The sequence below is a fragment of the Arthrobacter sp. 10N44_2 genome (assembly GCF_056394385.1).
The window spans coordinates 1-56,119 of the sequence record NZ_JBFTHT010000017.1 but is presented as its reverse complement, the minus strand read 5'-3'; the positions used below and the strand labels follow the sequence as shown (position 1 = coordinate 56,119).

At 67.3% G+C, this 56,119-nt stretch carries 49 protein-coding genes and 2 pseudogenes (1 of these 51 cut by a window edge); 22 read left to right on the top strand and 29 right to left on the bottom strand.

Going from position 1 to position 56,119, the window contains the following annotated elements:
• From AC1DBX_RS16415 to AC1DBX_RS16395, 5 genes are all read right to left on the bottom strand, one after another.
• Positions 1-145, bottom strand: partial view of an MFS transporter gene (locus tag AC1DBX_RS16415; protein WP_028277571.1) — the beginning only. The gene continues 1,082 nt to the left of window position 1, outside the view; only the first 145 of its 1,227 coding nucleotides appear in the window; the start codon lies at positions 143-145; the stop codon falls past the left edge of the window.
• 38 nt (positions 146-183) lie between these two features.
• Positions 184-648 carry a MarR family winged helix-turn-helix transcriptional regulator gene (locus AC1DBX_RS16410; RefSeq protein WP_223914957.1) on the bottom strand — a complete coding sequence of 155 codons (465 nt, stop codon included), beginning with the start codon at positions 646-648 and terminating at the stop codon, positions 184-186.
• 182 nt (positions 649-830) lie between these two features.
• Positions 831-1,979 carry a mannitol-1-phosphate 5-dehydrogenase gene (locus tag AC1DBX_RS16405; RefSeq protein ID WP_476851445.1) on the bottom strand — a complete coding sequence of 383 codons (1,149 nt, stop codon included), beginning with the start codon at positions 1,977-1,979 and terminating at the stop codon, positions 831-833.
• Complete coding sequence (locus AC1DBX_RS16400; RefSeq protein WP_476851444.1) at positions 1,979-3,949, bottom strand: PTS mannitol transporter subunit IICBA; 1,971 nt, start codon at positions 3,947-3,949, stop codon at positions 1,979-1,981. Before AC1DBX_RS16400 ends, AC1DBX_RS16405 begins: the two co-directional genes overlap by 1 nt.
• A 58-nt stretch (positions 3,950-4,007) precedes the next feature.
• Positions 4,008-4,736, bottom strand: coding sequence for a TetR/AcrR family transcriptional regulator (locus AC1DBX_RS16395; RefSeq protein ID WP_476932236.1), 729 nt, complete (start codon positions 4,734-4,736; stop codon positions 4,008-4,010).
• A gap of 184 nt (positions 4,737-4,920) precedes the next feature.
• On the opposite strand from AC1DBX_RS16395, the gene ptsP reads away from it, so the two are divergent.
• From ptsP to AC1DBX_RS16380, 3 genes are all read left to right on the top strand, one after another.
• The gene (gene ptsP, locus AC1DBX_RS16390; protein ID WP_230006916.1) at positions 4,921-6,606 is read left to right on the top strand and encodes a phosphoenolpyruvate--protein phosphotransferase; all 1,686 of its coding nucleotides are present in this window, start codon (positions 4,921-4,923) and stop codon (positions 6,604-6,606) included.
• A gap of 22 nt (positions 6,607-6,628) precedes the next feature.
• Positions 6,629-7,051: a helix-turn-helix domain-containing protein gene (locus tag AC1DBX_RS16385; RefSeq protein ID WP_476932235.1), complete on the top strand. Its 423-nt coding sequence runs from the start codon at positions 6,629-6,631 to the stop codon at positions 7,049-7,051.
• A gap of 74 nt (positions 7,052-7,125) precedes the next feature.
• Positions 7,126-7,395 carry a hypothetical protein gene (locus AC1DBX_RS16380; RefSeq protein ID WP_084476217.1) on the top strand — a complete coding sequence of 90 codons (270 nt, stop codon included), beginning with the start codon at positions 7,126-7,128 and terminating at the stop codon, positions 7,393-7,395.
• 8 nt (positions 7,396-7,403) lie between these two features.
• On the opposite strand, the gene AC1DBX_RS16375 is transcribed toward AC1DBX_RS16380, so the two are convergent.
• Positions 7,404-8,624, bottom strand: coding sequence for a PucR family transcriptional regulator (locus AC1DBX_RS16375; protein ID WP_223914951.1), 1,221 nt, complete (start codon positions 8,622-8,624; stop codon positions 7,404-7,406).
• 245 nt (positions 8,625-8,869) lie between these two features.
• Here AC1DBX_RS16375 and ald point away from each other — a divergent pair, with 245 nt between their 5' ends.
• Entirely contained in the window at positions 8,870-9,988 is a 1,119-nt protein-coding gene (gene ald / locus AC1DBX_RS16370) for an alanine dehydrogenase (RefSeq protein WP_079555133.1), read from the top strand.
• A 145-nt stretch (positions 9,989-10,133) separates the two neighbouring features.
• On the opposite strand, the gene AC1DBX_RS16365 is transcribed toward ald, so the two are convergent.
• From AC1DBX_RS16365 to AC1DBX_RS16340, 6 genes are all read right to left on the bottom strand, one after another.
• Positions 10,134-11,189, bottom strand: a complete 1,056-nt coding sequence (locus AC1DBX_RS16365; protein WP_476874181.1) for a Gfo/Idh/MocA family protein — start codon at positions 11,187-11,189, stop codon at positions 10,134-10,136.
• A gap of 139 nt (positions 11,190-11,328) precedes the next feature.
• Positions 11,329-13,026, bottom strand: a complete 1,698-nt coding sequence (locus AC1DBX_RS16360) for an ABC transporter family substrate-binding protein (protein ID WP_230006921.1) — start codon at positions 13,024-13,026, stop codon at positions 11,329-11,331.
• A 69-nt stretch (positions 13,027-13,095) separates the two neighbouring features.
• Complete coding sequence (locus tag AC1DBX_RS16355) at positions 13,096-15,264, bottom strand: dipeptide ABC transporter ATP-binding protein (RefSeq protein ID WP_476851441.1); 2,169 nt, start codon at positions 15,262-15,264, stop codon at positions 13,096-13,098.
• The gene (locus tag AC1DBX_RS16350; protein ID WP_476932234.1) at positions 15,261-16,283 is read right to left on the bottom strand and encodes an ABC transporter permease; all 1,023 of its coding nucleotides are present in this window, start codon (positions 16,281-16,283) and stop codon (positions 15,261-15,263) included. The genes AC1DBX_RS16355 and AC1DBX_RS16350 overlap by 4 nt, the downstream gene beginning before the upstream one ends.
• A gap of 2 nt (positions 16,284-16,285) precedes the next feature.
• Entirely contained in the window at positions 16,286-17,272 is a 987-nt protein-coding gene (locus tag AC1DBX_RS16345) for an ABC transporter permease (RefSeq protein WP_028277582.1), read from the bottom strand.
• A gap of 357 nt (positions 17,273-17,629) precedes the next feature.
• Positions 17,630-18,262: a TetR/AcrR family transcriptional regulator gene (locus AC1DBX_RS16340; protein ID WP_476851440.1), complete on the bottom strand. Its 633-nt coding sequence runs from the start codon at positions 18,260-18,262 to the stop codon at positions 17,630-17,632.
• Between the two features lie 126 nt (positions 18,263-18,388).
• Between AC1DBX_RS16340 and AC1DBX_RS16335 the strand changes: the two genes are divergently transcribed.
• From AC1DBX_RS16335 to AC1DBX_RS16325, 3 genes are all read left to right on the top strand, one after another.
• Positions 18,389-18,952 carry an NAD(P)H-dependent oxidoreductase gene (locus AC1DBX_RS16335; RefSeq protein ID WP_018775397.1) on the top strand — a complete coding sequence of 188 codons (564 nt, stop codon included), beginning with the start codon at positions 18,389-18,391 and terminating at the stop codon, positions 18,950-18,952.
• A 164-nt stretch (positions 18,953-19,116) separates the two neighbouring features.
• A complete protein-coding gene (locus AC1DBX_RS16330; RefSeq protein WP_476932233.1) occupies positions 19,117-20,409 on the top strand; it encodes an aminotransferase-like domain-containing protein in 1,293 nt (430 codons plus the stop codon).
• Positions 20,410-20,515: 106 nt separating this feature from the next.
• Positions 20,516-20,944 (top strand): universal stress protein, encoded by a 429-nt coding sequence (locus AC1DBX_RS16325; RefSeq protein WP_223914942.1) that lies wholly within the window; start codon positions 20,516-20,518, stop codon positions 20,942-20,944.
• A 4-nt stretch (positions 20,945-20,948) separates the two neighbouring features.
• On the opposite strand, the gene AC1DBX_RS16320 is transcribed toward AC1DBX_RS16325, so the two are convergent.
• Complete coding sequence (locus AC1DBX_RS16320; protein WP_476932232.1) at positions 20,949-22,592, bottom strand: AMP-binding protein; 1,644 nt, start codon at positions 22,590-22,592, stop codon at positions 20,949-20,951.
• 256 nt (positions 22,593-22,848) lie between these two features.
• Between AC1DBX_RS16320 and AC1DBX_RS16315 the strand changes: the two genes are divergently transcribed.
• A complete protein-coding gene (locus tag AC1DBX_RS16315; RefSeq protein ID WP_476932231.1) occupies positions 22,849-23,187 on the top strand; it encodes a hypothetical protein in 339 nt (112 codons plus the stop codon).
• A 116-nt stretch (positions 23,188-23,303) separates the two neighbouring features.
• Here the strand turns inward: AC1DBX_RS16315 and AC1DBX_RS16310 are convergent, their stop codons facing one another.
• The 4 genes from AC1DBX_RS16310 to AC1DBX_RS16295 all read right to left on the bottom strand — a co-directional run bounded on the left by AC1DBX_RS16310 (position 23,304) and on the right by AC1DBX_RS16295 (position 28,366).
• Positions 23,304-24,845, bottom strand: a complete 1,542-nt coding sequence (locus AC1DBX_RS16310; protein WP_476932230.1) for a dihydrolipoamide acetyltransferase family protein — start codon at positions 24,843-24,845, stop codon at positions 23,304-23,306.
• A gap of 9 nt (positions 24,846-24,854) precedes the next feature.
• Positions 24,855-25,835 (bottom strand): alpha-ketoacid dehydrogenase subunit beta, encoded by a 981-nt coding sequence (locus AC1DBX_RS16305; RefSeq protein WP_090582226.1) that lies wholly within the window; start codon positions 25,833-25,835, stop codon positions 24,855-24,857.
• The gene (gene pdhA / locus AC1DBX_RS16300; protein WP_476857696.1) at positions 25,835-27,100 is read right to left on the bottom strand and encodes a pyruvate dehydrogenase (acetyl-transferring) E1 component subunit alpha; all 1,266 of its coding nucleotides are present in this window, start codon (positions 27,098-27,100) and stop codon (positions 25,835-25,837) included. Before pdhA ends, AC1DBX_RS16305 begins: the two co-directional genes overlap by 1 nt.
• Before the next feature lie 147 nt (positions 27,101-27,247).
• Positions 27,248-28,366, bottom strand: a complete 1,119-nt coding sequence (locus tag AC1DBX_RS16295) for a histidinol-phosphate transaminase (protein WP_223914937.1) — start codon at positions 28,364-28,366, stop codon at positions 27,248-27,250.
• Positions 28,367-28,494: 128 nt separating this feature from the next.
• Here AC1DBX_RS16295 and AC1DBX_RS16290 point away from each other — a divergent pair, with 128 nt between their 5' ends.
• Positions 28,495-28,881 carry a phage holin family protein gene (locus AC1DBX_RS16290; RefSeq protein WP_028277592.1) on the top strand — a complete coding sequence of 129 codons (387 nt, stop codon included), beginning with the start codon at positions 28,495-28,497 and terminating at the stop codon, positions 28,879-28,881.
• Here AC1DBX_RS16290 and AC1DBX_RS16285 read toward each other — a convergent pair.
• The gene (locus tag AC1DBX_RS16285; protein ID WP_476932229.1) at positions 28,832-30,286 is read right to left on the bottom strand and encodes a hypothetical protein; all 1,455 of its coding nucleotides are present in this window, start codon (positions 30,284-30,286) and stop codon (positions 28,832-28,834) included. The genes AC1DBX_RS16290 and AC1DBX_RS16285 overlap by 50 nt on opposite strands.
• Complete coding sequence (locus tag AC1DBX_RS16280) at positions 30,286-30,585, bottom strand: hypothetical protein (RefSeq protein WP_476857693.1); 300 nt, start codon at positions 30,583-30,585, stop codon at positions 30,286-30,288. The genes AC1DBX_RS16285 and AC1DBX_RS16280 overlap by 1 nt, the downstream gene beginning before the upstream one ends.
• Before the next feature lie 283 nt (positions 30,586-30,868).
• Between AC1DBX_RS16280 and purB the strand changes: the two genes are divergently transcribed.
• The 5 genes from purB to AC1DBX_RS16255 all read left to right on the top strand — a co-directional run bounded on the left by purB (position 30,869) and on the right by AC1DBX_RS16255 (position 39,161).
• On the top strand, positions 30,869-32,311 hold the full coding sequence (gene purB / locus AC1DBX_RS16275; RefSeq protein WP_476851431.1) for an adenylosuccinate lyase: 1,443 nt from the start codon (positions 30,869-30,871) through the stop codon (positions 32,309-32,311).
• Complete coding sequence (locus AC1DBX_RS16270; protein ID WP_476851430.1) at positions 32,308-32,979, top strand: histidine phosphatase family protein; 672 nt, start codon at positions 32,308-32,310, stop codon at positions 32,977-32,979. The genes purB and AC1DBX_RS16270 overlap by 4 nt, the downstream gene beginning before the upstream one ends.
• A gap of 156 nt (positions 32,980-33,135) precedes the next feature.
• Complete coding sequence (locus AC1DBX_RS16265) at positions 33,136-37,992, top strand: NAD-glutamate dehydrogenase (protein WP_476932228.1); 4,857 nt, start codon at positions 33,136-33,138, stop codon at positions 37,990-37,992.
• Positions 37,993-38,152: 160 nt separating this feature from the next.
• Positions 38,153-38,656 (top strand): GNAT family N-acetyltransferase, encoded by a 504-nt coding sequence (locus tag AC1DBX_RS16260; protein ID WP_043436378.1) that lies wholly within the window; start codon positions 38,153-38,155, stop codon positions 38,654-38,656.
• Between the two features lie 70 nt (positions 38,657-38,726).
• On the top strand, positions 38,727-39,161 hold the full coding sequence (locus AC1DBX_RS16255; protein ID WP_079555099.1) for an acyl-CoA thioesterase: 435 nt from the start codon (positions 38,727-38,729) through the stop codon (positions 39,159-39,161).
• Here the strand turns inward: AC1DBX_RS16255 and AC1DBX_RS16250 are convergent.
• A pseudogene (locus AC1DBX_RS16250) lies at positions 39,100-40,154 on the bottom strand (FAD-dependent monooxygenase). The gene AC1DBX_RS16255 and the pseudogene AC1DBX_RS16250 overlap by 62 nt on opposite strands.
• A gap of 44 nt (positions 40,155-40,198) precedes the next feature.
• Positions 40,199-40,591 (bottom strand): nuclear transport factor 2 family protein, encoded by a 393-nt coding sequence (locus tag AC1DBX_RS16245; protein WP_230008143.1) that lies wholly within the window; start codon positions 40,589-40,591, stop codon positions 40,199-40,201.
• Positions 40,592-40,865: 274 nt separating this feature from the next.
• Here AC1DBX_RS16245 and AC1DBX_RS16240 point away from each other — a divergent pair, with 274 nt between their 5' ends.
• The 3 genes from AC1DBX_RS16240 to AC1DBX_RS16230 are packed head-to-tail and all read left to right on the top strand — an operon-like array spanning position 40,866 to position 44,799.
• Positions 40,866-41,918 (top strand): extracellular solute-binding protein, encoded by a 1,053-nt coding sequence (locus AC1DBX_RS16240; protein ID WP_476932227.1) that lies wholly within the window; start codon positions 40,866-40,868, stop codon positions 41,916-41,918.
• Positions 41,915-42,982, top strand: a complete 1,068-nt coding sequence (locus AC1DBX_RS16235) for an ABC transporter ATP-binding protein (RefSeq protein ID WP_476932226.1) — start codon at positions 41,915-41,917, stop codon at positions 42,980-42,982. Before AC1DBX_RS16240 ends, AC1DBX_RS16235 begins: the two co-directional genes overlap by 4 nt.
• Positions 42,983-43,029: 47 nt before the next feature.
• Positions 43,030-44,799: an ABC transporter permease gene (locus AC1DBX_RS16230; RefSeq protein WP_476932225.1), complete on the top strand. Its 1,770-nt coding sequence runs from the start codon at positions 43,030-43,032 to the stop codon at positions 44,797-44,799.
• Positions 44,800-44,833: 34 nt separating this feature from the next.
• Here the strand turns inward: AC1DBX_RS16230 and AC1DBX_RS16225 are convergent, their stop codons facing one another.
• Both AC1DBX_RS16225 and AC1DBX_RS16220 read right to left on the bottom strand, forming a co-directional pair.
• Positions 44,834-46,024 (bottom strand): 4-hydroxybenzoate 3-monooxygenase, encoded by a 1,191-nt coding sequence (locus AC1DBX_RS16225; protein ID WP_476857689.1) that lies wholly within the window; start codon positions 46,022-46,024, stop codon positions 44,834-44,836.
• Positions 46,025-46,117: 93 nt separating this feature from the next.
• Positions 46,118-46,897 carry an IclR family transcriptional regulator gene (locus tag AC1DBX_RS16220; RefSeq protein ID WP_476872301.1) on the bottom strand — a complete coding sequence of 260 codons (780 nt, stop codon included), beginning with the start codon at positions 46,895-46,897 and terminating at the stop codon, positions 46,118-46,120.
• 133 nt (positions 46,898-47,030) lie between these two features.
• Between AC1DBX_RS16220 and AC1DBX_RS16215 the strand changes: the two genes are divergently transcribed.
• The gene (locus tag AC1DBX_RS16215; protein WP_476932224.1) at positions 47,031-48,332 is read left to right on the top strand and encodes an MFS transporter; all 1,302 of its coding nucleotides are present in this window, start codon (positions 47,031-47,033) and stop codon (positions 48,330-48,332) included.
• A 13-nt stretch (positions 48,333-48,345) separates the two neighbouring features.
• On the opposite strand, the gene AC1DBX_RS16210 is transcribed toward AC1DBX_RS16215, so the two are convergent.
• Entirely contained in the window at positions 48,346-49,428 is a 1,083-nt protein-coding gene (locus AC1DBX_RS16210; protein WP_476932223.1) for an FUSC family protein, read from the bottom strand.
• A 243-nt stretch (positions 49,429-49,671) separates the two neighbouring features.
• Here AC1DBX_RS16210 and mscL point away from each other — a divergent pair, with 243 nt between their 5' ends.
• From mscL to AC1DBX_RS16195, 3 genes are all read left to right on the top strand, one after another.
• Positions 49,672-50,202, top strand: coding sequence for a large conductance mechanosensitive channel protein MscL (gene mscL / locus AC1DBX_RS16205; RefSeq protein ID WP_476932222.1), 531 nt, complete (start codon positions 49,672-49,674; stop codon positions 50,200-50,202).
• 93 nt (positions 50,203-50,295) lie between these two features.
• Entirely contained in the window at positions 50,296-50,889 is a 594-nt protein-coding gene (locus AC1DBX_RS16200; protein ID WP_230007521.1) for a DinB family protein, read from the top strand.
• Positions 50,890-50,985: 96 nt separating this feature from the next.
• Entirely contained in the window at positions 50,986-51,867 is an 882-nt protein-coding gene (locus AC1DBX_RS16195) for an ACT domain-containing protein (protein WP_476932221.1), read from the top strand.
• Positions 51,868-51,930: 63 nt separating this feature from the next.
• Here the strand turns inward: AC1DBX_RS16195 and AC1DBX_RS16190 are convergent, their stop codons facing one another.
• Positions 51,931-52,890 (bottom strand): diacylglycerol/lipid kinase family protein, encoded by a 960-nt coding sequence (locus tag AC1DBX_RS16190; RefSeq protein WP_476932220.1) that lies wholly within the window; start codon positions 52,888-52,890, stop codon positions 51,931-51,933.
• 172 nt (positions 52,891-53,062) lie between these two features.
• On the opposite strand from AC1DBX_RS16190, the gene AC1DBX_RS16185 reads away from it, so the two are divergent.
• Entirely contained in the window at positions 53,063-53,299 is a 237-nt protein-coding gene (locus AC1DBX_RS16185; protein WP_476851420.1) for a hypothetical protein, read from the top strand.
• 69 nt (positions 53,300-53,368) lie between these two features.
• On the opposite strand, the gene AC1DBX_RS16180 is transcribed toward AC1DBX_RS16185, so the two are convergent.
• From AC1DBX_RS16180 to AC1DBX_RS16165, 4 genes and pseudogenes are all read right to left on the bottom strand, one after another.
• Positions 53,369-54,175 carry an IclR family transcriptional regulator domain-containing protein gene (locus tag AC1DBX_RS16180; RefSeq protein ID WP_476859616.1) on the bottom strand — a complete coding sequence of 269 codons (807 nt, stop codon included), beginning with the start codon at positions 54,173-54,175 and terminating at the stop codon, positions 53,369-53,371.
• Positions 54,176-54,237: 62 nt separating this feature from the next.
• Positions 54,238-54,945, bottom strand: a complete 708-nt coding sequence (locus AC1DBX_RS16175) for a 3-oxoacid CoA-transferase subunit B (protein WP_230007404.1) — start codon at positions 54,943-54,945, stop codon at positions 54,238-54,240.
• A gap of 1 nt (position 54,946) precedes the next feature.
• Positions 54,947-55,606 carry a 3-oxoacid CoA-transferase subunit A gene (locus AC1DBX_RS16170; protein WP_476851417.1) on the bottom strand — a complete coding sequence of 220 codons (660 nt, stop codon included), beginning with the start codon at positions 55,604-55,606 and terminating at the stop codon, positions 54,947-54,949.
• An 18-nt stretch (positions 55,607-55,624) separates the two neighbouring features.
• A pseudogene (locus AC1DBX_RS16165) lies at positions 55,625-56,119 on the bottom strand (3-oxoadipyl-CoA thiolase); the annotation flags it as partial.

Below are 56,119 nucleotides of genomic sequence, written 5' to 3'. Positions count from 1 at the left end.
GGTCCACCAGCCCGATCCCCATGAAGGCGAACACCGCCGCGAGGGCCGTGGCCCACACCGCCTTGGGCTGTTTGAGCAGTGAGGCCTTCTCGGCCTCGAGGGTTACTTCCGCTGCCGGCAGGGTGTCGGCGGGCTGGCCGTGCATGGGGGCACTCCTAAGTGATTGGAATTGTTGGGTGAAGATCAGGCCAGGAGCGTCGCGTTGATCCTGCCGATGACCGGGAGGGCGGCCGCGAGGGCGGCGCGGTCTTCGCCCGAAAGGGACGAGAGGACGCCGGCCATGACGGTGTTGCGGCGCTCGTTGGCGGATGCGACGGCGGCGAGGCCGGCGTCCGTGAGGGTGACCCGGACGGCGCGGGAATCGTCGGGGTCCGGCTCGCGCCGGGCGAGGCCGGCGCGCTCGAGCTTGATGATCTGCTCGGTGGCACTGGGCACCTTGACGCCCAGGTTCCGGGCGATTTCGCCTACCCGCACGCCGCCTGCGGCGGGCCCGGCGTCCAACAGCATCTTGAGCATGCTGAGCTGGGCGGCGCTGAGTTCGCCGTCGGCGTCCAGGCGGCGGACGAGGTAGATGCTGTGGCGGAGGGCCTCGCGGAAGTCCTCGGCGAGAGCGAGGAGGCCGGGGTCAGCCGGTTCACTGGCGTTCATAGTTAGGTAGCCTAACAGTTAGGCAACCTAATGGTCAAGGACTCTCGTTGCCCTATCACTCCCGGGTGCTAAAACCGTCGGATAGCAGCCAAAAGTGATAGGGCAACGGGGGTGTGAGGGGCTTAAACACGCCGACGCCGGAACTCAGGTGAGTTCCGGCGCCGGCCCAGCTAGGGCGTTGATCAGACGACCGCCTTGGCCTCCTCGATGAGGGAGGAGACGGCGGCAAAAAGCGGGTGGTCCGCCGGCAGGCCAGTGATCTTCTCCGTGGCCTCGTCCGGCGTGGACGCGGAGAGGATTTTCGCCAGCTCCACGGCCTCGGCGTCGGCCGGATCATTGAAACGCAGGGCGGCGGCGATGGCCCCGAGCAGCGCCTCGGGGACAATTCCGCGTTCGGCCAGCTCGGCAGCGGGACCGATGAAGCGCTCGTGCCGGCTGAGTTTGCGCAGCGGCGCACGGCCCACCCGGGTGACGGTGTCCGGCAGGTGCGGGTTCGAGAAGCGGCCCAGGATTTTTTCCACGTACGCCTCCTGCTCGGCCCGGTTGAAGCCGTGCTTGGCCACCAGCAGCTCCTTGGTTTCGTCCAGGACGGCGCGTACATCGGCCGCGACGTCCTGGTCGGCCATGGCCTCGGAAATCTTGCCCAGGCCGGCCTCGAATCCGAAGTAGGCCGCCGCCGCGTGCCCCGTGTTGACGGTGAACAGCTTCCGCTCGATGTACGGTGCGAGATCGTCCACGAACGTCGCGCCCGGGACCACCGGCTCCTTCCCGGCGAACGGTGTACGGTCGATCACCCACTCATAGAACGTCTCCACCGTGACGTCCAGGCCCTGCCCGGCCTCCTGGTTCGGCACAATCCGGTCCACCGCCGTGTTGGCAAACACGGCGGCCGCGTCCAGGGCGCCCGCGGCCGGATCCCACTGGGCAATGACCTCGGACTTCAGGATGTCCGTGGCGTTGATCGCGTTCTCGCACGCCATCACCTGCAGCGGCGCCAGCCCGGCGGCACGGGCGGCAATCCCCTTGGCGATCACGGGCGCCACGAACTTCAGGATGTGCGGCCCCACGGCGGTGGTGACGATGTCCGCCGTCGCGATTTCCGCGACGACGTCGGCTTCCTGGGTGCCGGAGTTCAGCGCCCGAAAGTTGTTGACCGTACGGACAGCGGGGTTCTCTCCGACTTCGTGGACCTCGTAGCTGTCCGCGGCGGCCAGCTCGGTGATGAGGGCGTCCGCGACGTCGGCGAACACCACCTCATACCCTGCGTCGTGCAGCAGCAGGCCCACGAAGCCGCGCCCGATGTTTCCGGCTCCGAAATGAACAGCCTTCACTAGGAGTTGACCTTTCCGAACAGGGCCAGCACTTCGTCAACCGTGGTGGCCGCCTCGAGCTGGGCCACCTGGGCCTTGTTGGTGAAGACCTTGGCGATTGAGGACAGGATGTGCAGGTGTTCGTTGTTGACGCCGGCCACACCGACGACGAACTTCACTTCCTTGCCGTTCCAGTCGATGCCGTTCGGGTAGCGGATAACGGAGACCGCCGACTTCATGATGTGGTCCTTCGCGGCGTTGGTGCCGTGCGGGATGGCCAGGAAGCTGCCCATGTACGTGGAGACGGATTCCTCGCGTTCGTGCATGGCGTCCACGTAGCCGGAGTCGACGGCGCCGCGGTCCAGCAGAAGCTGCCCGGCCTCGTCGATCGCGGCGTCCCGCGTGGTCGCGTGGCCGTTGAGGACGACGCTTTCGGCCACCAGGATGCCGGCGGGACCCTGCTCGGCTTCTGCCTCGGCGGCAGCGGGGGCGGTGCCGGCGGCGGCCGCGGCAGGGGTCGTTTCCGTGGTGCCGGCTTCCGTGTTGCTGGCCTCGACCAGTTCCACGATCTCGTCGTACCGCGGGCTGTTCATGAAGTTGTCCACAGAGACATGCACGGCGCTGGCGGTCGCGGGCTTGGCCCGTTCGGTCAGGTCCTGGTGGGTGATGACGACGTCGTACGTGTCGGTGAGGTTGGCGATCGCGGAGTTGGTGACCTTGACGTCCGAGAAGCCGGCGGCCTTGATCTTGTTGCGGAGCACCGAGGCGCCCATCGCGCTGGAACCCATGCCGGCGTCGCAGGCAAAGACGATGTTCTTGATCGGGGTGGCGAGGACGGCGACGCCGCTGGCACCCACGCCCTCACCGATCAGGGCTGCGGACACCGAGCTCTTCTTGCCCTTCAGGGCCTCCATCCGGTGGGTGGCCTGATCGAGGTCGTCTTCGGCGGGCGCCTTGCTGGCTTTCAGGACCACCGAGGCGATCAGGAAGGACACCGTGGTGGCAAAGAGGACGGAGAGCGTCACGCCGACGTAGCTGTCGCGTGCCGTTGAGGCGTAGACCGCAATGATGCTGCCCGGGGCTGCCGGGGACCGGAGTCCGGCGCCGGTGACCACGAGCGTGAAGATGCCGGTCATGCCGCCGCCGATTGCGGCGAAGATCGTCATCGGCTTCATCAGGACGTACGGGAAGTAGATCTCATGGATACCGCCGACGAACTGGATCACGGCTGCGCCCGGCGCGGACGCCTTGGCCAGACCCTTGCCGAAGAATGAAAAGGCGAGCAGGATGCCGAAGCCCGGACCGGGGTTGGCTTCGAGCAGGAACAGGATGGACTTGCCCTGCTCGAGCGCCTGCTGCGTGCCCAGCGGGGTGAGGATGCCGTGGTTAACGGCGTTGTTGAGGAACAGGACCTTTGCGGGCTCGATGAAGATGCTGGTGAAGGGCAGCAGGCCGTTGGTGACCAGGAATTCGACCACGGCGCTGGCGCCATTGCTGAAGGCCTTCACGATCGGGCCGACCACCAGCATGCCCACGACCGCCATGGCAGCGGCAACGATGCCTGCCGAGAAGTTGTCGATCAGCATTTCGAAGCCGGGCTTGACGCGGCCTTCCCAGATCTTGTCCAGCTTCATCATGATCCAGGCAGTGAGCGGGCCAAGGATCATGGCGCCGATGAACATGGGGATGTCGGTACCGACGATGACGCCCATGGTGGCCACCGCGCCCACCACGCCGCCGCGCACGCCGTAGACCATCCGGCCGCCGGTGTAGCCGATCAGCAGCGGGAGCATGTACGTGATCATGGGCCCGACAAGCTTGCCGAGCTCCGCATTGGGGAAGAAGCCGGCCGGGATGAAGAGCGCCGTGATGAAGCCCCAGGCGATGAAGGCGCCGATGTTGGGCATGATCATTCCGGACAGGAACGTCCCGAATTTCTGGACGTGTACGCGCATGCTGGTGCGTGGTTTCGCAACTGTCTCTGTTGCCATGTGAGTTCCTAACCGTCGTTCCCGCTGCATTGCAGGATGGTCCGATAATTTCGCCGAGCTAGCTGGTGGAGCTGTTGGAGATCCGGTGGAGCCATTCGAGGAAGAGCTTGAGTTCCGAGCTGGAGAGCTGGTCCGAGTGGGACGCCTGGAGTGCTGCATTCAATGCGATGGCCGCCACAACCACTGAGGACTTTCCGCTGTCCACAGAACCGTTGTCCCGGGCCTGCTCGGTGGAAACCGCAAAGATCATGGCGTCGCGGGTCATGGCGGAGAGCTCGAGGTTCCGCTCCGGCACCTTTTCCGCGATCAGCATGAGGGTCATGCCCACATTGGCCGCCAGGATGGACCTGGCCGCCTCCTTGGGCGGGACGTTGAGCTGGCCGGAGACAGCCGCCTTGTTCAGCATTTCCTCCATGAGGGCCTCGGCATCGGCGACGATGGCCGGGCGGCTCTCAGGGCGGATATTGCCGAACATGACGAGGTACAGTTCCGGCTGGTTCAGCCCGAACTGGACATGGTTGTCCCACATCCTCCGGATGTCCTCCAGAGGTTGGCCAGAGGGCGCGAAGTCACGTTCGCCCGCGACATATTCGTCGAAACCTGCTGCGACGACGGCGTCGAACAGCCCTTCCTTGTCACCAAAGTGGTGGTAGAGGGTCGGTGCCGTGACACCGGCCAGCTGCGTGATCTGGCGGGTCGAGACTGCGGATCCGCCGGAGTTGGCCAGCAGCTCGGCGGCCGCACGCAGCAGCCGGGCCTTGGGTGGTAGCTGGCCATCGATACTCATAACCGCTACCCTAGCACCTATAGCAACGCTATATGAACTGCATCACATACAATTTTTCCAGGTGCCGTGACCCGCCCGCTGCCGCAGCCGTCAGCCGCAGGCGCAGATGATCAGCAGGGTCGCTGCGGCACCTGGTTTACCGGCTTAGTGGCCACTGGCCTACGACAGAAAATGAGGACCTTCAGTGCAGAACTTCCCAGGAGTAGGCGTTAGCCCCGGCCGCATCATCGGTACCGTCCGGCAGATGCCCAAACCGATCAGCGAACCGCCTGCCGGAGAGCAGCTTCCCGCCGGCGTCACGGCGGAGGACGCGACGGCGGCGCTGAAGGCCGCGGCGAAATCCGTCCACGACGAACTGAAGGCCCGGTCCGAGACCGTCTCGGGCGACGGCAAGGCCGTCCTCGAGGCCACGGCCCTCATGGCCACTGACACCATGCTGCTCAAATCAGCCGCCAAACTGATCGGCCGCGGCACCTCCGGGCAGCGTGCAATCTGGGAAGCCGGCGCCTCGGTCTCGGAGATGCTGCACAACCTGGGCGGCTACATGGCCGAGCGCGCCACGGACGTCCTGGATGTCCGCTCCCGGATCGTGGCGGAACTGCGCGGAGTCCCCGCGCCGGGCATTCCCGTGTCCCCCACCCCGTTCATCCTCATCGCCGAGGACCTGGCCCCGGCCGATACCGCCACCTTGGATCCGGAAAAGGTCCTGGCGCTGGTCACCGCCGGTGGCGGCCCGCAGTCCCACACCGCGATCATCGCCCGCTCGCTGGGTCTGCCGGCCGTGGTCGCCGCCGTCGGGGTCGACGAGCTCGCCGACGGCACCGAGGTGTACGTGGACGGTGCGGCCGGCCTCATCACCGCGAACCCGGACGAGTCCCAGCGCGCGGCCGCAGCCCACTGGGCCGCCACCGCGTCGCTGCTTGCCGCCTTCGACGGGACCGGCACGACGGCGGACGGCCACCTCGTGCCGCTCCTGGCCAACGTCGGCGGCGCCAAGGACGCCGTGGCCGCGGCCGGCCTGAACGCCCAGGGCGTGGGACTGTTCCGGACCGAGTTCTGCTTCCTGGAGCGGGACACCGAACCGACCGTGGAGGAACAGGCCGCCGCCTACCAGGGCGTCTTCGACGCCTTCCCGGGCAAGAAAGTGGTGCTCCGCACGCTCGACGCCGGCGCGGACAAGCCGCTGCCGTTCCTGACCGACGCCACCGAGCCCAACCCGGCCCTTGGCGTCCGCGGCTACCGGACCGATTTCACCACGCCGGGGGTCCTGGAGCGCCAGCTGCAGGCCATTGCCCTGGCGGAGAAGGCATCCGAGGCGGACGTCTGGGTGATGGCCCCGATGATTTCCACCGCTGAGGAGGCGGCCCGCTTTGCCTCGCTGTGCGCCGCGGCAGGGATCAAGACGCCCGGCGTCATGGTGGAGGTCCCGTCGGCGGCGCTGACGGCCGAGGCCATCCTCCGCGAGGTCGGCTTCGCCAGCCTGGGCACCAATGACCTCACCCAGTACGCCATGGCGGCCGACCGCCAGCTCGGCCCGCTGGCCGCCCTCAACACCCCCTGGCAGCCGGCCGTACTGCGGCTCGTGGGCCTGACCGTGGAAGGTTCCGCGGCCGAGGGCCACAACAAACCGGTGGGCGTGTGCGGCGAGGCCGCGGCGGACCCTGCCCTCGCCGTCGTCCTCACGGGGCTGGGCGTCACCACGCTGTCCATGACGGCGCGTTCCATCGCGGCCGTCGCCGCCGTGCTGAAGACCGTCACCCTGGCTGAAGCCCGGGAGCTTGCCAAGCTGGCCTTGTCCGCGCCGAGCGCTACCGAGGCCCGGGCCTGGGTGCGGGCAAAACTGCCGGTCCTGGAGGACCTTGGGCTGTAGCTGCTGCCGCTAGGATGCACTCATGGCACTGATAGCCCCCCGGGTGACGGCCGGCCTCCCGGCCGAGGATGCGCAGAACCTCAGGTACGCCCTCGACGGCAGCCACGACATTACGGTGTTCGTCGACGGCACCGTCCACCGGCTGCCGCCCGCGGCGCGGGACGCCGTCGTCGATCTGCTGGGCCGCTTCAGCCGCGGCGAGGCCGTGACGGTCAGCAGCGTCGAGGAAATGCTGACGACGTCCCGGGCCGCGGAGCTTGCGGGGATCTCGCACACGTATCTGCGGAACATGACCGACCGCGCCGAGATCCCGGTGGAATACCGCGGAACGCACCGCCGGATCCGGCTGGCCGACATCATGGCGTGGCTCGAAACGCAGAAGAAGAACGGTGCGGGCGCCGGGACGCCGGCCGGCCAGGATGACGAGGCTGCCGGTGCTTCATGAAGCAGTGATAAGGATCAAGCAACGATCCCGGTCCGGCGCGGAAGCACTGATATCCCGCGGGTTAAGCTTGGAATGTGGGTAAATTCAGAGGGTGGCACATCGTGGCAGGGATCGCCGCCATGCTGCTCGCTGGCATCTTCGGAACCGCGATGGGCCTGAACAACACCGCCACATATCTGGCCAGCGGCGTCGCTTTCGTAGCGGTGTCGCTCTGGGTGGACAGCCGGATTTCCCGCCGCCGCAGTGCCGCCGGCATCGCCGGCCCCGGCCAGGACCTTGGCCAGGACGCTGGCCACGATGCGAAGCCGGCCCTCGACGCCGACCCCTCCAAGCGCGAGGGCTAAGCGCGCCGCTAGATTCTGGGCCGGCCAGCCCAGCGCCGCGCCTTGAGCCCGGCATGCAGTTCCAGCCGCACCATTCCCTTCAACGGGTCCACGCCCAGCAGCTGGCGGATCCGGCCGAGCCGGTTGTAGATGCTGCTCCGGTGCAGGTGCAGTTTGGCCGCGACTTCCTGGACCGAGCCGTCGTTGTCGTAGAACAGCTCCAGCACGGGCAGCAGCTCGTGGTTGCGGTCATGGTCCTCGAGGAGGCGGAAATACACGGAACCCGCGTCTGCCCAGGCTCCCGCGCCGCCGCCGGCCGAGGCCAGGAGCTGGTAGACGCCGGTGGCCCGGCAGTCGACGAGCTCGCCCAACTGGGGATCCACCGCCGCGGCCTGGGCCGCCTGCCGTGACTGCCGGTAGGCCTCGGCCAGTTCCCGAGGCTTGGCGAATCCCTCGGACGTGCCCAGGATGATCCGCCGGACCGTGCGCCCGGAGCGTTTGGCGAGTTCGAGTTGGTAGTGGACCAGCACCTGGGCGTGGTCGGCGCGTCCCGTGGATTCCTTGAAGAGCACCACCGCGTGGGTCTCCGTGCCGGCGCTGAACAGTGCGGCATCCACCCCGATGGTCGCCTGCAGCGCCGCGGAGCGGTGAATGAGCGTGTCGGCGATGGGATCCGAGCCGCCGGCCCAGCCATCCGCGTCCAGGACGGTCACCAGCTGCCAGGGCCCCTTGCCCTGGACCTCTTTCCAGCCCGCGACGGCCGCCGCCGCGTTGGCCTCGCCGGCGCACGCGGCCAGGAACTCCTGTTCGCGCCGGCGCCGGAACTCGGACTCGGCCGTATTGGAATCCAGCAGCAGGGTGGACAGTTGTTCCAGCTCCGGGGCCACGTCCGGCAGCTGGGCGAGGACGGTCGCGGCGCTGGGTTCCTCAGCGTCGAGCTGGACCCACAGGTACCCCACCCGGAAGCCCCGCACCAGCAGCGGCACGCACACGCGCCCGAGCATGCCGAGGTCCGCGTTGGCCGGCACGACGACCGGCCGGACCGCCGTCGCGATCCCGTGGGAGAGCTGCCACGCGATGACGTCCACGGGGACACGCTTACTGAGCAGGAAGTTCACCCGGACGCGGTCCGCATGGGATTGGTTGGAACTGTAGGCGAGGAGCAGACCGTCGAGGTCCTCGAGGGAGAGGCCGCGGCCCAGCCGCTGCGCCACCTGCTCCACGAGCTGCTCCACGTCCTGCTGCTGCATCCTGCCAGACTACTGCCCCCGCCCGCCGCACTGCGAATGCAGCCGGGACGGACACGAGCCGACACCTGACGCCCGCTCCATCGACAAATGTCTATCCCCGGTTTTGAAAAACCCCGGAATGACGCGGCGGGCGCCCAATGCCCGGCGGCGGCACCTGTCGCGTGCCTCACAGCGGGATTTATTCTGGAAGTACGAATCCCCCGCTCATCCAGGCCCACGAGGCCACCACCTACTGGAGCTAACAAATGATCATCGGCGTACCCAAAGAGATCAAGAACAACGAGTTCCGCGTCGCCATCACGGCGGCCGGCGTCCATGAATTCCGGACCCACGGCCACGAGGTCCTCGTCGAGCGCGGCGCGGGCCTGGGCTCCGGCATCACGGATGAGGAATACGCGATCGCCGGTGCCGAGATCGTCGCCGAAGCCGACGACGTCTGGGGCCGCGCCGACATGGTGCTGAAGGTCAAGGAACCGGTCAAGGCCGAATACCACCGCTTCCGCAAGGGCCTGATCCTCTTCACCTACCTGCACCTGGCCGCCGAACCGGAACTGACCCAGGCCCTGATCAACTCCGGCGTCACCGCCATCGCCTACGAGACGGTCCAGGAGGGCAGGTCCCTGCCGCTGCTGGCCCCGATGTCCGAGGTTGCCGGCCGGCTGTCCGTGCAGGTCGGCGCCACGTCCCTGATGGCGCCGGCTGGCGGCAAGGGCGTGCTGCTCGGCGGCGTCCCGGGCGTCCGTCCGGCCAAGGTCGTTGTCCTCGGCGCAGGTGTTGCCGGCACCAACGCTGCCGCCATGGCCCTGGGCCTGGGTGCCGACGTCACCATCCTGGACATCAACATCAACCGCCTGCGCGAGCTAGACGCCCAGTACCAGGGCCGCCTGAAGACTGTCGCGTCCAACAAGTACGAGATCGAGAAGTCCGTGGTCGACGCCGACCTCGTGATCGGTTCGGTCCTGATCCCCGGCGCCAAGGCACCGAAGCTCGTCACCAACGAGCTCGTGTCCCGGATGAAGCCCGGCTCCGTGCTGGTGGACATCGCCGTGGACCAGGGCGGCTGCTTCGAGGACACGCACCCCACCACGCATCAGGAACCGACGTACAAGGTCCACAACACGATCTTCTACTGCGTCGCCAACATGCCCGGCGCCGTCCCGAACACCTCCACGTACGCGCTGACCAACGTCACCCTGCGCTACGCCGTCTCGCTGGCGAACCTGGGTGTCAAGGCTGCGTTTGAGCGCGACGCCGCCCTGGCCGCCGGCCTGAACATCGCCGGCGGCAAGGTTGCGCACCGCTCGGTCTCCGAGGCGCACAACCTGCCCCTCGTCGCCGACTGGCACGAGCTGGTCTCCGCGTAGCCAGCACTTCATCGGCTGCTCCTCCCCACCGGCCCCCTCGCCTCGCAAGCTCGGCCAGGGAACCCTGCCGGCGCGGGCCCAAACCGCCCTTTTTGGACACCCAGAAGGGCGTTTTCGGAGCAGCCGATTGGTGTTTAAGCCGGGCTCAGGCCAGGGACCGGGCCTGCTCGATCAGCTGCAGCACCTGCAGCGGGCCCGCGGGGTCGACGGGGACGGGCAGCGACGAGCTTGCGCCGCCGTCGGCGATCTTGGCGGCCAGGATCCGGTAAAACTCGGGGTAGGCGCCGCGCTCGGTGGGCAGCCGGTCCAGGTGCCCGTCGCGCCCCAGCAGCCCGGCCCAGTCCGGATCTTCCACGCCGTAGTCGGCATCCAGCGGGCTTCCACCGGCCAGGATGTACGGCTCCTGCGGGTCCACGCCGTGCTTGGTGAAACCGCCCTCGCTGCCCAGGATGCGGTAGCGAGGGCCCTGCTGGGCGCACAGCATGTTCATCCACAGGTGGCTGGTCACCCCGGAGCTGTGCCGCAGGACCAGGAAGACGTCGTCGTCCGCCTTGGCTCCGGGCCGCCGGGCCGCCAGTTCCGCGTGAATGAGCGTGGCCGGCCCAAAAAGCTGCACGGCCTGGTCCAGCAGGTGGGTGCCGAGGTCAAACAGCACCCCGCCGCCGTCGTCCGCCGTTGCGGCCGCCTTCCATGCTTTGGGGACGTCGGGCGACCATCGCTCGAAGCGGGACTCAAAGCGGCTCACGGTGCCGAAGGCTCCGGTGTCCATGAGGGCTTTAACGGTGAGGAAGTCGCCGTCCCAGCGCCGGTTCTGGAACACCGTGAGCACCCGGCCCAGCCGCCCGGCCAAGTCGATGAGCTCCTGCCCCTCGGCGCTGCTGACAGCGAAGGGCTTGTCGACGACGACGTCGAGGCCGGCTTCCAGCGCCGCTTTCGCGAGTGGGTAGTGGGTGGCGGGCGGCGTGCCGAGCACCAGCAGGTCCAGTTCGCCGGCGAGCTCCAGGATATCGGCCGGGGTGTCGACGATCCTGGCCGCCGGATAGCTGTGTGCGGCGGCAGATCTCCTGGCGGCGTCGGAGGTGGCAATGGCATCGAGCGAATAGGCCGGGTTTGCGGCGATGAACGGGGCGTGGAAGACGCTGCCCGAAAGGCCGAAACCGGCGACGGCGGTGCGGATGGGCCGGGTTGAATCGTTGCTCATGGTGCCAAGGCTACCGGCTGGGCATGCACCGGGGCGCCTGTCCGGCAGGGCTTAATCGAACGAGGCCGGCGCCGCCCGGAAGCTTCCAGGGGCACCGGCCTCGGCCGTGCTGCTTGTTAGTGCGTGGTGCTTGCCGGGACTAGCTCTTCTGCCAGCCGACGACGCTCCAGTCCGGGGTCTGGAACAGGGCCGCACCGTAGTTGGCCAGGCCCGTGCGGGCGAAGTAGATCTGCGGGCCGTTCATGATCACGCCCATGGAGAAGTACTTCTCCATGTGCTTCTTCTCGACGTCCATGGCGGCCTTGTTGCGCTGGGCGTCATCCTGGATGGAGGCAAGGTCCTTGATGGCCTTGTCCAGTTCGGCGTCGCCGAGTTCGTTCTCGTTGGTCTTGGAATCGTAGAACTGCTTCACGCCGGAGGTGGCGTCGGCGCCTACCGTGTAGCCGCTGATGGTGAGCTGGAAGTCGCGGCTGCCAACCACCTTGCCGAAGTCGGCGTCACCGCGCTGGTCGATGCCAACGTCCATGCCGGCCGCCTGAAGCTGCTTCTGCAGCGTCTGAACGGTGGCGAGGCCGGTGGGGTCGTCACCGAAGTTGGTGATCTTGAACGACGCCGGGACGCCGTCCTTTTCCATGATGCCCTTGGCGTTGGCCTTGTAGCCGGCCTCGGTCAGGACCTTCTTGGCCGCGTCGGCGCCGGTTTCCTTGACCGGGTAGTTGTCCTGGTAGTACTTCGAGAACGGCATCAGCATCATGGAGCCCGAGCTGTTCTCTTCCCAGTTCAGTCCGCCAAAGCGGACGGCGCGGATGGCGGGGCGGTCCACGGCGGTGAAGATTGCCTTGCGGACTGCGACGTCGGTGAGCGGGGCCTTGAGGGCGTTGAGGTTCAGGCCGCCGGCGAAGAGGCGCTGGCCGCGGCGGACCTCGGAGTTCTTGGAGCCTTCAAGCTGCTTGTACTTCGTCAGCGTGCGGCCGTCGGCCATGTCGATTTCGCCGTTCTTGAAGGCGGCGATCTCGGCGCTGGCCTCCAGCTGGCGGAAGATCACCTTGTCCAGGACCGGCTTCTCGCCCCACCACTTGTCATTCGGCACGAGGGAGACAGTCTTCGCGGCGGAGTCAAACTTGTCGACCTTGAACGGGCCCGCCATCCACTCGGGGTGCAGTTCGCCCGTGAAGCCGGTGTTGAAGATTTCGGGAGTGTTCACGGTCTGCGGGATGAAGCCGCCGAACATGTCACTGAGCGGGTACACCGGCTGTGTGGTGGTGACAACGACTTCCTTGTCGCTGCTTCCCGCCTTGACGGAGTCGATGAACTCGTAGGCCCCGGAGCTGACGATGTCGATGTCCTTGTTCTGGCCATTGAGCATCTTCCACGTGTTCTCGAACGTGGCGGCGTTGATCGGGGTGCCGTCGTTGTAGGCGGCCTTCGGGTTGATCTTGATGGTGATGGTCTGCTTGCCGTCTTTGACCTCGCTCTTGAAGTCTTCGCAGAAGTTCTTGTTGAGGTTGGCGGTGCCGTCGAAGTCCAGCTTCCAGCAGCCCACGTAGCCGGCCTCGTCGATCGGGTAGTGCAGTTCGGTGTTGTCCGCCGAGTTGCCCGCGTTGGAGAAGCCGTTGAAGTCCGGTCCGATGTTGCCCAGCGGCAGCGTCACGGTACCGCCCTGCTGCAGGTCGGCGGCCTTCTTGGCGTTGACGCTGACCAGCTTGCTCAGGTCGCCGGAGGCATCCTGTGCCTTGGCGCTCTGGGCGGTGGTTGAGGCGCCACCGCTGCCGCAAGCGGTCAGCGCGAGGGCAGCCACGACGGCGGTGAGGCCGCCGATCCTGGTCCGATTTTTCATGTGATCCCCTTCATTTTTTTCATGCGAGTGTGATGCGTGGGTTCTCGGGTGGTGTGCTGGTCCGGTGATTCAGTGGTTTTCGTGGACAACCAGCATGTCCGCGTCCAGTTCGCCGTCCGGGTAGAAGCAGGCGAACTGCTGGTCGGTGGCGGACGCTTCGAGGGCCGGCTCCAGGGTCAGGCACTTCTCCTGCCTGGCCGGCGGCAGGGCCGCGAACACGGGACAGCGGGTGGCGAAGTTGCAGCCTGCCGGCGCTTCCAGCGGCGAGGGCAGGTCGCCCTGGAGGATGATCCGCTCGCGGGTGCGCTCCAGCTCCGGATCCGGTACCGGGATCGCGGAGAGCAGGGCACGGGTATAGGGGTGGCGGGGGTTGTCGAAGACGGCGTCGACGTCGCCGATCTCCACGATCTTGCCCAGGTACATGACGGCAACGCGGTTGGAGATGTGCCGGACCACGGAGAGGTCATGGGCCACCATGAGGTAGCTGAGGCCGAGTTCGGCACGGAGCTTGTCCAGGAGGTTGATGACGCCGGCCTGCACCGATACGTCGAGGGCGGAGACGGGCTCATCCAGGACCACCAGCCGGGGGTTCACCGCGAGGGCGCGGGCAATGCCGATGCGCTGGCGCTGGCCGCCGGAGAACTGGTTGGGGAACCGGTTGACGTGGTCCGCCTGCAGGCCCACCAGCTCCATGAGCTCCATGATCCGCTTCCGGATGGCAGCCTTGGGCATGCCCAGGTTTTCCATCGGCTCGGCCAGGACCTCGTAGACGGTGAAGCGCGGATCCAGTGCCCCGGTGGGATCCTGGAACACCATCTGCAGTTCCTTGCGCATGGCGCTCTTGGCCCGGGCGTCCGCGGCCTGCTTGTTGCTCAGCCCGCCGATCACCACCTCGCCGTCCTGGTCCTTGTGGAACTCCATGATTTCCAGCAGGGTGGTGGTCTTTCCGCAGCCCGACTCCCCCACGATCGAGAAGCACTCGCCCTCACGGATATCGAAGCTCAGCCCGTCCACGGCCTTCACCGTGCCGATCCTGCGCTTGATCAGGGCGCCCTTCATCAGCGGAAAGTGCTTCCTGACGTCGCGGAGTTCCAGGACAGTCTTGCGTTCGTGCCGGGGAAGGCTGTCAAAGCGGGATACCGGCACGGCCGGGACGGCGAAAACAGTGTGGACATCGACGTCGGCGAGGGCCTCGCTCTTGATGCACGCGGCGCTGTGCCCGGTGCCGGGCGCCACCGCCCGAAGGTCAGGTTCGCCGTCGAGGCAGGCCTCGCTGGCCAGCGGGCACCGCGGCGCGAACGAACAGCCGGTGGGCGGCTGGGTGAGGTTCGGGGGGATGCCGTCGATCGGCACCAGCGACGATTTTTCCGCGACGTCCACGCGCGGGACCGCACCGAGCAGGCCCATCGTGTAGGGCATCCGCGGGCTGTAGTAGATGTCATCGACGCTGCCGGTCTCCACCGGCCTGCCCGCGTACATCACCATGATGTCGTCCGCCATGCCGGCGACCACGCCGAGGTCGTGCGTGATCATGACGACCGCGGCGCCGGTCTCCTCCTGGGCGGCGTGGAGCACCTCGAGGACCTGCGCCTGGATGGTGACGTCCAGCGCCGTCGTCGGCTCATCGGCGATCAGAACCCGCGGGTTGTTGGCGATCGCGATGGCGATCATGACGCGCTGGCGCATGCCGCCGGAGAACTCGTGCGGGAAGGCCTTGAGCCGGTCCTTCGGGCTGGGGATGCCGACCAACCCCAGGAGTTCGACGGCGCGTGCCTCCTTGGCCTGCTTGCTCATGGTCGGGTTGTGGACGGTCAGGGCCTCGATGATCTGGGTGCCGACCGTGTAGACCGGGGTCAGGGAGGACAGCGGGTCCTGGAACACCATGGCGAGGTCGCTGCCGCGGTGGCGGCACATGGCCTTGTCGCTGAGCCCCAGGAGCTCCTTGCCCTGCAGCCGGACCGAACCGGTGATTTCCGCCGTCGCGGGCAGCAGGCCCATGATCGCCATGGACGTGACCGATTTGCCGGAGCCGGACTCGCCCACGATGCCCAGCGTCTTGCCGGGCATCACGTCGAAGTCGACGCCGCGGACCGCGTGCACCACGCCGTTTTCCGTGTTGAAGCGGACGTTGAGGTCCCGGACGGAGAGGACCGCGCTGGTGGGGGCGTGCAGCCCGGCGGCGTGGAGGCGCTCGGCGGTCCCTTGCGCGGTGTCCCGTGCGGTGGTGTTGCTGGTCATTTGCTCTTCTTCTGTGTCTTGCCGGTGGCGCCGCCGGTGGCGTTGCCGGTGGCGCGGCCAGTGGCCTTGCTCCTCTTGGCGCGGCCAACGGAGCTGGAGCTGGGGTCGAACGCGTCGCGGAGGCCGTCGTTCATCATGGCGAGCGAGCCGGTCAGCAGGAACATCACGATCAGGGGCGCCCAGAACATCCACGGAAAGGTGGAAACCTGGGAGGTCGACTGGCCGATCAGGACGCCCAGGCTCACGTCGGGGACCTTGATGCCGATGCCAATGAAGGAGAACGCGACCTCGGCGAGGATGGCGCCGGTGACGCCGCGGGTGACTTCCAGGACCAGCAGGGAGCCGATGTTCGGCACGAGGTGGCGCCAGACGATCCGGCGCGGCGGGATGCCCATGTACTGGGAGGCTTTGACGAAGTCACGCTGCATGAGGGAGAGCGACAGGGACCTGATGAGGCGTGCGGTCCCCATCCAGCTGAAGACCAGCAGCACGATGATGAGCAGAAGCCAGCTCGGGACGGTGTTCTTCAGGCCGTTGGCGCCGCCGCTCGTGGCCACCGCGACAACCAGCAGGGCCGGCATCATGATCAGGGCTTCGAGGATGAACAGCATGACCTTGTCCACCTTGCGGCCGAAGAACGCCATGGTGCAGCCGTAGACGGCGGCGATCAGCACCGAGACGAGGCCGACGACGACGCCGATCAGGATGGAGACCCTGGTGCCCTCGACGGTCAGGGCGTAGAGGTCGATCCCGGCCTGGGAGGTGCCCAGGAGGTGCTCCGCGGAGGGCGGCATGCCGATGTTGAAGGGGTCGATGGTCTCCTTGTCCCAGCTGCCGAAGAAGCCGCCGATGAAGGAGAAGAGGGTCAGGGCCAGGAAGATGGCGAGGCCGGCGACGGCTGTCCGGTTGCGCAGGAAGCGCCGCAGGATGATCCGCGACTTGCCGATCACGACCTCGTCGTCGCCGAACTTTCCTTCGTCCAGGACGGCGGCTGGGTCAATCGTGTTGAGGTTGGTCATGATTACTGCACCCGCACTCTCGGGTCCACGAGCGTGGTGGCGAAGTCGGCGAGGATCGCTCCGACCGCGAAGATGACGGAGCCGTAGGCGAGGGTCGCGGTGGCCGCGTTGACGTCCTGCAGGGCAATTGAGTCGATGGACCAGGACCCGACGCCGTGCCAGGCGAAGATTTTCTCGGCGAAGAAGCCGCCGGCGAAGATGGCCGGGATGGTGAACGCAATGCTCTGCGCCACGGGGATGAAGGACACCCGCAGGGCGTGCCGGCTGATGGCCTGGTTGCGGGTCAGGCCCTTGGCCCGCGCCGTCCTGACGAAGTCGGCGTTGACGTTGTCCAGCAGATACTGGCGCTGGGCGATCTGGTACGCGCCCCAGCCCACAATCGTGATGGCGAACGTGGGCACGGCGTAGTGGGCGAGCATGTCGACGAACTGGGCCCAGCCGTCGCCGTCCAGACCCGGGGTGGAGATGCCGGTGACAAAGAAGACCCGCTCCCCGACCGACTCGTTGATGTTGATGGCGCCCAGCTGCACCAGGAAGTAGGCGATCGGTGCGGGGACGATGTACATGAGGTAGCTGTACGAGGTGATGGCCCGGTCCGAGGCCTTGTACTGGCGGGCCGCGGTGAAGACGCCGAGGGCGACGCCGATCACGAGGGTCAGGATGATCGAGGCCAGGAAGAGCCGGGTTGAGATCCAGACCCGGTCGCCGAACTCGGCGTTGATGAAGGCACCGTTGGGGCTCCGTCCCCAGTCCCAGCGGGTGAGAATGGCGGTGAGCCAGTCGACGTAGCGCTCCCACGGGTTGAGGGTGGGATCGAGCCCCTTGAGCCGGAAGGAATTGACCACCTGCTCGGGCGTGGGCCGCGGAATCCGCTCCTGCTCAAGCAGCGCCGGCTGCAGCGTGCTCACAGCCAGGAGATAGCCGGCACTGGTGGTCAGGAAGATCATGAAGACATACGTGAGCGCACGTTTGGCGAGATATCGAAGCATGGAGCGGCTAGTTCTGGATCGCCGTTGCCTGAGCAGATCCGTGCGTCACGGCTGCGGCCGCACGGGCGGGCCCGCCTGTGCCAGGGACAAGATTATTCACAACGTCGATCCTTCCGTCGTCCCCATCCGGCAGCGGGTTCCGCAGCCGGTTCGGGAGTATGGGCCAGCTGGTTTCCGGCCGCCCGCATGCCTTGCGGCTGAGCCCTTGTGGGCTATGTTGCGGGTCACATTCCAGAGGAAGCTATCACATTAGCCGGGCTCCGCCGGGCTCTCACGGGCCGCGACACGGCGGCTTCGCTACAGATCGTTATGAATAACTCCGTGGAATGGATTTGGACCACGGAACCGGCTGCGCCGCTAGGAGCCGCACACTACGCGCGTGACAAGCTCCCGCCAGGTGTCCGCAAGGCGCTCCGGCGCAATCCCGTGCACGCCGACGGAATGAAGCAGCAGTTCCGGCTCCAGCGACGCCCCGAGGGCCGACGCCATGACCCACGGGTCCGCCGTCACGCCGGCTTCGCGCAGCAGCATCTCGAGATGACGGCGCCAGAGGACGGCCGGCGGGACATCGAACCTGTTGTAGACCGAGGCGTCGGCGGCCCGCGCCAGCTCCCCGAATTCCAGGATCCAGTCAATGCGGGCGGCGCCCACGGCGATCAGCCGCTCCAGGGGCGGCGCGCCGGGACCTACCGGGGGCGGACCAAACATGAACCGGCCCTGGAATTCGGCCTCGGCGTCGCTAAGGAGCGCCATCATCAGCCCGGCACGGCTGCCGAACCGCCGGAAGACCGTCCCTTTTCCAACTCCGGCGCGCTGCGCCAGCCGGTCCATGGTGAGGGCGTCGGCGCTGGATTCCTCAACGATTTCCCGGGCGGCGCAGAGCAGGAGCTCCCTGTTGCGCATCGCGTCGCTGCGCGCTGATTCTGCGGCGGGCGCGACGGGGCGCCCTGCCCCGGACTGGGCACCGGGACGGATCGGAATGAGGCTCACACCGCTGATTCTAGCGCCCCGGAATATAACCGGACCGCAGTCCGTTTAGGATGGGTGAAGGCCCCCAAAGCCTCACGATCCACCAGCCGCCGGAATCACCCCGCGGCGTGATGCACAGGAGTACACATGTCCAAGAAGACCATCCTCACTCTCGTCGGCAGCCTTCGCGCCGGCTCCACCAACCTGCAGCTGGCCGAGGCCATCGCGCTCAACGCCCCGGAACAGGTGGACGTGGTCATTCACGAGAGCCTGGGCAACATCCCCTTCTACAACGAGGACATCGACGTCGAAGGCCAGGTGCCCGCGGCCGCCGCCGCCCTGCGGGCCGCCGCCAACGAGGCCGACACCATCCTGCTGGTCACGCCGGAGCATAACGGCACCGTCCCGGCATCGCTGAAGAACGCCATCGACTGGCTGTCCCGCCCCTTCGGCGCAGGCGCCCTGTCCGGCAAGCCCACCGCGGTTGTCGGAACCGCCTTTGGCCAGTTCGGCGGCGTATGGGCCCAGGACGAGGCCCGCAAGGCCGTCGGCATCGCCGGCGCCCAGGTCCTCGAAAACGTCAAGCTGGCAGTCCCGGGCTCGATGGTCCGCTTCGCCGAGGTTCACCCCAAGGACGACGCCGAAGTTGTCGAGCAGATCAAGGGCGTGTTCGACGCGCTGGCCGAGGCTCCCGCTGCGGAAGCGGCGTAAGCTACCGCACCCCGCACTCCGCTCCAGATACCTCCCGGGCCCCCCGGCAGCACACGGCTGCCGGGGGCCTCGGGTCGCCCGGAGCAGCCCGGTCGCTTTCGGCCCGGGCATCATTTGGAAACAATCGTTTCCCCCAAGACAACACGGGTAGTATCCTTGGGTTTGTGACCCACGAAACACTTGATGCCGCCGCAGCAGTACTTCCGGCCGAGGCCATTGACGCAATCGAACGTGCGGCTACGTCCGCCCACCGCCACGAGATCCTGTTCTCGGAGCGCGCAGCAAATATCAAGCAGTCGGCGGTCCGGGATGTCTTCGACATCTCGATGCGCCCCGGGCTCGTTTCCCTCGCCGGGGGCAGCCCCTACCTGCAGTCCCTGCCGCTGGAACGCCTGGGCCAGACCGCCGCGAAGATCATCGCCGAGCAGGGGATGACCGCCCTGCAGTACGGCGGCGGCCAAGGCACTGAAGAGCTCCGCATCCAGATCTGCGAGGTCATGGCGGCAGAGGGGATCCTGGACGCCGACCCCGCGAACATCGTCATCACGGCCGGCTCGCAGTCCGCGCAGGATGTGGCCACCAAGGTTTTCTGCAATCCGGGCGACGTGGTCCTCGTCGAGGACCCCACCTATGTCGGGGCCCTCAACACCTTCGAGGCCTACCAGGTGGAGGTCGAAACGGTGCCGATGGACGGTGAGGGCATCATCCCTGATCTGCTGGAGGCAAAGATCGCCGCCCTCCAGACCGCGGGCAAGAACGTCAAGTTCCTCTACACCATTCCCAGCTTCAACAACCCGTCCGGCATCACCCTGTCCGCGGAACGCCGGCAATCCGTGGTGGATATATGCCGTCGCGCGAATATTCTGGTGCTGGAGGACAACCCCTACGGCCTGCTCCGCTTCGACGGCAAGCCGCTCATCCCCCTGCGGGCGGCCAACCCGGATGACGTCATCTACATGGGGTCCTTTTCCAAGATCTTCGCCCCGGGCCTGCGGATCGGCTGGGCCCTGGTCCCGGCCCACCTGCAGCGCAGGTACTACCTGGCGTCGGAGGCCGTCACCCTGTGCCCGCCGACGCTGAACCAGATGCTGGTGTCGGCCTATCTGCGCGACTACGACTGGCGCGGCCAGATCGAGACGTATCGGGTGCTGTACCAGGAACGTTGCGAGGCAATGCTGGCCGCCTTGGCCGACTACATGCCGGAGGGACTGACCTGGACGCGCCCCGAGGGCGGCTTCTTCGTGTGGGTTACGCTGCCCGACGGCGTGGATACTTACCCGCTGCTGAGGAAGGCCATCGACGCCGGCGTCGTCTTCATTCCGGGAGCGGCCTTTACAAACTCGGACGACCCGTCGAACAAGATCCGGCTGGCGTTCAGCGCGGTGCCGCCCGAATCGATCCGCGAGGGTGTGCGGCGGCTCGCGCCGGTCCTGCGGGAAGCCCTGGCCGCCCTGTAGCGTGAACACCGGCAGGATCCATGCGGGGCCTCGACTGGGGCGCGCTGGGGCCAGTTGATCGGCCAGGCACACTAAACAGCATTACTCGTTGAAAGAGGAGCGGTCCATGACCGGAATAATCGTTGTCGGCGTCGACGGCAGTGAAACTGCACTGCGGGCGGCGCACACCGCGCGCGACCTCGCAGTTTCCGTGGGGGCGACACTTCATGTGGTCAGCGCCTTTGACAGCGACAAGACACAGGTCTTCGGCAGCGGCAGTGACCAGTGGATCGTTTCCGACGCCGGCAACGCGGAAACGGTTGCGCGCTCGGTCGCGGAAGGCCTGCGCCGCCCGGACATCACCGTCACCTACGCCGCCGCGCGGGGCAAGCCGGCCGAGGCCCTGATCCGGGAAGCCGAACGGACCAGTGCCTTGATGATCGTGGTCGGCAACCGGCGCATGAGCGGAATCGGCCGGGTCTTGGGGAGCGTTGCGAACAGCGTGGCCCACAACGCCCCCTGTGACGTCTACATCGCCAAGACCGACGCCGACTGAGGCGCTACCGCTGCTTCGGTGCCGCTGCTGGCACGGCGGCTTGGCCGGTGTCTGAGCCTGCAGACCCAAGCATCCGCCGCAGGATCTTTCCTGAGGCGGATTTCGGCACGGCGTCGATGAACTCAACCTGTCGGATTTTCTTGAACGGCGCCACCCGGGCCGCCACGAAGTCCATGACGCCCGCCAGGTCCAAGGCATCGCCGTCCGCGCCCGGCTGGCGGACCACGAACGCCTTGGGCACTTCCTGGCCGTCGGCGTCGAGGGAGCCGACCACCGCGGAGTCGGCGATGCCGGGGTGGGTGAGGAGCAGCGCCTCCAGTTCCGCCGGGGCGATCTGGTAGCCGTTGTACTTGATCAGTTCCTTGAGCCGGTCCACGACCGTCACCACCCCGTCCGCCCGCACCGTGGCGATGTCCCCGGTGCGCAGGAAGCCGTCCGCGTCCAGGGTGTCCGCGGTTTCCTGCGGCCGGTTGAGGTAGCCGAGCATCACATTCGGCCCGCGGCACAACAGGTGCCCCGGCGCGCTGGTCCCTTCCGCGGGAACCGGGATCTCCTCCCCCGTGGCCGGGTCCACGAGGCGGCACTGCATGTTCGGCACCGTGTACCCCACGGAACTGACGGGGGCCCTGAGCCCATCGCGACTTTGGCGCGGAATGAGGTGCGATACCGGGCTCATCTCGGTCATGCCGTAGCCCTGCAGGACCTGGCAGCCGAGGCGTTCGGCCAGGCGCTTGCCAAGTTCGCCGTCCAGCGGCGCCGCACCGGAAAGGGTGGTGTGCACCGAGCCGAGGTCGTACTCGGCAACGAGCGGGTGCTTGGACAGCGCCACGGCCACGGGAGGCGCGATGAACAGGTAGCTGCACCGGTGGTCCTGGATGATCCGCAGGAACTCGGGCAGGTCGAACCGGGGCATGGTCACAAGCCTTGCCCGCTGGCGCAGCGCGAGGTTCAGCAGCACGGTCAGCCCGTAGATGTGGAAAAACGGGAGCAGCGCCAGGACCCGGTCTTCGGGGCCGACGTCGAGCAGACCCCTGGCCTGTTCCACGTTGGCGACCAGGTTGCGGTGGCTGAGCATGACCCCCTTCGGCCGGCCGGTGGTGCCGGAGGAGTAGGGCAGCACGGCCACATGCGTGGCGGGATCGAACGAGACGCGGGGTGCCGGTGCGCCCATGGCGAGCAAGTCGGCCAGCGAGGGATGGCCGTCGGCGCCGTCGAGCACCACGAGCCGTGAGGCAGGGATCCCGGTCCTTTCGGCGGCCTCCCGGGCGGCCGGCAGCAGCGCCGATACGGTGAAGAGCCAGTCCGCGCCGGCGTCGGTGAGCTGGGTGGCGATCTCGTCGGCCGTGTACAGGGCGTTGATGGTGGTGACCGTTGCGCCTGCCCGGAGCAGGCCGTGGAAGACGGTCGCAAAGGCGGGGACGTTGGGACACAGGATGGCGGCCACGCCGTGCACGCCCAGGCCCTGGGCGGCGACGGCACCGGCGAGGGCGTCGATCTGCCCGCGCAGCGCCCGGTAGGTGGTCTCCGCACCGCTGGCGCCATCGACGACGGCGATCCGGTCCAGGTCCTCCTCTGCCAGAGCGCCGAAGAGGTAGTCGTAAATGCCGAGGTTGGGAACATCGACGTCGGGGTACGGGCTTGAAAACACGCAACATCTCCTTTGATCCGCTTCCGCCCGGGCTGTCGGCGGCTGGTGCCACTCTAGTGCCGGGCGTAGCCGCGGGACAGGAGGGCGCGGACTTGGCTGTGTCCGGTCGTGGCCGTGTCCGGACTTGATGAGGATCACCCTTTGTCGTGGGCAGCCTCACCGCCCAGCGGGCCGCCCGGCGCGGACCGGCTCAGTAAAATGGGAGGTGCCCTGCGATGGTGCGGACGTCCGAGAACCCACCTACCAAGGGAGCCCCATGATCACTCTTCAGCGCCGCCAGCTGGTTGGCCACGACATCCTGCTGGCCCGGCACGGCAACCACATCAGCGCCATGCGCGTGGACCGCAGTGCCGGTCGCGTTGTCGCGTTCCTGGACGACGGATCGACGGACAGCGCACCCAACCTGATTGCCCCGGGACTGCGCATGCCCGACACCTTGCGCAGCGTGTTCCGGGAGGACTGGAAGTTCCTGACGGGAATCAGCGCGTGCTGCGCGGGGCTCGCGGGCCTGATGTTTGCCGCCTCGGCCGCCCTCGCCGGCATGAGCGGCGATCCCGCGCTGGTCCAGATCCTGACCGCATACTCGGGAAACTGAGCGGCCCGGGCCAGGCTGGCCACTGAGAAACCCCAACACTGAGAAACCCCGCCGCTGAAAGGTTCAGCGGCGGGGTTCTGCGGTTTCGCGGCCGGTTTCGTGGCCGGTTTCGCCGGCTAGTCCAGCAGCAGGGCCGGCTCTTCCAGGATGGCGGCGACGTCGGCCATGAAGCGGGCCGAAAGGTCGCCGTCCACCACGCGGTGGTCGAAGGAGCCGCCGAGGGTGGTGATCCAACGCGGAATGACTTCGCCGTCCAGGACCCAAGGCTTTTGCTTGATGGTGCCGAACGCCACGATGGCGACCTCGCCAGGGTTGATGATCGGCGTTCCGGTGTCGATCCCGAGGGCGCCGATGTTGGTCACGGTGAGCGTGCCGCCGCGCATCTGGGCAGGCTGGGTCTTGCCGGCCCGCGCAGTCGTGGCGAGCTCGTTCAGGGCCAGGGCCAGTTGCTTGAGCGAGAGGTCCTGGGCGTTCTTGATGTTCGGCACCATCAGCCCGCGGGGCGTGGCGGCCGCGATGCCCAGGTTCATGAAGTGCTTGACGTGGATCTCCGCGGAATCGCTGCCGTCCGGGTTGTCCACCCACGTTGCGTTGACACTCGGGTTTCGCGCCGCGGCCCAAATGACCGCCTTGGCCAGGATCAGCAGCGGGGAGACCTTGATGCCTTCGAAGTCGCGGGAGGCCTTGAGGCGTTTGACGAATTCCATGGTGCGGCTGGCATCGACGTCGACAAAGATGCTGACGTGCGGCGCGGCAAACGCGGATTCGACCATGGCCTTCGCGGTGGCTTTGCGGACTCCCTTGACCGGGATCCGCTCGATCCGCTGGTCCTGCGGGCGGCCGGACTTGCCCCAGAACGAGTCCGCCTTGTCCACCTCGGCGTCCCGCTGGGCCTGGTAGCTCACCAGGTCCTCGCGGGTCACTTCACCGCGGGCGCCGGTAGGCACGACATCGGCCAGGTTGATCCCGAGGTCCCGGGCGATCTTGCGGACCGGCGGCTTGGCCAGCACCTTGCCGACCAGGCCGCTGATGGCACCGCCGAAGGTGGGGCGCGCCTCAACGGAGCCGGCCGGGCCCGCGGCCGCGTCGGCAGGGCGGCTGGCCGCGTCCGGGTTGATCCATATGTCGTGGGCCTCCACCCCCACCTGCTCCACCACCGGGGCGGCAGCGCCGGTGGCTGCCGCGGCGGACGGGGCGTCGTGGCCGGCTGCCGCAGGGGCGGAAATCCGCCGCCGGCGCTTGACGGCGTCGGCCTTGGGACCGGAGCCCACGAGCGGCCCGCCGGCCGGGCGCCCGGCTGGTTCGCCGGCGTCGGAGTCATCAGCCGGAAGCGTGCCGTACATGGGCGCGGCGGCAGCCTGCTCCTGGGCTACAGGCGCCGGGGCGGGTGCCGCAGCGGCCGGCGCCGGGGCGTCGACGGCGTCGCTCACGCTGATGATCGGCGTGCCGACATCCACCGTGACTCCCTCGGGCACCAGCAGTTCCGTGACGGTCCCGGCGAACGGTGAGGGCAGCTCCACCAGGGATTTGGCCGTCTCGATCTCGCACAGGACGTCGTTTACGGCCACGGTATCGCCGACCTTGACCTTCCAGGCGACGATTTCGGCCTCCGTCAGCCCTTCGCCGACGTCGGGAAGGTTGAACTTGTTGAGCGTCATGGGTCCTCGTCAGTACGCCAGGGCGCGGTCGAGCGCCTCAAGGATGCGGTCGATGTCCGGCAGGTAGTCTTCTTCGACCTTGGCCACGGGATAGGGCATGTGGAATCCCCCGACGCGGATGACGGGGGCCTCCAGTGAATGGAACGCCCGCTCACTGATCCGCGCGGCGATTTCGCCGCCGATGCCGCCGAATGTGGGGGCCTCGTGGGCCACGATCAGCCGGCCGGTTTTCCGGACCGAGGCCGTGACGGTGTCGAAGTCGATCGGCGAGATGGAACGGAGGTCGATCACCTCGACGCTGTGGCCGTCCTCGGCGGCGGCCTCGGCCGCTGCGAGGGCCACGGGCACCAGCGGGCCGTAGACGACGACGGTCGCGTCGGTGCCCTCGCGGAGCACATGCGCCTTGAAGGGGTCAGCGGACGCGCCCGGGGTCTCGGTGTCGACCTCGCCCTTGAGCCAGTAGCGGCGCTTGGGCTCGAAGACGATCACGGGATCCTGGCAGTCGACGGCCTGCTGGATCATCCAGTAGGCATCGTGCGGATTGGAGGGGGTGATGATGCGCAGCCCGGCTGTGTGGGCGAACAGTGCCTCCGGCGATTCGGAGTGGTGTTCAATGGAGCCGATGCCGCCGCCGTACGGGATCCGGATGACGACGGGAACGGTCAGATTGCCGTTGCTGCGCGAGTGCATCTTGGCCAGCTGGGTGGTGATCTGGTTGAACCCCGGGAACACGAAACCGTCGAACTGGATCTCGCAGACCGGCTGGTAGCCGCGCAGGGAGAGGCCGATCGCGGTGCCGATAATGCCGGATTCGGCCAGCGGGGTATCCACCACGCGGTCGGCGCCGAATTCGGCGATCAGCCCGTCGGTGACCCGGTAGACGCCGCCAAGGGCCCCGATGTCCTCGCCCATCAGCAGCGAGCGGGGGTTGTTGTTCAACGTGGCCCGCAGGCCCTCATTGATGGCTTTCGCAATGGTCATGGTGGTCATCAGCGGGCCGCCCTGTCTGTCTCGGCTGTGCGTGCCTCATCGGCGGACGCCTCATCGGCGAACCCTGCGCTGTATTCCTCGAACCAGGCCAGTTCCTCGGCCACCAGCGGGTGGGCCTCCACATAGGTGTTGGCGAAGGCGGTCCGGATGTCCGGGGTTTCGAGGTCGTGGGTGGTCTTGCGGACATAGGCGGCGAGCTCGTCGCCGTCGGCCTTGACCTGCTCGAAGAAGCTGTCATCCGCGAGGCCCTGGGCCCGGAGATACTTCTCCAGCCGCGCCAGCGGGTCCTTGGCACGCCAGAGGCCTTCTTCGGCGGATGCGCGGTATTTGGTGGGGTCATCGGCCGTGGTGTGCGCCCCGACCCGGTAGGTGAACGCCTCGATCAGTACGGGACCATGGCCCTCGCGGGCCCGCTCCAGCGCCCATTCCGTGACGGCGTGGACGGCGATCACGTCATTGCCGTCCACCCTGATGCCGGGGAAGCCGTAACCTTTGGCGCGGTTGGCGAGCGGGATGCGGGTCTGCACGGAGCTTGGCACGGAGATGGCCCAGTGGTTGTTCTGGCAGAAGAAGACCACGGGCGCCTGGTAGGAAGCGGCGAACACCATGGATTCATGGACGTCCCCTTCGGAGCTGGCGCCGTCGCCGAAATACACCATGACGGCGGCGTTCGGCTCCACGGCCTGTCCCGCCTCACCGCTGGCGACGGCGTTGGCGGCCGCCAGTTTCTGGTCCCGCTGGATGCCCATGGCGTACCCGACGGCGTGCGGGGTCTGGGCGGCCAGGACCAGCGTGTAGAGGTGGAAGTTCGTGTCCTTCGGGTTCCAGCCGCCGTTGGAGACGCCCCGGAACTGGCGCAGCAGCTCGGCCAGGTCCACGTTCCGCGTCAGGGCCACGCCGTGCTCGCGGTAGGTGGGGAAGATGTAGTCCTGCGGCTGGCTGGCCCGTCCGGAGCCGATCTGGGCGGCTTCCTGTCCGGTGAGCGGGACCCACAGGGCCAGCTGGCCCTGCCGCTGCAGGGCGGTGGCCTCCACGTCGAAGCGGCGGATCTTGGCCATATCCGCGTAGAAGCCGCGCAGGGTGCCCGGGTCCAGCTTCTCGGCGTATTTTGAGAAAACCGGGTCCGAGCCCAGGGTGCCGTCCGGGTCCAGCAACTGCACCATCGGCTCGGCCGGGGCACCCAGTTGGGCCTCGGCCTCCGCTTCGAGCTGGTCATCCATCCCGGTTCCGTCGAACTCGGTAGAGGGCAGATGTGTGGCGCCCATACCGTCTCCTTGCTTGCCGCATCCGAATGCGCCGCAATCGCTGGGATATATGCCGGACCAGGAATACATTCCAGGTCCGGCATATATTTTGGCTTACTGGTCCTTACTTTATCCGCACGGGGCGGCCTGAGCGCGCAGTGTTAAGCGCTAGGAACGCCGCGGCGGTTTTGTATAGATCGCACAGAGCTCCAGGAAACGGGTGTTGGCTTCCGTTTCGCCGATGCTGACCCGGACGCCCTCGTTGCCGAAGGCCCGTACGGACAGCGCCCGTTCCGCCGCCAGGGCGGCAAATTCCGCGCTGTTTTCGCCCAGATTGAGCCAGACAAAGTTGCCCTGGGCCTCCGGGACGAACCACCCGAGCTCACGCAGTCCCGCCGTGACCCTGTCCCGTTCGTCCACCAGGCTTTGTACCCTTTCTACAACATCGGCGAAGTGCTCGAGCGACGTCACGGCTGCCGTTTCCGCGATCTGGGACACGGCGAAGGGGGTGGCACTGACGCGCAGGTGCTGCGTCAGTTCGGGCCTGGAGACGCTGTAGCCCACGCGGAGTCCGGCGAGGCCGTGCGCTTTTGAGAAGGTCCGCAGGACGACGACGTTGGGGTACTTGCGGTACATGGCGATGCCGTCCACGGCGTCGCCGGCGCGCACGAATTCCTGGTAGGCCTCGTCAATGACCACCACGACGTCGGCCGGAACGGCATGGATGAAGCGCTCCGTTTCTTCGGCCGTCAGGATGGGTCCGGTGGGGTTGTTGGGCGTGCACAGCAGGATCATCCGGGTCCGCGCAGTCACTGCGGCGGCCATGGCGTCCAGGTCATGCCGCCCGTCGGATGTCAGCGGGATCCGGACGCTCTCGGCGCCGGCCAGTCCGACGCAGATCGGGTAGGCCTCGAACGAGCGCCAGGCGTAGATGACCTCGTCGGCCTTGCCGTCGTCGTTCTGGCCGGCGAAGGTGGTCAGCAGCTGGTTCAGGGCGCCCAGGCTGCCGGCGCCCGTGACGATGTCCTCGGCGGGAACATCCAGGAAGCGGGCGAGCGCTTCACGCAGCCTGCTGCTGAGCGGATCGGGGTAGCGGTTGAAATCGGTCTGCGCCGCGATGGCCTGCTGCACTGCAGGGATCGGGGGCAACGGGTTCTCGTTGGAGGACAACTTGTAGCTGGTCAGGCCTTCCACGGGAACGGGGGGTTTTCCGGCCGCGTAGCGGGGGAGGAGGTCTACCACCGGACGGGGCCTGATGCCCCCGGCCGGATTCTCTGATGAAGTCATGCCAACTAGCCTACTTCGGGTCGCTGCCGCAGTTGCGGGAGCCGATTGCTGTCCGTAGGGGATAACCGTTGCTGACATGGGGAATATGGTCCCTGCCGTCGCCGCCGGGCGTATGACAGCATGGGGCCATGCGCTCAATCATCGTACGAGTCATCATCAACGGACTGGCCCTTGCAATCGCCTGCTGGATCCTCACCGGGCTGGATATTTCCACCCAGAGTGACGGCACCATCAGCATCATCTTGGGCTACCTGTTCATCGGCTTGATCTTCGGTCTGGTCAATGCCTTCGTCAAGCCCATTGTCAGCCTCCTCTCGCTGCCGATCACTATCCTCACCCTGGGCCTGTTCACCGTGGTCATCAACGCCGCGATGCTCTACCTGACGTCCTGGATCAGCAGCTACACAACTGTGCACTTCACCATCGACTCGTTCTTCTGGACTGCCGTGTTCGCCGCCATCATCATCAGTCTGGTGTCCCTCGTGGCGAGCTTCCTTCCTGCCCTCGATCGTTAGAAGCGCCCGTGCCGCGCGGCGTGCCCGAAGTGGTTGCGGGCGTTGCCCGCGGTTCCGGCCGGGCCTCGCGCCGGAGCGAGAACCTGGTCACCGACGCCGCCCCGCCGGTCCCCACCACTGCGGCCAGTGCCGCGGTGGAGTCCTGCAGGGTGTTGTCCCGGCTCGCGGAGACGAGCGCGGCCCCGTCAGCGTAATTCTCCAACCGGTGCCCGGGACCCAGGCCGAAATCCTGTGGCGGCGGCACCGCCAGCGGGTTGGTGAGGGTCACGGTCACCCGGTCCCTGGTGTCCGGGTTCGCCAGTCCGTCCGCCCCCGGCACCCAGTCCTGCTCATGTTCGAGGTGCAGGCTGCGGATCCCCGGCGCGGGGCTGATCCCGCCCACCGGCGAGCCCGCGGTCAGCACGAACTTGAGGTCGTACTCGGCCAGGACAGCACGGTCCTTGCTGAGATTCATCGCGTGGATCCCGCCCTGGCTGTAGCCGACGGCCACGAGCTGATCCCCGGCCTCGGCCCCGGCCTGCCGCAACGCCTCCCTGATGGCCTGCGCCGTCGACGCCGAGTCATAGCCCAGGGCCTCGGCGATTCCGGCGGGGTCAAAGGGGTTGGTTCCTTCCGGCAGGGCGCCCTGCTGGGTTCCGGGGATGATCACCACCCACGCGGGCCGGGATTCGCCGTCGACCTCGATAACCTCGATCCGGCCGCCTTGCTCTCCCACTGCCCCGGCCCGCCGCAGCAGCCCGGCCGGTGAGAGGTCGACGTCGGCCGTAAACGTCTCCCGGCCCACGATGCTGACGGGGCGGGGCTTGAGGAACACGAGCCCCGGCGCTTCCGAGGCGTCCCGCACCAGGCGGCGGACGTCAGCGGGCCCGGCCAGGGCGCTGGCCACGGCGGCCAAAGGCCAGGGCAGGCCAAGCAGCACGGCGAGATTCCGGGGCGCCATGGCGACCCAGCCTTCAACAGTGCCGCGCACCCCGGGCAGGGCGAAGGGCTCCGGTGCTGCGCCGTACTCGGAGCCGTGCAGTCCCATCCGCAGCAGCAGTGCATTCCGGGCTTCGGCATATTCATATTCGCGGTGACTGGCGCGGACGTCGTCGCCGATCCGCTGAAGCTGGGACCGGACGCGTCCGACCTCCCGGCCGGCCTCCCCCACAGCGATGATGGCGTTGCTGCCGCTGGTGTAGGAGTCGGACTGGTAGGGAAAGAGTGCGCGCCGGACGGTGTCGGCCTCAACCTCAACCGATTGCAGCTGCCGCACCAGCCCGTCCAGCGCCGCGGCACCCGCCAGCAGCTCCTCAAACTGGAAGCTCACCCCGCCGATTCCGCCCCGTATGAGCAGGCTGCCGTCGCGCGGCGGCGCGGAAACCCCGGGGCCGCCGCCGGAGCCCGCCGGAGTCGACTCGGCCATCAGGGTCCCATCTGGTCCGTGGGCTGCGCCACGTTCCGGGCATGCCGGAGCACCACGGCAACAGCATCGAGCAGCGCATCCCGGCTTCGGTGCAGCGCCGCCGCGTGCAGGGACAAGGCCACACGGTAGGCGCGGCCGGCCGGTGACTGCCACGACTGCAGCTCAAGGCGGGCGAGGGCGGCGAGCACCGCATCAGCCTCATCGGCGCACCGCGCAACGCGCGCAGCAAACTGCTGGACTTCATAACTGCGCGAAGCGCACTCAAGGGCGTCGGCGGCCGTCACGCCAAGAACCGCCATGTCCTGCACCGCCACACTGCGCGCCGCACTGCCCGCCGGTCCCGGTGCTATCCCGTTGACCGGCCTCATCCCGGCCTCACCCCGGCCTCATCCCAGTGACCTGCCTCATCCAGCTGCCCATGAACCGACGCTAGCGGGGCGGCCTGTGCCCGCTGAAGAGAGCCGCCCGGCTATGTGGACAACGTCCGGACCGCCATGCGCTGCCAGCCGGCAATGTCATCCGGCAATGTCATAAGGACGGGGGCGCTTAAGGCCCGGCGGCACTTCGTGAAAGAATCGCCATATGCCTGAAACTGCCGCCACAGCTGATACCCGCACGCCGTCCGGACGCCTGGCCCTCGCCGCGTCCGACCACCAGATCGCGCTCGGCCCGCTGGATGGCCGCTACCAGTCCGCCGTCGCGCCGCTGGTCGACTACCTTTCCGAGGCTGCCCTGAACCGCGACCGCGTGGCTGTGGAGGTCGAGTGGCTGATCCACCTGACCGGCAACAGCGTCCTGCCCGGGGCCGGACCGCTCACGGCGGAACAACAGGAGCAACTGCGTGCGATCGTCACGGAGTTCGACGCCGCCTCCGTCACCGAACTCGCCGAGATCGAGGCCGTTACGGTCCACGATGTCAAGGCCGTGGAGTACTACATCGGCCGCCGCCTGCCCGGCATCGGAATCGATCACCTGACCGCCATGGTGCACTTCGGCTGCACCTCGGAAGACATCAACAACCTCTCCTACGCCCTGGGCATCAAGGGGGCCGTGGAGGACGTGTGGCTGCCTGCGGCCCGCGCCCTCGTCGGCCAGATCAGCGCCATGGCCGGGGACAACCGCGCCGTGCCGATGCTCTCCCGCACCCACGGCCAGCCCGCCACGCCCACCACGCTGGGCAAGGAACTGGCAGTCATCGCGCACCGGCTCAACCGGCAGCTGGACCGGATCGCCCGCACCGAATACCTCGGCAAGATCAACGGCGCCACCGGCACCTACGCCGCCCACGTCGCGTCCGTCCCGGGCGCCGACTGGGAGCACGTCGCCAAGGGCTTCGTCGAAGGCCTCGGCCTGACCTGGAACCCGCTGACCACGCAGATCGAAAGCCATGACTGGCAGGCCGAACTCTATGCCGACGTCGCGCGTTTCAACCGCATCCTGCACAACGTCTGCACCGACATCTGGAGCTACATCTCGATCGGGTACTTTGTGCAGATCCCGGTGGCAGGCGCCACGGGCTCCTCAACCATGCCGCACAAGGTGAACCCGATCCGTTTCGAAAACGCCGAGGCCAACCTCGAGATCTCCTCCGGCCTGCTGGACGTCCTCGGCTCCACCCTGGTCACCTCCCGCTGGCAGCGCGATCTCACCGACTCCTCCTCGCAGCGCAACATCGGTGTGGCGTTCGGCCACTCGCTGCTCGCCATCTCCAACGTTGCCAAGGGCCTGGACCGGCTCAAGGTTGCCGAGGACGTGCTGGCCGCGGACCTGGACACCAACTGGGAAGTCCTCGGCGAGGCCATCCAGATGGTCATGCGCGCCGAGGCCATCGCCGGCGTCGACGGCATGGAAAACCCGTACGAACGGCTCAAGGACCTGACCCGCGGACAGCGCGTGGATGCCGCCCGGATGCAGGAATTCGTTCAGAGCCTCGGCCTGTCCGCCGACGCCGAAGCCCGCCTGCTGGCGCTGACCCCGGGCAAGTACACGGGCATCGCGGACCAGCTGGTGGATCACCTCAAATGAGGCTTCTGCTCATCCGGCACGGCCAGACGCCCGGCAATGTGCTGGGCCAGCTGGACACGGCGCACCCGGGGCCCGGGCTGACCGAACTCGGCGAGCGTCAGGCCGAGACGTTGTCCCGCGCCTTGGCGAACGAGCGGATCCTTGCCCTGTACGCCTCCACCCTGGTTCGGACGCAGATCACAGCGGCACCGCTCGCCCGGGTGCACGGGCTGGAAACCGAGGTGCTGGAGGGCCTTCACGAGATCGAGGCCGGGTCGCTGGAAAAGCGCACCGACCACGAATCGCACAAGCAGTACATCGGCACCATTTTTTCGTGGGCGGACGGGGAGCTGGACCGCCGGATGCCTGCCGGTCCCAGCGGCCGGGACTTCTTTGAGCGCTACGACGCCGCGATCGCCAAAATAGCGGGACGGACAAACGGGGCGGGGGGCTCAGGATCCGTGGCCGTGGTCAGCCACGGCGCAGCCATCCGGGTGTGGGCCGGCCTGCGGGCGGACAACATCGAACCGGACTTTGCCATCAGGCACGTGCTGGACAACACCGGAATCGTGGCGCTGGAAGGCGATCCCGCCAACGGCTGGGAACTCATCCACTGGGACGACAGTCCCGTGGGCGGACTGGCACTGGCGGATCCGACGGCGGAGGATCCCACCGGCCGTCCGGCGTAGCGGGCCCGTCCGTCCCCGGCGGGCGAACAGGCCGTCCCTGCGGGGCGTACCGGGTCTGGACTGCTCACGGGAACGCGGCGATGATGAAGACAGGCGTGGGGACAGGATGGTCGGCCGCGGCATGCGGTTGAGCCCGCGCAGTGGAGGCGCAGGGGCATGTCACGCAAATCGGTACACCCGGGGCATGCGCCCGGCCACGTTTTCCCTGGCTTCGATGACCAGTTCCTCGCGGCGTACTACGAGCACGCTGCGCCGGAGGACCTCCAAGGCTACAGTCCAGAAAACCTGGAGCAGCGCTCCAGGCACCATGCGGAACTAGCGGACGGCCGTCCGGCAGGCACGGCGGCCGTCGACATCCTGAACGAAAGCGACGCCAGCGTCCTGCTGGTGGTTGCCGACGCCATTCCGCACCTGATCCATTCGCTTACTGCGGAGCTGGCCCGCCAAAACGAGTCCATTCGGTTACTGGTGCATCCCAATTTCCTGGTGCGGCGGGATCCGCGGACTGATCGGTTGGTGGAAGTACGGCATGGGTCCTCGCAGTCCGGACCGACGGGCCCAATTGCCGGCGTCCCGGGCGCCGCGGCGACCGGCACCATCCAGGCCCCGCCGGGGTGGAGATCAGAAACGTGGGTGGCGGCAGAGATAGGCCGCCTGCCGGGGTCACGGGCCATTGTGGAGCTCACCGCCAACGTGCGGCGTGTCCTGGCGGACGTCCAATTGGTCGCTGATGACACCCCAGCCATCCACGCCCGTCTCGCCCGCACCATCAACTCCCTGGACCTGCTGCCCGCCGGCACGGTTCCGGCTCCGGAGCAGCTCGGTGAGCTCCTGGGCTGGCTGGACCGCGGCAACTTCATGTTTCTGGGATACAGCGAATATGAATACTCGACGGCTGAGGGCCCGGATGTTGTGTCGTTGCTGCCCGGCGCGGGGCTGGGCCTGCTCAGGGACGGGCGGCCGGAGGCCCGCCAGCCTGTTACGGGGCTGCCCCATTCGCAGGTCCTCACCATCTCCATTTCGGATCTGAGATCATCTGTCCCCCGCCCGGCTTACTTGGATGAAATCCTCGTCCGGACCTTCGGTAGCGCCGGGAAGGCCACGGGAGAAGTCAGGTTTGTGGGCCTTTTCGCCCCGGGTGCCACGGGCCGGTCCGTGCGGCGCATCCCGGTCATCCGGGACAAGGTACGCGCCATCCAGGAGCGCTTCGGCTTCACCGAGGCCTCCCACCCTGGCAAGCAGCTCCTCACGGTCCTCGAGTCCTTCCCCCTGGACGAGCTGTTCCACCGGGACCTGGATGAACTTTCCGGGCTTGCCCGAGAGATTCTGCGCCTGCAGGCCCACCACCAGACACGGGTGTTCCTGCGCGCTGACAGCTACGGGCGCTTCATGACCGCGCTGGTGTTCCTCCCCCGGGCCAGGTACAGCACGGCCGTCCGCCTCCGGATTGAACACGAGCTTAAACAGGCTTTCGGGTCCTCCTCGCTCGAGTTCGAAGTCAGGCTTAGTGAATCCCCGATGGCCCGCGTGTTCTTCCGGATACTGTTGCCCGCCGGCGGGATGCCCGACGTCGATCCCGCTGAAGTGGAGCGGAGCATTGTCAGCGCAACGCGGACCTGGGCCCAGGGCCTGGACGAAGCGCTCCGTGACAGGTTGCCGTCGGCGGAGGCCAGCCGGTTGTCGGCGCTGTGGTCCGCCGCCTTCCCGGCCAGCTACCGGGCTGATTTCGAGGTCGAGGACGCGGTCGAGGACATCACTACGTTTGAGCGGTTCGATCTCGACGGCACGGGCGGGCGACCGCTGAACGATCCTCAGCTGGCCGTTTATGTCCGCACCGACGCCTCCCCGACGCTGGCCGAAGACGCACGGATCCGGCTTTACCTGACCACCGCCCACAGCCTGACGCGGATCCTGCCGTTCTTCCACAACCTCGGACTGGAGGTGCTGAACCAACGGCCCTTCGATGTGGTGCGCGGGAGGGACCGGGCCTTGTTCCTCTATGACCTTGGCGTCCGCTACCCGGCCGGCGTGGATCCGTCCCGCACCAGCGGGCTGCTGGGGGATGCCTTCGGAGCTGCCATGCGTGGGGACTCAGAATCGGACCGCTTTGACGGCCTCGTCCTCCGGGAGGGCATCGAATGGCGCCAGGCGGCAATCCTGCGCAGCTATGCCAAGTACCTGCAGCAATTGGGCACAACGACCTCCTACGGCTTCATGGCCGATACCCTGCTGGTCAATGTCCGGGCAACCCACGCGCTCCTGGCATTGTTCAGGGCCAAGTTCGATCCCGAGCTGGAGGCGGCACGCCGGTTCGGGGACACCGACGCGGCTCGGAGGGATCTGCTGGCCGCGATCGACGACATTCCCGTCCTCGACGCCGACCGGCTGCTGCGCACCTTCATGAACCTGGTGGAATCCACGCTCCGCACTAACTACTTCCAAGCGAAGCCCCACCTGAGTTTCAAACTGAACCCTTCCGCGATCGCGGGTGCCCCGCTTCCCCGTCCCAAATACGAAATCTGGGTGTACTCGCCCCGCGTGGAAGGCGTCCACCTGCGCTTCGGGGCACTGGCCCGGGGCGGGCTGCGCTGGTCCGACCGGAGCGAGGATTTCCGCACCGAGGTCCTTGGCCTGGTCAAGGCGCAGAACGTGAAGAACTCGGTGATAGTGCCAACCGGCGCCAAGGGCGGTTTCTATCCCAAACAGTTGCCGGACCCGGCCATGGACCGCGACGCCTGGCTGACGGAGGGCCTGGAATGCTACCGGACCTTCGTCCGCGGGCTGCTGGACATCACCGACAACCTGGTCACCACCGCCCACGGCGAAACAGTGGTGCCTCCGGCGCGAGTGGTGCGGCACGACGTCGACGACTATTACCTCGTGGTGGCGGCGGACAAGGGAACAGCGTCATTTTCGGACGCTGCGAACGCGGTGGCAGCGGAGTACGGCTTCTGGCTGGGGGATGCCTTCGCGTCCGGCGGGACCGTGGGCTATGACCATAAGCAGATGGGCATCACGGCCCGCGGGGCCTGGGAATCGGTGAAACAGCATTTCCGCGAACTCGGGATGGACTGCCAGACAGAGGACTTCACAGTTGCCGGCATCGGCGATATGGGCGGCGACGTCTTTGGGAACGGGATGCTCCTCTCCCGCCACATCCGGCTGGTGGCGGCTTTCGATCACCGCCACATCTTTCTTGACCCGGCGCCGGATGCGGGGGCCTCGTTCGAGGAACGGCGGCGGCTCTTTGCCCTCCCCCGCTCATCTTGGGCGGACTACGATCCAGCACTGATCAGCGAGGGCGGTGGTGTCCATTCCCGCCGGGCCAAGTCCATCAGCATCACTGAACAGGTCAGGAGCTCTCTGGGCCTGGAACCGGGCACCGTGTCCCTGCCGCCACACGCTCTGCTTCAGGCCATCCTCCGGGCGCCCGTGGACCTGCTGTACAACGGCGGCATCGGAACTTACATCAAGGCCTCATCAGAGGCCAACACCGGGGTTGGCGACAAGGCGAACGACCCCGTCAGGGTCAACGGCAATGAGGTGCGGGCGAAGATCATCGCCGAGGGCGGGAACCTCGGAATCACGCAGCTCGGACGGATCGAGGCCGCCCTGGCAGGCGTCCTGCTCAATACCGACGCCATCGATAATTCAGCCGGCGTGGACTGCTCGGATCATGAAGTAAACATCAAGATCTTCGTGGACCGGATGATCGCGGCGGGAAAGATGCCGTCGCCGGAACGCGCCGGCTTCCTGCATTCCCTCACGGACGAGGTGGCCCGCCTTGTGCTGGCCAACAACGCGGACCAGAATGTCCTGCTCTTCAACGACCGGCACCTGGTGCGGGAATGGAGCCCGGGCTTCGAACGGACCATGGACTGGCTCGAGAACGCCACGGACCTTGACCGCAAGCTGGAGGGCCTGCCAAGCAACGAACAACTCAGGGAACGGCTGCGGTCAGGTGAGGGCCTGACCGCGCCGGAACTGTCGGTGCTGGCCGCCTACGCAAAGATCGAACTGGCAGCGGAGCTCAACGCCAGCGACCTTGCCGATGACCCGTGGTTCCGGCGCGTGCTCCGCGGCTATTTTCCACGCCAGCTGTCCGAACGCTTTGAAGCAGAGCTGGCGGACCACCCGCTGCGCCGCCAGATCGTGTGCACAGTGGTGGCCAACGACATGATCAATCTCGGCGGAATCACCTTCGCCTTCCGTGCCATCGAGGAAACCACTGCCACCGCCGCCGCCGTTGCCAGGGCCTTTGTGGTGGCGCGCGAGGCCTACGACCTGCCGTGGATCGTCACCCGGCTGGCCGCACTCCCCGCCGGATATCCCACCGAACACGTCGCCGAGGCGACGCTGCACATGCGCCGGATCCTCGACCGGGCCACGCGATGGTACGTGACGCATGACCATCGCGACCAGCCCGTGGCCGCGGCCTTGGACAGGATCATGCCCACCCTGGAACTGCTGCGGACCCGAACATTGGACTACCTCCGCGGCTCCGACCTGGACCGTGTGGAAGACAGAGTCACGCACTGGGCCGCCGTGGGGATGCCCCGGGAGCTGGGCCTGCGCGCCTCGGACCTGTTGGAGAGTTTCGGATTGCTGGACATCTCCCTGATCTCCGAACAGGTGCGCGAACCCATCCCCACTATTGCTGACCTGTACTACGCGGTGTTCCAGCGCATCGGCGCCGCGAACCTGCTGCTCAGCATCACCGACCTGCCCCGGCAGAGCCGCTGGGAGTCTCTCGCGCGGGCAGCCCTGCGCGACGATGTGTATTCCGCCGTAGCCGACATGACCGTCTCGGTAATGGCGACAACCCAGGGCCTGAATGCCACCGACTCCGGCACGTCCGATGCCGTGGAGCGCATCGTGGCCTGGGAACGCGGGCACCAGGAGCAGCTGGCACGGATCAAGGACACCTTCGCGGAAGTGACCAAACCGGGCCAAGTGGATATCGCCTCGATCTCCGTGGCGCTGAAACTCCTGCGGACACTGGTGCGCCGCTAGGCTGTGGCCGTCGCCACGGCGACCCGGAAAGTCGAGCCGGAAGCCGCAACTGCACTGCCATCCGCCCACAGTTCTCGCGACGCTTACCGGCAGGAAACACAGCCGAAACCGCTGGTGCCTAGCCTTGGACTGCATAACACTTCGGCGAATCGAGGCAGTGATGCAGACCAACCCGCGGCTCAACATCCGTCAGGTCACTTGGGCGAACCCCGTCGGCGCGGACCTGAGGGCAGCCCAGCAGGCGGAACTCGAGGCCCGCTTCGGCCGGCCCGACCACGAACCCGGCCCGCCGCCGTCGGAAGCGGACACGGCGGTGTTCCTGGTGGCGCACGACAAAGCCTCAGGCCAGCCGGTGGGCTGCGGCGGCCTTCGCATGCTGGACGCCACCACCGCTGAAATCAAACGCCTCTACGTACTGCCCTACACCCGTGGCTCAGGAGTGGCGAGCTCCATCCTCGCGGCCCTCGAAGCCCACGCCCACGCGCTGGGAATCACCACCCTGACTGCGGAGGCCGGCTCGGTGCAGACCGACGGCCGGCAGTTCTACGAGAACTCGGGCTTCGTTTCCGTGCCGAACTTTGGGCCTTATGTCGGCCTGGTGCACTCGTACTGCTACGCGAAGCCGATCGATTCGCACAGCGCCGCGCACACCGCCATGGCGTGAGGCCGCGCGCCTCCCCGGGCCGGCTGCGTCACACAACGCCGCCGGTCACGGAGTCGGCTAACCTCGCACTATGGAATCGGCCGACATCACCTTCCGTACCCGCAAATGGGTGCGGCCCGAGGACCTCAACGCCAACGGCACCCTGTTCGGCGGGAGCCTGCTGAAGTGGATCGACGAGGAGGCGGCCATCTACGCCATCCTGCAGCTGGGCAACGGCCGGGCCGTCACCAAATACATCTCCGAAATCAACTTTGTCAGCTCCGCGGTCCAGGGCGACCTGATCGAAATGGGCCTAACCGCGACCCGTTTCGGCCGGACATCGCTGACCATGCGGGCCGAAGTCCGGAACATGATCACGCGCCGCAGCATCCTCACCATTGATGAGATCGTCTTCGTGAACCTGAGCCCGTCCGGCAAGCCAGAGCCGCACGGCTATACCGAGATCACCTACGACCGGGACCGGATTCCAACGCACCATCTGACCGAGACCCTGGACCAGGACTAGCCAAGCCCAGCAGCGCGTCCCGCACAGGCTGGCCCCGCTCCGCCAGGGCCAGCCGCATCACGGCCGACGACGCCCACCGCAACGCCTGCGTGCGGAGGTGGCGCGCCCGGTTGTAGGCGCCCAGCGCCCCTCGTCCACGGGCCGGGTATTGAGCAGCGCCGCGAGGGTCACGGCATCGACCAGCGCCTCGCAGGCACCCCGGCCAAGGTTGGGTGTCATCGCGTGGGCGGCATCCCCGAGGAGTGCCACCCGGGCGCGGACATAGCTGCCAAGCGGCGGCGTCGTCCAGATCCGCTGCACCAGGGTTGTTTCCGGTTCCGCAGCGGCCAGGACGTCGCGGATGCCCGGGGCGTAGCCTGCGTAGCGGGCGCGGGTTTCCGCCAGGACCGCGGCGACGTCGAGGCTTCCGTGTCCCGCCCCGGAGCGGAACGCCGCGTACCAGTTGGTCCCGGCCGCCGCGGGACCAATCCCGAAGAGCTGCCCGCGGCCCCAGTATTCGCCCGTGTGCCCCCGCCACAGCGATCCGGGAACCACGCCGCGGACCGCGAGGTAGCGGGTGTACCGGGCACCGGAGCGGGCACCCCAGCAGCTGCGGCGCACCGCGCTGTGGACACCGTCAGCGCCCACCACGAGGCCGGCAGGACCGGGACGGACGACGTCGAGGCGGCCGGACACCCGGCGCACGCTGGCCGGGACTGCACCGTCGAGGAGCCGGACGAGATCAACCCGGGAGACGCCGATCAGCCCCGTCGCCTGCGCTGATGTCCATGCCCTGCCGGAGGCCGCCCGGACGGTCATGCCGTCGATCACCGGGCTGGCCTCCCTGACGGCGTCCAGGATGCCCAAATCGCCGAGGGCGCGCTGGGCCGCGGGCCACATGGCCAAGGATGTCCCCACGGTCGGGAGCCCGCACCGCTGTTCTGTGACCGTGACCTCGAAACGCGCGGGATCCAGCCGGGCTGCAAGAGCCAGCCCGGCGATGCCGCCGCCGATGATGGAAACAGCCTGCGGGCGGGGCCGATCAGGCGGTTGTTCGGTCAGGTCCAGAAGTCGTCTGCCTTGGCCGTGTCCTCGAAGAACTCCCGCCCTTCCGCGATCTGTCCGTCGCGAACCACGAACGTGATGACGGTAGGCATGTCCAGGGTTTTGCCGTTGGCTTCCCCGTGGGTTTGCTGGATCGCGACCGTGTGGTTTTCCCCGCCGACGATGTCCTCGACGTTGGCTTGGAAGTGACCTTGGGTGCGCGCGCCCAGTTCACCGAAGTACGCCAGAATCGCGTCGCGGCCCTGTTTGGTTCCGGATAGCACGCCGCTTCCGGCAACGTGCCAGACTGCGTCCTCCGCGAACAGGTCGCTGAGGGTCGCCATATCCCCTGCGTTGAAGGCCGTGTAACCCCGCCGGACCAGTTCAACATTCTCTTCGGTTCCCATGATCGGACACCTCTCCGTCATCCTTGTCGGGTCGTGCTGGGACGGTTCAAGGCTAGTCCTGGCCCCGGTGCCTGTCGACGGAAAATATGAGCCCCGCCGGGCCGCCCCTGATGTTCACGCCGGGTTAATCCCGCGGGCGCAACCCGTTCCGCCTGACCGAGGAGACTCAAAGGCCCCGGTCCGGCTATTTTATCGAATCGATAGCTATAATCGCCGAGTCCTGCATTTGCCCCTATAGGCTGACCGGACAAATGCTCTCTGGTCCCGTTCAGAAATGAGTTCACTCGTGCGCAGATTGAAATCCATGGTTGCCGCCGCCGTCGCAGTTACCGTGCTCTCCGGCTGCGGAGGGGGCGCCGCCGACCCGGCGGCCTCATCCGAAAAAGCCCCCGGGCCCGCAGCCGTTGCTCCCGCGGGACCGCCCTCCGGCGAGACTCTCATCGTCTACACCAACTCCAACGGTGAAGGTCGCGGCGAGTGGCTAACGCAGAAGGCCGCGGAGGCCGGCTTCAAGGTCGAAATCGTCGGGGCCGGCGGCGCGGACGCCACCAACAAGCTCATCGCCGAGAAGAACAACCCGATTGCCGACGTCGCGTTCGGGCTGAACAACATGTACTTCGAACAAATCAAGGCGGCCGGTGCGATTGAGCCCTTCACGCCCTCCTGGTCCGGGGAAGTCGACGGCACCAAGGGAGACAAGGCCGACAGCAAGGCCTACTGGCCGCTGGTCCAGCAGGCGATCCTCCTCGGCTACAACTCCGGGAAGTTCAGCAAGGACCAAGCCCCCAAGGACTGGACTGATCTGTGGACCCAGGACAAATTCAAGTCCCGCTACGAGCGTGTCACCGGCCTCGGCACCGCCACAGCGCAACTGGTCTTCGCCAGCATCCTGACAAGGTACAAGGACGACGGCGGCGATCTGGGCATCTCCGACGAAGGCTGGAAGCAGGTCGAAGAGTACTTCAAGAACGGAACCCCGGCGGTGGCCAAGACTGATCTCTTCGCCCGAATCGCCTCCGGCGAAACAGACATGGGCCAGATGCCCTCCTCGATCATTAGCGAACGCGAAAAGTCCTTCAAGGTCAATGTGGAGACCGTCATGCCTTCCGTTGGCGTGCCACTGGCCATCGAGCAGGTCGCCCTGGTCAAGGGAACGAAGAAAAAGGACGAGGCCCTGAAATTCATCAACTGGTTCGGAAGCGCGCAAACGCAGGGTGAGTGGGCCCAGCCCGGGGGGGGGGGGCGGCCCCCCGCGGGGGGGGCCGCAGCCCTGCCCTCCGTGTTCGCCGTCCAGCTGTTCTGCCGCCAGAAAGACAGGTTGCCATGATCCGTTTCGAGAACATCGAAGTCACTTTCGGTGATTTCACCGCCATACCCGAGCTGAACCTCGATGTGAAGGAGGGCGAGTTTTTCACGCTGCTCGGTCCCTCCGGCTGCGGAAAGACGACGGCGTTGCGCACCCTGGCCGGGTTCATTGAACCGTCCGCCGGCGAGGTCTACGTTGACGGCAAGGCCGTCACCCGGTTCCCCAGCGACAAACGCCAGGTCGGTATGGTCTTCCAGAACTATGCCTTGTTCCCGAGCATGAGCGTGTGGGAGAACATTGCCTTCGGACTGCGGGTCCGCGGGGAGAAACCGGCCGAGAGTGACCGGCTGGTCCGCGATATCGCCAGGCGTGTTGATCTCTCCGATGAGCAGTTGCGCAAGAACGTGGCGGAGCTCTCCGGCGGGCAGCAGCAGCGCGTCGCCGTCGCCCGGGCGCTGGTGCTGCAGCCCAAGATACTGCTGTTGGACGAGCCGCTCTCGAATCTGGATGCGAAGCTCCGGCACCAGCTCCGGCAGCAGCTCAAGGACCTCCAAAGCGAATTCGGCATCACTACGGTCTATGTCACCCATGACCAGGACGAGGCACTGGCCATGAGTGACCGGGTGGCGGTCTTCAACCACGGGGTGGTGGAACAGGTCGGCACTCCACAAAGCATCTACGACGAATCTGCCACCGAGTTCGTCTGCAATTTCATCGGGGACAGCTCCCACCTCACCGCCGGGTTCGTCGCGGAACTGAACCGGCGGTCCGGGCACACCCTCGATCCCACAGCCAGCTCTTACTTGCGGGTGGAAAAAGCGTCCCTCGACTCCTCGGGCGGGGACGGCTCGGCCGTTCCACTGGACGGAACGGTTGTGTCCAAGACGTATCACGGCCTGCACAGCAGGTACGTGGTCCGCTGCCACGGCGCCGATATCCGGCTGCTGGTCAAGGAAGACGGCGGCGCCCATCCCGGCACGGGCAGCCAGGCAACCGTGTACGTCCAGCCCTCCCACGTCCTGCAGTACCACGCGGAAACCGGCGCCGCTTTGGGAAACCGGCTGCAGGAAGCTTTCCTCCCGTGAGCGGCGCGGGCAGGCGGGGCAACTCTAAAGGCGCCAGCACCCGCAGCATGCTCCGCTCCCCCGCCGTCCTGATCGTCGGGGTCGCCCTGACGTGGTTCATCGCGGCGTTCCTGGTCTGGCCCAATGCCAACGTGCTGATCCAGACATTCTTCCCGGACGGGAGCTTCTCCGGCCGGGCCGCCCAGAAGCTCTTCTCCTCCCAGCGGGCGATGAAGTCGCTGGGCAACAGCTTCCTTCTTGCCGTGGCCTTATCCATCACCGTCAATGTGGTGGGCATCTTCATCGTGCTGGTCACGCAGTACTTCAGGATCCGAGGCTCGAGGATTCTGTTCCTCGGCTACGCCACGACGTTTATCTATGGAGGCATCGTGCTGGCGGCCGGCTACAAGTTCATCTACGGGGACAAAGGCATTGTCACCGGCTTCCTGCTCGGGATGTTTCCCGGCATGGATCCGGGCTGGTTCTCCGGCTTCTTTGCCGTCCTGGCCGTCATGACGTTCGCCACCACCACAAACCACATGCTGTTCGTCACCAACGCGCTGAAGGGCGTCGACTACCAGACCATCGAAGCGGCCAGGAACATGGGAGCCTCGACCTGGACCATCCTGCGGCGGGTCGTTCTGCCGATGCTCAAGCCCACCCTGTTTGCGGTGACGGTGCTTTCATTCCTGACCGGACTCGGCGCGCTGTCCGCTCCGCAGGTCCTCGGCGGACGGGACTTCCAAACCATCACGCCGATGATCCTCACGTTCAGCAACAGCCCGACGTCGCGAGATCTCGCCGCGCTGCTTGCCGTGATCCTTGGCCTGGCCACCATTGTGATGCTGGCTGTCATGACGCGGCTGGAAAAGGGCGGAACCTACTTCTCGGTCTCAAAAGTCGCCTCCGGTCTGCAGAAGCAGCAGATCCGCAACCCCGTGGCGAATGTCGCGGTCCACGCCGCCGCCTATCTGCTGTTCGCTGTCTACACCCTGCCGGTGGTGCTGATCGTGCTGTACTCCTTCGCCGACGGCGCCGCGATCCAGACCGGACAGCTCTCGCCCGGCAGTCTCACTTTGGACAACTACGTCCGGGTGCTGACGCAGCCTTCGGGACTGCGGCCCTTCATCATCAGCCTGGTCTACAGCGCCTTGGCCGCGGTGATCGCCGTCGGCGGGCTGCTGTTCGTCGCCCGACTCCTGCAGAAGCACCGAAACTGGATCACGAGCGCCGTCGAGTATCTGCTCCACATTCCGTGGATCCTGCCCTCGGCATTGCTCGCCCTGGGCCTGATCCTCAGCTACGACCATCCGAATCCGCTAGTGGGCGGCGCGGTGCTGACCGGCACGACTGTAATCCTGCTCATCGCCTTCGTGACCGTCAAGATCCCGTTCACCCTGCGCATGCTCAAGGCCTCCTTCGCGTCAGTCAACTCCTCGCTCGAGGAAGCCGCCAACCTCATGGGCGCCAAGACTCTGTACGTGTTCCGCCGGATCCTGCTCCCGATCGTGCTGCCGGCGGCGGCCGCCATCGCAGCCCTGAACTTCAACAGCATGCTGGACGACTACGACACGGCAATCTTCCTGGCCCACCCGCTGTTCCAGCCCCTTGGCCTCGTCATCAAGGCCAACACGGACGGCTCCGAGGGCGTAGACGGGGTCTCGAACACCTTCGTCTATACGGTGCTGCTGATGGTCATCACCGGAGTGACCATGTACCTCGTCTACGGCAGAGCGGGGCGGAAAACCGCGAAGACCGAAAAAGTCCGCCCCGACGACACGGAAGCCACGGCGCCGGTCCTGCCAGAAGCTGCGCGGGAGCCCGTCCGCGTTCCGTGAGTGGTGCTGACTTGACGTCATCCCGGCCGCCGGTCTAGCGGGCGCCCGGCCAGCCGGTGTAGGCCTCCGCGAGGTAGGCGCTGCCGTGGCGGGAGGACACCACGGACTGGAGCTCGCCAAGCTGGCGGGCGCGGGAGAAATCATCGGCGCCGGCCGGGGTGTGCAGCATGGAAGTCATCCAGTAGGAGAACTGCTGGGCCTTCCACACCCTGTTCAGGGCGCGGTCGCTGTAGGCGTCCAGGAGCGCGGCGGAGCCGGTGGCGTAGAAGCTGTCGAATCCCTCGAAGAGGACCTTGACGTCATGCAGCGCCAGGTTCAGGCCCTTGGCCCCGGTGGGCGGCACCGTGTGCGCGGCGTCTCCGGCGAGGAACAGGTTGCCGTGCCGCATGGGGGCGTGGACAAAGCTGCGGAATTTCAGGACCGTCTTGTCGATCACGGGCCCTTCCTTGACCTCGAATCCGTTGCCGTTGACGCGGCTGCGGAAGGCCTCCCAGATGCGGTCCTCATCCCAGTTGTTGACGTCCTCGTTGGGGTCGCACTGGAAGTACATCCGCTGAACCGTCTCCGTGCGCTGGCTGATCAGGGCGAAGCCGTTCTCCGAGTTGGCGTAGATCAGCTCGTCGGAGCTGCGCGGCGCCTCGGCCAGGATGCCGAACCAGGCGAAGGGGTACTCGTGGAAGTACCACTTGCGGTGCGCCTCGGGAATCTGGAACCGGCAGTGGCTGCGCGAGCCGTCCGCGCCGGCGATGAAGTCGGCCTGGAGCTCGTACTCGACGCCGTCCGCATCCGTAAACCAGACCTTGGGCTTGGCTTCGATGTCGTGGATGGTGGTGTCCGTGACGCCGTAGCGGACATCGCCGCCGTCGGCCTTCCGGCGTGCGGCGAGGTCCAGGAACACGTCCGTCTGCGGGTACAGCCACACCGACTCCCCGACGAGGTCCTGGAAGTCGATCCGGTGGCTTTCGCCGTTGAAACGCAGTTCGATTCCGTCGTGCCGGTCGCCGTCACGCAGCACGCGGTCGGAGACACCGCTGTCGACGAGCATGTTGACAGAGCCGTGCTCAAGGATGCCGGCACGGACCGTCTCGGAGATCTCCTGGTGGCTGCGTATCTCCAGCACGGTGGATTCGATGCCGGCCTTGGCCAGCAGGTGGGACAGCATGAGTCCGGCCGGGCCGGCCCCGATGATGGCTACCTGGGTGGTGATGACTTTTCGCTGTGCCATGTGCGTCTCGCTTCGTTGCGGGGTCCGGGCGGTCGGGGCCGGGGCCGTTTTCGTCTTCCGGCTAACAGTGTGCTCCCCCGGGGGTGATACGCGTTACATGGATTCCGCTGAATGGAATACAGGATTCTCGCGGGGCTCTCCCAGCCGCCGCCCGATCCCCCGCGCCGCCGTCTGGAGGGCGGGAACAAGCGCCTGCAGGCGCACCTCGCGAAGGGGAACAACGACGCCGAGCGCCGCCACGGCGTGCTTCCTGCGGTCCAGCACCGGAACCGCGATCCCCCACGTGTCAGGGTCCACGACGCCGGCCAGCTGGGCATAGCCCCGGTGGGCGGCCTCGCCAAGGAGGGCGCGGAGATCCTCCAGGGCCAGCCGGCCGGTCGGATCGCTGAATCCCTCGAGGTACTCGGCCTGGACGGGGCGGGGCTGGTTGGCCATGAGCACCAGCCCGGCGGAGGACACGTGCACGGGCATCCGGCCGGCCACCTGCGCCCGGTTGGCGACGGAGCCGCGGCGGGACAGCCGCTCCACAAAGAGCGCTTCCCGCCCGTCCAGCACGGCGAGGTTCACGTTTTGATGCAGCACCTGCTGGATGTCTTCCATGAAGGGCAGGGCTGCCTGGCGGAGCTCGAGCGTGGGGGAATTGCGGTTGGCGAGCTCCCAGAGCCGCAAGCCCAGGCTGACGGAGCCGCCGGGGCCGACGTCGAGCAGGCCATGCCCGGCCAACTGCCGGACGAGCCTGTGCGCGGTGGTCAGGGGGAGCTCCGCCCTCGCGGCAAGCTCCGAGAGCGGCAGCGCCGTGACGCCTTCAGGGAACGCGGCAATCAACCGCAGGACCCGGTCCACCACCGAGTCGCCGGAGTTCGAGTTGGCCACCATATCCCTTCCGTTGAATGGTTTTAAGTGTCCCATGCAACACGGTGCGGTGATAGAACTCTCACAATGGAAAGAGGCCCCGCGAACGCCGGCCGGGGCACGGAATCACCTAAACACTAGCGCTGAGGTAACAATGTCAACGTCGTCATTGGACAAGTCGTCGTCATCGGGGGAGAAATCACGGTGGCCCGTGTGGCTCTGCTGGCTGGCCATGGTGCTGGACGGCTTTGACCTGGTGGTGCTCGGCACGGTCATCCCGACCCTCATCAAGTCGCAGGAACTTGGCTTCGACGCCGTTGGGGCGACGTTCGCGGCAACCGTCTCCCTGGTGGGTGTGGGGCTCGGCGCGCTCTTCATCGCCCCGCTCTCGGACCGCTTTGGCCGGCGGAACCTGCTGGTGGCCTGTGTGGCGTGGTTCTCCCTCTTTACGATCGCCGTCGTCTTCGCACCCAACGTGGCGTGGTTCAGCACGTTCCGGCTGCTGGCGGGCCTCGGCCTGGGCGCCTGCCTGCCCGCCGCGCTGGCGTACATGAACGACTACGCACCCGCCGGAACGGCCGGAAAGTCCACCACCCGGACCATGACCGGGTACCACGTCGGCGCCGTGGCCACCGCGTTCCTGGCCCTCATGGTCATTCCAAGCTGGCGGACCATGTTCGTGGCCGGCGGCCTGGCCGGCTTCGCCCTGGTCCCCTTCCTGTGGTTCAAGCTTCCGGAGACCCTCCCGCCGGTCCACCACATCCCTGCGGCCGCCAAGTCCCCGGCCGGCAGCCAGGCCCGCGCGCAGGCTGCGGCCGCGCCCGCGGAAGAACGCGCCAGCTTCCGGGATTTGGGCCGAAAGCCCTACCCGCTGATAGCGGCCGGTGTGGCCGTGGCGTCCTTCATGGGGTTGCTGCTGGTCTACGGCCTGAACACCTGGCTGCCGCAGCTCATGGCCTCCGCCGGTTACAGCCTGAACGCCGGCCTCGCCTTGCTCCTGGTCCTGAACGTGGGCGCCGTGGTGGGCCTGCTGATCGCCGGCGTCCTGGCCGACCGGCACGGGACCAAGAAGATCGTCCTGCTCTGGTTTGGCCTCTCCGCCGTGTTCCTGGCTGCGCTCAGCGTCCAGATCCAGAACGAAGTGGTGCTCTATGCCGCCGTCTTCGTCACCGGCGTGTTCGTCTTCAGCTCCCAGGTTCTGGTCTACGCCTGGGTCACCCAGCTCTTCCCCGTCCGCCTGCGCGGCACCGCTTTGGGCTTTGCCGCCGGCGTGGGCCGGCTGGGGGCAATTATGGGCCCGGCCGTCACTGGCGCGCTGGTGGCCGCCGGCATCGCCTACCCGTGGGGCTTCTATGTTTTCGCCGCGGCCGCGGTCCTGGCGGTGCTCGCCCTCGCCTTTGTCCCGCAGACCGTCCCGGCAGTGTCCCGCGCCGGCGCCAGCGTCGGGCACTCGTAGCCGTCAGTCGCGCCTAGGAGAAGCGCCCCGGGGTCCGCGCCTCGCGGCGGCCCCCGAGTTTGCGCCACGCGCCGGGCGCCAGCACGACGGCGATGCCGACGGCGGCGCCGATGATGGTCTCGACGATTCTGTCGCGGAGCAGGAGGCCGGGCGGCACGGGCGCCACGAGAAGCGTCGAGGTCAGGGCCAGCGGCGTGACGAAAACCTGCGCCAGCATGTACTGGCGGGCGATGAACATCTCGGCGCCGAACTGGCACGCGGCAATGACCAGCACCGTCTGCCAGGGCGTCGGCTGCAGGAGCAGGATGCCGGCGAGCAGCACCAGCCCCAGGGCTGTGCCCGCGATTCGCTGCAGGCCGCGGCTGACGCGGTGCCGGGTGGTGTGGCCCACCAGCGGAACGACGGCGGCCACCATCGCCCAGTAGTTGTGGCCAATGCCCAGCCATTCCCCGGCCAGGGTTCCCAGCGTTCCCGCCAAGCCTGCCGCCACGAGGTAGCCCCAGCTTTCATGCCACGCGGTGCGTGTCTCCCGCGGAGTGAGGGCCGCCGGTCTCGGATTCACCCACGGGGTCCGGTGGCTCCGGGCCACCCGCGAGGACAGGCCGAGCAGCAGGGAGAAGGCCACCGTGAGGACGGCCACCAGCATGGCCTGCCACAGCGGCGGCTGGTTGGGGATTGACGCGATGGCCGCGAACGCGAAGATATGGAACAGCGAACCGGAGGGGCGCAGGCGCCACCACGCGACAACCAGGGAGCAGCCCCACGCGATCACGGTGGTGGCCACCACGAGGACCCAGGTGGTGCCTGCCGCCGACAGCCCGGCCAGGGCGTCCACCCGCGCGGTGAGGGCGGCCAGGAACATCACCAGCAGCATCAGCCCGCCGCCGCGGACCTGCAGGGTCAGACGCCTGGCGTGCGGCTCGTTGCGGCCGTAGATGCCGGTGAAGGCGCCGAAGGAAGCGAAGATTGCCAGATCCAGGCGGTCCAGCAGCACCAGCGTGATCAGCGGAACAAAGACTCCCACGGCGCAGCGGAAGGCAACCTGGTGGTCCTTGTTGCCCGGCGCGATGGTGAACATCTCGGCGAACACCTTCATAGCGCCGGCCTCAGAGCGAAAAAGCTCTTCATGGGCGGGTTCTCACGCATTTGTTCATGAGTTCAGGCGCCTTTCGTTACAGCCGGAGTGTTACGACGGCGGCGCTGGCATCCAAGAGGGAGTTTACGCCGGAACGGCGCGGCGGCGGCATCGGAATCCGTTGATCGGGATCGGCCGGCTGCACCGCGAAGTGGTAGCGTCTATCGGTTGAATCAAGCCCGCAACGCACACCGGAGGTTCCCCATGCTCAAAGGATTCAAGGATTTCATCCTGCGCGGCAACGTGATCGAACTGTCCATCGCCGTCGTGGTCGGCACCGCTTTCACCGCCCTGGTCAGCGCGTTCACCGCAAACATCGTCAACCCGATCCTGGCTGCCGCCGGCGGAGTCGAGACCCACGGCCTGGGCTTCTACGTCTGGCCTGGCAACGACAAGACCTTCGTCAACATCGGCGCCGTGGTGACGGCCTTCCTGACCTTCCTCATCACCGCCGCGGTGGTGTACTTCATTTTCGTGGCCCCCATGAACCGGATCAACCGAATGGTCAAGAACCGGCTCAAGGCAGCCGAGCCCGAGGAGAAACCGATCCCGGCCGACACCGCGCTGCTGGCCGAGATCCGCGACCTGCTGGCCAATCTGGCCGGCCCGGACTCCGCCGCCACCCGTGCCCGCGTCGGGGAACACCCGGACTGGGAACACCGGGACGGGGAGTACCCAGACGGGAGGGCACACTCGTCCGAGCCGGCCGGAACCGCAAGCCGAACTCACGTCTGACCCGTCCTTGCCGGGCCCTCTGGCGGGCGGCCGGACCGGAGTGCTTTGATGTAGGGGCCCGCCGCGCGAGCTGGGCTGCCAAGGAGGAACACCATGCCGGACCTTAGTTGGAACCACGAGCTGGTGGACCAACTGGACTGGCATTTTGCCAATAAGGCCCGGCCGCGGCTGGAGGGGTTGACTGACCACGAGTACTTTTGGGAGCCGGTACCGGGCTGGAATGTCCGCCGCAAAGACGCCTCAACACCGCTGGCCGCGCCGGGTTCGGGCGAATTCACCATAGATTTCAGCTACCCGGAGCCCATTCCTGCTCCGGTGACAACCATTGCGTGGCGCCTGTGCCACATTCTGGTCGGCGTCCTCGGCGCACGCACGGCATCGCACTTTGGCGGCCCACCGTTGGACTACCAGAGCTTCGCCTACCCCGGCACCGCGGCCGGGGCACTGGCCCAGCTGGACGAGTACTACGGCCGGTGGATCCACGGCGTGAAGGGCCTCCACGAATCGGGATTGGCGGCACCCTGCGGGCCGGCCGAGGGCCCGTACGCCGATGCCCCCATGGCAGCACTGATCCTGCACATCAACCGTGAGATGATCCACCACCTGGCCGAGGTCGCCCTGCTCCGCGACCTTTACGCCCACCGCCACCTGCTCCAGCGCGGCCCGGAGGGTGGACCGGGCCTGTAACAGCACGATCACCTGGCCTGGCCCGGTCCCGGTCCCGGCGCGAAACCGTCACCCGGCGGCAACCGGGCCGAAACAGCCGGCCGGGATCATGGGAGCATGACGCGCACCTCCGCAGGCAAAAACCCTGCCAAAACCACCGGCAAAGCCCAGTCCCCGGCCACCTCCGAGTTGAGCTGCGAAGTGTGCGGCCAGATGCCCGAACCGACCAAGGCACGGCTGACCCTGGCCAATGTCGCCGTGATGCTCCCGATCGAACTGCTGGTGCACGCGGCGGCGGTGGAAACCCACCTGCCCTACGTTGCCAAGGTCCTGGTGCTGACCCTGACCGCGACCATCCTGGTGATCTGGGTGGCCGAGCCCTCGGCGGCCCGGATGCTCAGGGGCTGGCTGCATGCCCCGGCCCTGCGGCACCGCAAACGGCTCGACGCCGCACCCGCCCTGTGGCGGGCGCGGACCGTCCTGAAAGACAAGCCCGGGTCGCTGCAGAAACTGACGCAGGCCCTGGCCGCGCTGAACACGAACATCCTCAGCATTCATGTTCATCCCGTGGCCGGCGGTGTGCTGGACGAGTTTGTGCTCTCGGCTCCGGGCGAAGTCCGCGAAGCCGAGCTGCTCCGGGCGCTCCGGGCCGGCGGCGGAGCGGACCCGCACGTCTGGCCGACCACCGCCCTGGCCATGGCCGACGGGCAAACCGGGGCACTGAGCCTGGCCGCCCGGATCGCCGCCAGCCCGGAGGAGCTGCCGCTGGCGGTCGCGGAACTGCTGCGGGCACGGATCATCCCCGGAACGGCCGCCGGCATCACCGAGGGCCCGCCCTCCACGGGCGGTGACGGGACGGTCCTGAAAATCCCTACGGCGTGGCACGGGCCCATTACGTTTTCCCGGCCCGGCGAGCCGTTTACGCCTGCCGAGTCTGCCCGCGCACACCGTTTGGCCGAACTCGCGGAGATCCTGGCGCACCGGCCGGCGGCGCGTTAGCCGGCCCGGCAGGCCGGCGGCCCGGCTGGCCGGTGAAATAGCCGCCCGATGGTTGGCGCGGGGTCAGATGCCTGTCATCCGGATGGTGAGGGCATCCTGCTCGACCGTGACCTTGAGGTGCTTGGCCTTGCCGAGCGGGTCGCCGTCGAGCTGGAATTCCTGCTCGTGGGCGAGTTCGATCTCGGCTGACTTTCCGGCGAAATATTCCACCGACGCGTTCTTGGAGTTCCTCCGGCCGAAGACACCGGCCAGCACATCCAGCCAGCCGAACCGGCCGATGGGGGCCAAAATCACGACGTCCAGGATGCCGTCGTCGATCTTGGCGTCGGGAAAGATCTCCACGCCACCCATGATCTTGCCGCAGTTACCCACCATCACGCTGCGGATGCGGCGCCGTACCGGGTGCTCACCGTCAATGCTGATTTTCGCCCTGATGGGCTTGCCCGGCAGGTGCCGGATGCCCGCCTCAACGTACGCGAGCCAGCCCACGCGGTCCTTGAGTTCGTCGACGGTGTTGGCCATGATGGCGGCGTCGTAGCCAAGTCCGGCCATCACCAGGAAGGTGGATTCCGTCTCGGCGTGGTCCAGCGTGGCCTTCACTACGTCCACCTTGGTGTCCGTGCCGCTCAGGACGTCGTAGCTGGCCGCCACGGGGTCGGTGATGTCGATGCCGAGATTGCGGGCCAGCAGGTTCCCGGTCCCCAGGGGCACCAGGCCCATCGGCGTTCCGGTGCCTGCGAGGACTTCCGCCACGCAGCGGACCGTTCCGTCGCCGCCTGCGGCGATTACGACGTCGACTCCGGCCTCCTGCGCCTCGCGGGCCTGGCCCAGCCCGGTGTCCTCCTTCGTGGTTTCCAGCCACAGCGGCTCCGCCCAGCCCTGGGTCTCGCACAGGCGGAAGAAGGAGGCGCGGAAGCTCTCACCGGGAGACTTCATGGGGTTGATAACCACGGCGGCGCGCCGGGACGCTGTATTGTCCCCGGTTTCCAGGGTCTCCGACGTCGCGGTGCTGTTCTCTGTCATGGCGTCCTTAGGGGCAATTCGGCGGAGGGTTCCCGAACTAAAATCCTAGCCGCAGTGCCCGCGTAACCTGCGCAGGGCTGGCGCGAATCGTGGACGTGCGCTCCGCAGGCTCACTAGACTGGACTTCGTGATGTGCCGGAGGCTGCGCTCCGGACGCCGAAAGCGGGGGCAGATGACTGAAACAGAGAATTACTCAGCGACGGCAGAATCGTCCAGCGTCGATCCGCACGACTGGGGCCGGGCGATGGCGCTGGCGCTCACACGGCTGGCCGAGCAGATCGCGCCCGGAGGCAGCGAAGACATCCATGCCCTGCTGGTGGGCAGGGACCTGCACTTGAAAATCGGTGACGAACCCGGTGGCGTGACGATCACGGTTTCAACAGAGCCCATCCCGGATCCCGCTGCCTGACGGTTCTCTTCCCAGGACGTACCACTTCCCAGACGTACCCCTTCCCGGACGTCCCGTCTGAGACGCGGTTCACCGGCCCGAGGTCAGGTCCTCGGAGATAATTTCCGCCGTGGCCAGCGCCGCCTCACGCACGGCCTTGAGGTAGGCGTCCGGTTCGGGCTGCGCGGACACTGTCTGGGCCTGCAGCGAGACGTTGATGGCCGCCACGACTTTCGGCCCGTCGTGGACGGGCGCCGCGATGGACATCAGGCCCAGCTCCAGCTCCTGGTTCAGCAGGCACCAGCCCTGGGCGCGAACAGTATCCAGCTCCGCCAGGAGGGCGGCCCGCGTTCCGATGGCTCCGGGAGTCAGGGGCCGGATCTCGGCGGCCGCAAGGTACTCTTCCAGCTTCGCCGGCGGGAGGGCCGCGAGCAGCACCCTGCCCATGGAGGTGGCGTAGGCGGGGAAGCGGGTGCCCACCGTGATGCCGACCGTCATGATCCGCCGGGTGGACACCCGGGCGATGTAGGCGATGTCGGTGCCTTCGAGCACCGCGGCCGACGTCGACTCCCCCAGTTCGAGGGAGAGCTCTTCCAGGTGCGGCTGGGCGAGCTGCGGCAGGGAGAGCCCGGACAGGTAGGCGTAGCCGAGCTGCAGCACTTTGGCAGTCAGGGCGAAGATCTTGCCGTCCGTGCGGACATAGCCCAGCTCCGCGAGCGTGTGCAGGAACCGCCGGGCGGTGGCCCGGGTCAGCTCGGTCCGGGCCGCCACCTCGGTCAGCGTCATCTTGGGGTGTTCCGTGTCGAAGGCACGGATCACTGCGAGCCCGCGCGCCAGCGACTGCACGTACTGGTCGCTGGCCGCGGGCGCGCCGCCGCTCTTGGCTGGCTCAGTCATTTTCCGCCTCTCGGTCCCGCATCACTTTAGCGGTGCCCACAGCTTGTCCGGCCGCAGGCCCGTCAGCTTGGGTCCGCCGCCCGGAGCGGCATCGGGACCATGGCCTGGAGTTCCTCGAGCGTGCAGCCGAAGGTCTCCCGCACCTGGACGCCGTCGGGTCCGGTCAGGAAGACGGCCTTGTCGGTGTAGACGCGGGTCACGCAGCCGATCCCGGTGAGCGGGTACGTGCAGGTCTCCACGAGTTTGGACACGCCGTCGCGGGTCAGGAGCGTCATCATGACGAAGACGTCCTTGGCGCCGGTGGCGAGGTCCATGGCGCCGCCGACGGCGGGGATCGCGTCCGGGGCCCCGGTGTGCCAGTTGGCGAGGTCGCCGGTGGCGGAAACCTGGAAGGCGCCCAGGACGCAGATGTCCAGGTGTCCGCCGCGCATGATCGCGAAGGAGTCAGCGTGGTGGAAGTAGGACGCCCCCGGCAGTTCGGTCACGGGGATCTTCCCTGCGTTGATGAGGTCGCCGTCGATCTGGTCCCCGGTGGCCTCCGGGCCCATGCCGAGCATGCCGTTCTCGGTGTGGAGCGTAATGTTCTGCTCCGGCTCGAGGTAGTTCGAGACCAGGGTGGGCTGGCCGATGCCGAGGTTCACGAACGATCCGGGGACGATGTCGCGGGCCACGAGGCGCGCGAGATCGTCACGGCCCAGCGGCTTGCCGGACGTCTGGAGATCAGCCTGGTTGCCGGTCCGCAGACTCTGGTCATTGGTTGGGATGCTCATCTCAGGCCACCTTCACAATGCTGTTGACGTAGATGCCGGGGGTCACGATGTTTTCCGGGTCCAGGCCGCCGGTGGGGACGATCCCGGACACCTGGGCGATGGTGTGTTTCGCGGCGGCGGCCATGATGGGGCCGAAGTTCCGCGCGGTTTTACGGTAGACCAGATTGCCCCGGCCGTCCGCCGTGAGGGCCTTGATCAGGGCGACGTCGGCGTGGATGGGGGTCTCGAACACCTGCCACTTGCCGTCCAGGAAGCGGGTTTCTTTGCCTTCGGCGAGCATGGTGCCGTAGCCGGTGGGCGTGAAGAAACCGCCGATCCCGGCGCCGGCGGCACGGATCCGCTCGGCGAGGTTTCCCTGCGGGACCAGTTCGAGCTCAACCTCGCCGGCGCGGTACCTGGCGTCGAAATGCCAGGAGTCGGACTGCCGCGGGAAGGAGCAGATCATCTTCTTCACCCGGCCTTCCTTGATCAGCAGGGCCAGGCCCTGGTCGCCCTGGCCGGCGTTGTTGTTCACCACGGTCAGGCCGGTGGCGCCGCACTCCAGCAGCGCGTCGATGAGCTCGAACGGCTGCCCGGCGTTGCCGAAGCCGCCGATCATCACGGTGGAACCATCCTTGATGCCGGCGACGGCCTCGCCGACGGTGTCGATGAAATTCAGCATCTGTCTTTGCCCTGTCCTCTATGCCGCATCGCGGGAAGTTACGTTTTCGAGCACGACGGCGAGGCCCTGGCCGACGCCGATGCAGATCGCGGCGACGCCCCAGCGCTGCCCGGAGGCCTGCAGGGAACGGGCCAGGGTGCCGAGGATGCGGCCGCCGGAGGCGCCGAGCGGGTGGCCCATGGCGATCGCGCCGCCGTGCCGGTTCACGATTCCCGCATCGATGCCCCAGGCGTTGATGCAGGCCAGGGACTGCGCGGCGAACGCCTCGTTCAGTTCGACCGCGCCGACCTGGTCCCAGCCGATCCCGGCCTTGGCGAGGGCCTTGTTCGCGGCCTCGACCGGGGCGTAGCCGAAGTACTGGGGATCGTTGGCGTGCGCGCCGCGCCCGGCGATCCGGGCCAAAGGCTCCAGGCCCAGGATCCCGGCGGCCTTTTCACTGCCCAGCCACGCCGCGGACGCGCCGTCGGAGAGCGGGGACGCGTTCCCGGCCGTGACGGTGCCGTTCCCGGTCCG

Bases quoted from the DNA above. Each gene is read 5' to 3' on its own strand.
- AC1DBX_RS16410 (WP_223914957.1), bottom strand. From the start codon at position 648: ATGAACGCCAGTGAACCGGCTGACCCCGGCCTCCTCGCTCTCGCCGAG.
- AC1DBX_RS16400 (WP_476851444.1), bottom strand. From the start codon at position 3,949: ATGGCAACAGAGACAGTTGCGAAACCACGCACCAGCATGCGCGTACAC.
- AC1DBX_RS16395 (WP_476932236.1), bottom strand. From the start codon at position 4,736: ATGAGTATCGATGGCCAGCTACCACCCAAGGCCCGGCTGCTGCGTGCG.
- AC1DBX_RS16385 (WP_476932235.1), top strand. From the start codon at position 6,629: ATGGCACTGATAGCCCCCCGGGTGACGGCCGGCCTCCCGGCCGAGGAT.
- AC1DBX_RS16375 (WP_223914951.1), bottom strand. From the start codon at position 8,624: ATGCAGCAGCAGGACGTGGAGCAGCTCGTGGAGCAGGTGGCGCAGCGG.
- ald (WP_079555133.1), top strand. From the start codon at position 8,870: ATGATCATCGGCGTACCCAAAGAGATCAAGAACAACGAGTTCCGCGTC.
- AC1DBX_RS16365 (WP_476874181.1), bottom strand. From the start codon at position 11,189: ATGAGCAACGATTCAACCCGGCCCATCCGCACCGCCGTCGCCGGTTTC.
- AC1DBX_RS16360 (WP_230006921.1), bottom strand. From the start codon at position 13,026: ATGAAAAATCGGACCAGGATCGGCGGCCTCACCGCCGTCGTGGCTGCC.
- AC1DBX_RS16355 (WP_476851441.1), bottom strand. From the start codon at position 15,264: ATGACCAGCAACACCACCGCACGGGACACCGCGCAAGGGACCGCCGAG.
- AC1DBX_RS16350 (WP_476932234.1), bottom strand. From the start codon at position 16,283: ATGACCAACCTCAACACGATTGACCCAGCCGCCGTCCTGGACGAAGGA.
- AC1DBX_RS16345 (WP_028277582.1), bottom strand. From the start codon at position 17,272: ATGCTTCGATATCTCGCCAAACGTGCGCTCACGTATGTCTTCATGATC.
- AC1DBX_RS16335 (WP_018775397.1), top strand. From the start codon at position 18,389: ATGTCCAAGAAGACCATCCTCACTCTCGTCGGCAGCCTTCGCGCCGGC.
- AC1DBX_RS16325 (WP_223914942.1), top strand. From the start codon at position 20,516: ATGACCGGAATAATCGTTGTCGGCGTCGACGGCAGTGAAACTGCACTG.
- AC1DBX_RS16315 (WP_476932231.1), top strand. From the start codon at position 22,849: ATGATCACTCTTCAGCGCCGCCAGCTGGTTGGCCACGACATCCTGCTG.
- AC1DBX_RS16310 (WP_476932230.1), bottom strand. From the start codon at position 24,845: ATGACGCTCAACAAGTTCAACCTTCCCGACGTCGGCGAAGGGCTGACG.
- AC1DBX_RS16305 (WP_090582226.1), bottom strand. From the start codon at position 25,835: ATGACCACCATGACCATTGCGAAAGCCATCAATGAGGGCCTGCGGGCC.
- pdhA (WP_476857696.1), bottom strand. From the start codon at position 27,100: ATGGGCGCCACACATCTGCCCTCTACCGAGTTCGACGGAACCGGGATG.
- AC1DBX_RS16295 (WP_223914937.1), bottom strand. From the start codon at position 28,366: ATGACTTCATCAGAGAATCCGGCCGGGGGCATCAGGCCCCGTCCGGTG.
- AC1DBX_RS16290 (WP_028277592.1), top strand. From the start codon at position 28,495: ATGCGCTCAATCATCGTACGAGTCATCATCAACGGACTGGCCCTTGCA.
- AC1DBX_RS16285 (WP_476932229.1), bottom strand. From the start codon at position 30,286: ATGGCCGAGTCGACTCCGGCGGGCTCCGGCGGCGGCCCCGGGGTTTCC.
- AC1DBX_RS16280 (WP_476857693.1), bottom strand. From the start codon at position 30,585: ATGGCGGTTCTTGGCGTGACGGCCGCCGACGCCCTTGAGTGCGCTTCG.
- purB (WP_476851431.1), top strand. From the start codon at position 30,869: ATGCCTGAAACTGCCGCCACAGCTGATACCCGCACGCCGTCCGGACGC.
- AC1DBX_RS16270 (WP_476851430.1), top strand. From the start codon at position 32,308: ATGAGGCTTCTGCTCATCCGGCACGGCCAGACGCCCGGCAATGTGCTG.
- AC1DBX_RS16265 (WP_476932228.1), top strand. From the start codon at position 33,136: ATGTCACGCAAATCGGTACACCCGGGGCATGCGCCCGGCCACGTTTTC.
- AC1DBX_RS16260 (WP_043436378.1), top strand. From the start codon at position 38,153: ATGCAGACCAACCCGCGGCTCAACATCCGTCAGGTCACTTGGGCGAAC.
- AC1DBX_RS16255 (WP_079555099.1), top strand. From the start codon at position 38,727: ATGGAATCGGCCGACATCACCTTCCGTACCCGCAAATGGGTGCGGCCC.
- AC1DBX_RS16245 (WP_230008143.1), bottom strand. From the start codon at position 40,591: ATGGGAACCGAAGAGAATGTTGAACTGGTCCGGCGGGGTTACACGGCC.
- AC1DBX_RS16240 (WP_476932227.1), top strand. From the start codon at position 40,866: ATGAGTTCACTCGTGCGCAGATTGAAATCCATGGTTGCCGCCGCCGTC.
- AC1DBX_RS16235 (WP_476932226.1), top strand. From the start codon at position 41,915: ATGATCCGTTTCGAGAACATCGAAGTCACTTTCGGTGATTTCACCGCC.
- AC1DBX_RS16230 (WP_476932225.1), top strand. From the start codon at position 43,030: ATGCTCCGCTCCCCCGCCGTCCTGATCGTCGGGGTCGCCCTGACGTGG.
- AC1DBX_RS16225 (WP_476857689.1), bottom strand. From the start codon at position 46,024: ATGGCACAGCGAAAAGTCATCACCACCCAGGTAGCCATCATCGGGGCC.
- AC1DBX_RS16215 (WP_476932224.1), top strand. From the start codon at position 47,031: ATGTCAACGTCGTCATTGGACAAGTCGTCGTCATCGGGGGAGAAATCA.
- AC1DBX_RS16210 (WP_476932223.1), bottom strand. From the start codon at position 49,428: ATGAAGGTGTTCGCCGAGATGTTCACCATCGCGCCGGGCAACAAGGAC.
- mscL (WP_476932222.1), top strand. From the start codon at position 49,672: ATGCTCAAAGGATTCAAGGATTTCATCCTGCGCGGCAACGTGATCGAA.
- AC1DBX_RS16200 (WP_230007521.1), top strand. From the start codon at position 50,296: ATGCCGGACCTTAGTTGGAACCACGAGCTGGTGGACCAACTGGACTGG.
- AC1DBX_RS16195 (WP_476932221.1), top strand. From the start codon at position 50,986: ATGACGCGCACCTCCGCAGGCAAAAACCCTGCCAAAACCACCGGCAAA.
- AC1DBX_RS16190 (WP_476932220.1), bottom strand. From the start codon at position 52,890: ATGACAGAGAACAGCACCGCGACGTCGGAGACCCTGGAAACCGGGGAC.
- AC1DBX_RS16185 (WP_476851420.1), top strand. From the start codon at position 53,063: ATGACTGAAACAGAGAATTACTCAGCGACGGCAGAATCGTCCAGCGTC.
- AC1DBX_RS16180 (WP_476859616.1), bottom strand. From the start codon at position 54,175: ATGACTGAGCCAGCCAAGAGCGGCGGCGCGCCCGCGGCCAGCGACCAG.
- AC1DBX_RS16175 (WP_230007404.1), bottom strand. From the start codon at position 54,945: ATGAGCATCCCAACCAATGACCAGAGTCTGCGGACCGGCAACCAGGCT.
- AC1DBX_RS16170 (WP_476851417.1), bottom strand. From the start codon at position 55,606: ATGCTGAATTTCATCGACACCGTCGGCGAGGCCGTCGCCGGCATCAAG.